Genomic DNA, 49,313 nt, shown 5'->3' with positions numbered 1-49,313 from the left:
CAGTACAGGCTTTGAAAACGAGGTCTAGCCTCACACAACTGAACGTGATTGAAGTAGTTAAAGAGAGGGGATGAGCACTGTTGTCGAAGTCTAACGCTTCACCGTATATCATAACCTTAATTCTCTCGGTTCTTTCTAATTTATAGTTTAAAATTAATAAGAATCAAGCTTAAGACGTATAAAATTAATTGCTGGTTCTCGCCTACTTACGAAAGTCCTCACAGACTTTCTATCTGTGATTTATTTGCTAGATTTAATGCTTAAAACACGCAACTAATCTTATACAATCAAGTTGGCATTAATTAGGAAATTGCAACATTCAATAAAAATCATCGTCTTCTTTAAAATAGCAATCAATCAAAATAATCATATTATGAATAGAATGAGCTTATGCTTAATTGCAATAGTTATTCTAATAACATCTTGTCAATCAAATAAGAAAAAAGGAAATGTTGATTCCTCAAATGATAACGAAATATCCATTCAGGAGAGAATTGAAAATAATATCTACACAATAGAAGAAAATGGTAAAAGCGATTCTTTAGTAACTACTATTCAATCAAGAATGAAAGCACTAAATGTACCAGGGTTAAGTATTGCTGTTTTTGATAATAATGAAATTCTTTGGTCAAAGGGTTATGGCAAGAAAAATAAAGAAACAGAAGAAGATGTAAATGAAAATACAATTTTCCAAGCCGCATCAATTTCTAAACCAATTGCAAGTGTAGCAGCGTTTAAATTGATAGAGGAAGACAAATTTTCTCTTAATGACGATGTCAACTCAAAACTAAAAAGGTGGCAAGTACCCAATAATGGATTTACAAAAAAAGAAAAAGTGACACCAAGTAGAATAATGAGCCATACATCAGGGTTGAGTACATCAGGTTTTCAAGGATATAACAAAAAAGATTCAATACCAACGTTAATAGAAATATTACAAGGCAGTAAAACAACTAATTCCGAACCTGTACGTGTATTTCAAAAACCCGGAGAATCCGAATTCTATTCAGGTGGTGGAATGGAAGTATTACAAATGTTAATGGAAGATGTAAGTGGAAAAGAATTTCCTCAATTATTAAAAGATTTAGTTCTTAATCCAACTGGAATGAATAACAGTTCCTTCTCTTATCCACTTCCAGAAAAACTACGTAAGTTAATAGCCTATGGCTATGATGAAAAAGGGAAAATTATTGACGGTGGTTATCACATCTATCCCGAAAAAGCAGCAGCTGGACTTTGGAGTAATCCAACAGATTTAGCTCATTTTATGATAGCATTGGGAAAATCATACCGAGGAGAAGATAATAGTTTATTAAAACAAAAATCGGCAAAAACAATGATGACACGAGTTCCAAATGCTGGCGGAATAGGAATTGGAATAGACGGAAAAGGAAAAGCCTTTCGTTTTAGGCACACAGGAGGAAACGCTGGTTTTGTTTGTTATGCGGTATCTTTTGCTGATACTGGGCGTGGAGTTGTAATTATGACAAATTCGGACAACGGATTTCAAATAATTCACGAAATAGTAAGAGCCATTTCCAAAGAGTATAATTGGCCAGCTATGTGGATGCGTGAATAAATAGGGTTTTTCGAAGTACAGCAAACTTCTTCTATACTACAAACTGAAAAACAACGAATACCAACAAAGTACTTTGGTAAAAAAACAAGTAAAAACTCACTGATTTTTAGCTAACGTACTTCCGTAAGAATTATCCTATACTAGTCCTAATTTTGCAATAGCAAAAGCCTGTTTTAGTAACTTATTACACACAGCAATTAAAGCTAGTTTCCTACAAATGTCTTCCTCTCTTTCGTACCTCACTCGTCGGAGACAAGTCGCTACTAGCCATTCATAGATTTTTCTACAAGCCTTTTTGGGTTTGTAGGCATTTACTGTGGATAAAAACAACTAATTTCTAAGCTTTAATTGGTTTTACCTTGCTCATACTCATTCTTTGCTCATCGGAGGTAATACTATCCTGCTTTTGCCTCTCGATTTTATTCCACATTGCAGGGTATAAAACTCGAGCCTTAAATGTTAAAAAAACACCCCATTCGTACCCCACTTGTGAATTAAAAAGAAGATTAGCCTTCATCTTTGACTTATAGATCTTTTATACGATGCATCGAGATTTATGGGGTTTGAAAGGATGAACCTTTAATCATTCTAATGAATTCACTTTTTAAATTTTTTATTATGGCCCAACAATCAGGGATTATCAAATTAAAAGGAACTCTAGGGGGGATTTCTTTTTACAAGACTAGCGACGGCTATTTAGCCCGCGAAAAAGGAGGGGTAAGCGCCAAACGGATTGCTAGCGATCCGGCGTTTCAACGTACTCGAGAAAATAATGCTGAATTTTCTACGGCAGGAAAAGCAGGAAAATTAGTGCGTAATGCCTTACAGGTATTGCTGCAAAATGCTAAAGATAAACGTTGTGTAGGACGTTTAACACGTGTGCTCTTAAGTGTAGTGAAAACCGATGCGGGCAATGCTCGTGGAGAACGCAAGGTGCAAGATGGCAATATGCGTTTTCTTCACGACTTTGATTTTAATGAGAACGGTAAATTAGGTTCCACTTTCTTTACCCCTTTTGTAAGTGCTTTAGACCGTACCACAGGCGATCTTAGTTTGCAAATTGATAGTTATCAGGCTGCAGTAAGAATAGCGGCACCTCAAGGTACGACGCATTATCGTTTGAGTTTAGGGGGCGTAGAGTTAGATTTTGAAGAGCGAAGCTTTAATTTTTCGATGGAGCAAAGTGCTATTCTTCCTCACGATACTAGTGAACAACCAGCGAGTACCTTAACGGCAAATCTCAACCCAGCAAGCACATTACCCATAGTGGGAGTGATGGGGGTGGAGTTTTTTCAGGAAGTCAACGCCGAGATGTATCCGCTCAAGAACGGTAGTTATAACGCACTAGCCGTCGTGCTTGTCGATCAGGTTTAAAATGGATTTGGTGTTAAAACGGAGTTATTACCCAGATGGCTGTAATGGGACACTCTTTATTAACGGAAAGCAGCTATGCCATACCATCGAACTTCCTTGGCGGAATAATCAACGTTCCCAATCATGTATTCCGGAAGGGACTTATCGTTTGAAATTGAGATTTAGTCCGCGCTTTAAATGGCACCTACACGTGCTAGAGGTTGCACAACGGGATTTGATCTTGTTTCATCCTGCCAACCATGCACTAACAGAATTGCGAGGTTGTATAGCGCCAGTAAAAAGGCTAACAGGGCCCGGTAGGGGATTGGAATCTAGATTGGCTTTTCAGCAATTGAAACAGTTGGTGTATCCAGCTTTTCAACGAAAAGAGAAGGTACAATTAATTATTAATTCTTAAAAAAACAAAGAATATGAAAATTATAGAAAGAGCGAAAGCTCCCACCCCAAAACTGTTTCGGATATTGAGGAATATCGGCCTTACCTTGGCAGCAGTAGGGGGTGCCATTGTAACAGCGCCTGTAAGCTTACCTGCTCTGGTAACTAGTTTTGGGGGTTACCTAGCCGTAGCTGGAGGGGTTCTAAGTGGGGTAAGTCAGGTAACGGTTCAAGAAAAGAACAAACGAGAAGATGAAACCCTTTAACCTAACCTTAGGAGGAACTGCGGGAGGTACTTTGTTAAGCGTAATTCCTGTACTCGATTCTCAAGAAGTGATGAGAACCATTGCTTTGGCAGCGATTGGCGCGATGGTTAGCTTTATCGTTAGTTTTTTAATTAAAGCTTATTTAGATAAAGAGGAGTAGGTCTATTGCAGATTGAAGTGTAGTGTAAGACTGTCTAGAAATAGGCAGTCTTTTTTATATAATTCAAAATGGTAAAGCGGATAGTTAAAATTTTAAAGTAATTATACCATAAAAGGTGATGAAGATTTCAAAAAGCTAGCATACGTAAACAAATATAATAATCTTTTAAATTCTTCAATACGAACTAACTATGAAAAAAATCTTATTCCATTTCATTGCGTTGGTCTATATCTAGATTGGGATGCAAATCTCAAACTTGTCATTTCGAAGAAGGCACGACTGAGAAATCTGCTCCAATAGGGATTCAGATTGTTATTGAAAAAGATATTTCGACTCCACTGCGTTGCGCTCAATATGACAGGAAGTGATTGTCATTCCGAAGAAGGCACGACTGAGAAATCTGTTTAAATAGGGATTCAGATTGTTATGGAAAAAGATATTTCGACTTCGCTGCACTGCGCTCAATATGACAGGTTCTTTTTGTTTGTCATTTCGATGGACGAAGGACTGAGAAATCTGTTTAAAAAGAAGTTTAAGATATTAAAGAGAAAGATGCTTCTCTCCACTGCGCTGCGCTCTGCATGACAGATTATTTTGTGTCTGTAATTTCAATGTGTTAAATGCTTTCTAAGAATATTTGATTTATTATTTAAAGAGACATGACCTACAATTCCTGAGCGTAGTAAAATCAAGAAAAAAGCTTAACGTTGGATGGGAGGATAGCCTAGCGAAGCGGTTTGCTATCCGCAGGATAAAGCTTTTTAGCTGATTTTCAAGTTCAGGAAAATCAGTCTAGACTTTTTGTTTAGCTCACGCATTGCTATTTTATTGGAGTTCGTGCATCTTCTATCGAAGAGGTCTTTTCGGCAATGGAAAAGAAGAAGAAGTTTCTAGAATACTTAGGCAATAACAAAGTGAGTGAGTAAAATGAAGGGATTTTTCCTTAAAAAGAATATTTAGATTTTCTAATTTAAAGATACTTCGACTCCGCTGTGCTATACTCAGTATGACAGTGATTTTTGAATTCGTTATAATTGTTTTAAAATAAAAATCCTTTACTCCATTGCGTTTTGTTCTGGCTCAGGTTACTTGTCATTTCGATGGACGAAGGACTGAGAAATCTGCATCAACAGGAATTCAGAGTGTTAATTAAAGAGATGCTTCCCTTAACTGCGTTTCGTTCTGCATTACAGGTTCTTTTATGTCTGTCATTTCGATGGACAAAGGACTGAGAAATCTGTTTAAAATGGAGTTAGAGTTTTAATTCAAAGATATTTCGACTTCACAGCGTTCCGCTCAATATGACAGGGAGCGATTGTCATTCCGACAATTTTGTTATTTCGATAGTGTTAAAAATAGTATCGAGAAGTACTTCTAAGTACCTCCTTCAAGACGCCGAATGCTTTCTAAAAGTATATTGAAAATCAAGGAAGCAGCGAGGGCTAGAAAATGAAAAACTGTTTGTAACCGACTTGGTAAGAAGGTTGAGTTCTTTTCTTCAGCTTTTTATTTCAGTTGTTTTTTAATATCCATTCTCTGATGTAAAATTCTAACGATTTCCACAATTTCATTATCCACTTTTCGGTAAAAAATCAGATGGGATTTGATTCTCGACATTCGATAGTTTTTTCGAGTTTGCTCTGCAGATTTTCCAATCAGATCGTTGTTCGCAATAAATTCAATTTCTGCTATTATTAAATCGTAATATCTATCCGCTTGCTCCTTTGACCATTTATGGAAAGTATAAATCCAAATTTTATTTAAATCCTCAATCGCTTGTTCACTTATGCGGTACTTATTTTTACTCATAAGTGTTTGTTATGTAGCTCAGTCAGATTTTGTTTTGGATCAAAATTTTCCACAAATCCACTATCTTCACCTATTTTGAGAGCCTTAATCAGTTCTCTTTCTTTTTTTTCTTCACGTTCTAACAAACGTAATGCGGAACGAATCACTTCGCTAACCGAACCATATCTTCCAGAGTTTACTTCTTCTTTAATAAAATCTTCAAAATGATTACCGAGTGATATTGATGTGTTTTTTCCCATTCTGATTGTATATTTACTCAAATATACCAAATCTTGGTAACGCAACCAAATCAACTCCCGGTAGCTTACATTTCAAGTTCAGGAAAATCAGTCTAGACTCCTGCACGTTTGCTTCTTTTCGGCAATGGGAAAGAAGAAGAAGTTTCTAGAATACTTAAGCAATAACAAAGTGAGTGAGTAAAAAGAAGGGATTTTTCCTTAAAAAGAATATTTAGATTTTCTAAGTTAAAGATACTTCGACTCCACTGCGCTACGCTCAATATGACAGTAAGCGATTGTTATTCCAACAATTTTGTCATTTCGATGGACGGAGGACTGAGAAATCTGCTTAAAAGAGGAATTCAAAGTGTTAAAAAACAAAAAACTATGACTGTTTAATCCAGAGCTCCTATTTTTCTGCTAACTGCTAACTGCTAACTGCTAACTGCTAACTGCTAACTGCTAACTGCTAACTGCTAACTGCTAACTGCTAATAAAACAAAAACTCGCCATAAAGATTTCAAAAAAGCTAGAAGAAGTAAATAAACATAATTATCTTTGAAATCCTTCAATACGAACCCATTATGAAAAAAATTTTATTTCCATTCATTGCATTGGCATTTATCGCTTGTAATGATTCAAAAGAAAATCAAGAAACCGCAGAGAAAGACATGGCATTAACCTACCCTGAAACAAAAAAAGTAGATACGGTAAATACTTATTTTGGGACCGAAGTAAAAGATCCTTACCGTTGGTTAGAAGATGATCGAAGTGAAGAAACTGAAGCTTGGGTAAAAGCAGAAAATGAGGTAACCTTCGATTATTTAAGTAAAATCCCTTATCGAGATACCTTAAAAAACCGACTTTCAGCATTGTGGAATTATGAAAAAGTAGGTGCTCCTTATAAGGAAGGTGATTATACCTATTTCAGTAAAAATGACGGCTTACAAAATCAATATGTCATCTATCGTTATAAAACAGGGGAAGATCCTGCTACGGCAAGTGTATTTTTAGATCCCAATCAATTTAGTGAAGACGGGACAACTTCTTTAGGAGGTATGAGTTTTTCTGAAGATGGTAAAACTATGGCATATTCTATTTCTGAAGGCGGAAGCGATTGGAGAAAAGTAATGGTGATGAATGTGGAGACTAAAGAGATCGTAGAAGATACCTTAGTAGATGTGAAGTTTAGCGGCATGTCTTGGAAAGGTAATGAAGGCTTTTATTATTCTAGCTATGATAAGCCTAAGGGGAGTGAGCTTTCAGCAAAAACAGATCAACATAAACTATTTTACCACAAATTAGGAACTCCGCAAAAAGAAGATCATCTTATTTATGGGGGTACACCAAAAGAAAAACATAGATATGTAGGAGGAAGTGTAACCGAAGATAACCGCTATTTGATTATTAGAGCGAGTACCTCTACCTCGGGAAATAAACTCTTCTTAAAAGATTTATCTCAGCCTAATAGTGAGCTTGTTACGATTATTGGAAATACCGATACCGATACCTACGTGATTGAAAATAAAGGGAGCAAACTCTTTATAGTCACCAATAAAAATGCTCCGAATAAAAAGATTGTCAGCGTTGATGCATCGCAACCTCAACCTGAAAATTGGGTAGATTTTATCCCAGAAACGGAACATGTATTGAGTCCGTCTACAGGCGGAGGTTATTTCTTTACAGAATATATGGAAGATGCGGTTTCAGCCGTAAAACAATACGATTATGAAGGGAATCTAGTTAGAGAGGTACAGCTTCCAGGTTTGGGTAGTATTGGAGGTTTTGGAACGAAGAAAGAAGAGAAAGAATTATATTTCTCATTTACCAACTATGTAACCCCAGGGAGTATTTATAAGTATGATATTGAGGCAGGGACTTCAGAATTATTTCGTCAGCCTCAAATAGATTTCAATTCAGCTGACTACGAAAGTAAGCAGGTATTTTATACCTCAAAAGACGGGACTCAAGTTCCTATGATGATTACTTACAAAAAAGGAGTAGAGCTCAACGGGAAAAACCCTACCATTCTGTATGCGTATGGCGGATTCAATATAAGTCTGACTCCCTCTTTTAGCATCACCAATGCCGTATGGATGGAGCAAGGCGGTATTTATGCAGTAGCCAATCTTCGCGGGGGTGGAGAATACGGAAAAGAATGGCACGATGGCGGAATCAAAACTAAAAAGCAAAATGTGTTCGACGATTTTATCGCTGCTGCGGAATATTTAATCGATAAGAAATACACTTCTAGTGATTACTTAGCTATACGTGGAGGCTCTAATGGAGGATTGCTAGTAGGGGCAACCATGGTTCAGCGTCCAGAGCTTATGAAAGTAGCTTTACCTGCAGTAGGTGTTCTAGATATGTTACGCTACCATACTTTTACCTCGGGTGCAGGTTGGGCCTATGATTATGGTACAGCCGAAGACTCTAAAGAAATGTTTGAGTACCTTTATAAGTATTCTCCGGTTCATAATGTAAAAGCAGGAATTGAATATCCAGCCACCTTAGTGACGACGGGAGATCATGATGACCGAGTAGTGCCAGCGCACAGTTTTAAGTTTGCGGCAGAACTGCAAGCCAAACAAGCAGGAAGTAACCCTGTGTTAATTCGTGTGGAAACCAACGCAGGTCATGGTGCTGGGACTCCGGTAAGTAAAACCATTGATCAATACGCCGATATTTATGGTTTTACGCTTTGGAATATGGGATACAATGAACTACCTTAACAAGGACATATAACTAAAAAAAAAGCGCTTGTTTTTCACAAGTGCTTTTTTTATTCTATAGATATTTTTTTATGTAATTTGTGCTACTGGAGGCATCAAGTTAACCTTTTAAATTTCAATGGAGAGGAGTTGACTGTTCTTATCAATACAAATTCTCTTGATTTGAGTCATTCGGGATGGAAATGAATGCAGAACTTTGGTTTACTTAGATCTATAAGACAACAGAAAACTATTCCCCGAAAGCGTAAAGTATTTGTTTTACCCAATAATCATCCCTGCGATAGTGGCTGAAAGTAATGAAGCTAACGTTCCTCCAATCACAGCTTTTAAACCAAATTTAGAAAGTGTTTTACGTTGTCCTGGTGCTAAAGAGCCAATACCTCCTAATTGAATCCCAATAGAAGCAAAATTGGCAAATCCGCATAACATATAGGTCGCCATGATTATTGATTTCTCATAAGTAAGGCTTAATGCTGTTGCAGGATCTTTTAATTCAGCTAATTGAATGTAACCTACAAATTCGCTTGCTGCAAGTTTAATTCCTAAGAGTTGCCCCATAAGCATCATATCTTCGGTGGCCACACCTACTAACCACATAAGAGGAGCGAAAACAGTTCCTAGAATGGCTTCAATAGAAAAACTTTGGTAGGGGGTGTTTGCGGCTAAAAATCCGTTAAGGTGAGTCCAATCTCCAATTTTAGCAAAACCATAATTAATCATAGCAATAAGCGCTACAAACACAAGAAGCATAGCTCCAACATTAGCAGCTAGTTTAAGACCTTCGGTAGTTCCATTAGCGATAGCATCTAGGATATTAGTTCCAATTTTCTCCTCTGAAACTTCTACACTTGTATTGATTTTTTCCTGCTGAGGGTATAATATTTTAGATATGATAATAGCACCAGGTGCAGCCATGACAGATGCTGCCAATAAATGTTTCGCAAACTCTAATCGAACAACAGGATCATCGCCACCTAAGAAACCAATGTAGGCTGCTAAAACCCCACCAGCTACCGTAGCCATACCGCCAACCATCACCAAAAGAATTTCAGATTTGGTCATTCGCTCTAAGTAAGCTTTAATCATTAATGGAGCTTCAGTTTGTCCTAAGAAAATATTTCCAGCCACACTTAAGCTTTCTGCCCCAGAGATGCCCATCAACTTGGTAAGCACCCAAGCCAGCCCCTTAACAACCACTTGAATGACTCCCAAATAAAAGAGTATAGAGGTTAATGCGGAAAAGAAAATAACGGTAGGTAATACTTGAAATAAGAATATAAAGCCAAAGCTTTCTACATCCATCATTCCGCCAAGTAAAAACTCACTACCCGCGGCGGTAAAATCTAATATTTTCACGAATATTTTTCCTACAAATTCAAAAGCTACTTGTACCCAATAAACTCTTAAGACTCCATAAGCTAAGAGAAGTTGAGCACCAAGACCAACACCAACTGTTTTCCAATTAATGGCTTTACGGTTGCTGCTTAGTAAGAATGCGATCACTAATAGAGAGAACATCCCTAAGGCTCCGCGCCAAAAACTTTGAAAGGTGAAGCCTTTACTTTTTATAATGTTCTTCGTAGGAAGTAACAAGGTTTCTTTGGCTACAGAATTTACTTGAGAAAGCTGTATTTCTTTCTCATTTTCGATTAAGGTAAGCGTAGAATCTGTGAGTGTAGAAATCTTAAATTTACGAATGCTGTCTTGTGGCTGATCGTAAAAAAAGAGTAATAATTTATTTTGTAGAAGGTAGTTTCCCTTAGCGGAAATACTGTCTCTAAAGCTGTATTGAAAAACTCCGCTCTGGAGGTTAAGCTCATCAAAGTCTAGCGATGTAGTTGGAGAACTCTCAATTTTCCAGTCTTTTTCTATAGTTTGAGCATTTACGAAGCCTAAACTGATCATAGAAAAGAAGAAAATAATTTGTAACTGTCTTTTCATAAAATTATTTTCTTTTTGAGATTTCATCTCTTAACCTTGCTGCTTCTTCATAATCTTCTTTATTTACAGCTTTTTCTAATTCCTTTTCTAAATCTTGAATTGATTTTTTAGGAGTTTCACTTTTAGAAGGGCTATCCTCACTCAAATCTTCTTCATCAAACTCTTTATTGATCATCAATTGAGTTTCTTGTAAAGGATCATCTTCATCTTCATCTTCTTTCTCATCGGTTTTAAGATAGATTCCAGCTTTTTCAAGAATGTTTTGGTAGGTGAAAATAGGCGCGTTAAAACGTAGTGCTAATGCAATAGCATCACTGGTTCTAGCGTCGATAATTTCCTCTATTTTATCACGTTCGCAAATAAGGCTAGAATAGAAAACCCCATCTACCAACTTATGAATAATCACTTGTTTCACTTGAATTGAAAAGCGATCTGAAAAGCTTTTAAAAAGATCGTGAGTTAAGGGTCGTGGTGGTCTTATGTCTTTCTCTAAAGCAATAGCAATAGATTGTGCTTCAAAAGCACCGATGACTATGGGAAGTTGCCTTTGACCTTCCATTTCACTTAGCAATAAGGCGTAAGCTCCATTTTGGGTTTGGCTGTAAGAAATTCCTTTAATCGTTAAACGCACTAAACTCATACATCAAAAAATCAAAAATAATAAATAAAAAAGCGGTCTAAATAAGGACATTACATATTTAGACCGCCCTATAAATTAGGGGCACAATTTATAAAAATTATGCGTTATTCGCCTTAAATTCTTTTAATTTTTCTGTAAGCTTTGGTAGAACTTCAAAAGCATCACCTACAATTCCGTAATCTGCTGCTTTGAAAAAAGGAGCTTCTGGATCGTTATTGATGACAACTTTAGTTTTTGAAGCATTGATACCAGCTAAATGCTGAATGGCCCCAGAAATCCCCACAGCAATATATAAGTTAGAAGCCACTGGTTTTCCTGTTTGCCCTACGTGTTCGCTATGTGGTCTCCAACCCATATCACTTACAGGTTTAGAACATGCGGTTGCAGCGCCAAGAGTTTCAGCAAGATCTTCTATCATTCCCCAGTTTTCAGGACCTTTTAATCCTCTACCCCCAGAAACCACGATCTCTGCATCTGCAATAGTAACTTTGTCCTTTGCTTTGTCAACCGACTCTACGTTTACTGTAAAATCTCCTTCCGCTAAAGTAGGAGCGAAGTCTTCTATAGAAGCTTCCGTATTGTTTTCTACTAAACCGTAAGCATTTTTAGAAACCCCAATAACTTTTACCTCTGTAGAAATGTTAGTCACATTAAAAGCTTTGTTAGTAAAAGCTGTTCTTTTTACTTGAAAAGGCTCTGTGCTGCTAGGTAATTCTACCACGTTAGAAGCGTAACCTGCTTCTAGATCTACTGCTAAAATTGGAGCGATATATTTGTCGTTAGCCGTTTGACCGATAACCACTACTTTTGCATCTTCATTTTTTGCAGCTTGAGCAATAGCATCGGCATAAGCTTCGGCATTAAATTTTGCTAATTTATCACTAGCCACATTTAATACTTTCGAAACTCCGTAGTTTCCTAAAGATGCGTTATCATTTGCATTAATGCTTATTGCGGTTACTGTTGTACCTAATTGATCTGCAACTCCTTTTGCGTAAGAAGCAGCTTCGTAAGAGGCTTTTTTAAATTTTCCGTTTTCGGATTCTATATATACTAAAACTGACATGTTTTTATTTTTAGAGTTTATAAAATTAACTGATTTAACAATTTCAAAAGCTTAAATTACTTTTGCTTCGTTATGTAATAAGTTAATCAATTCGTCAAGATTATCTTCACTAACTAATTTCACATCTCCTTTAGGAGCTGGTTTTTCAAATTTTTCAGAAGAAGTAAAAGCTTCAGCATTTGAAGGTTCAACTACATTTAAAGGCTTTTTTCTTGCCATCATAATCCCTCTCATATTTGGGATTTTAAGATCGCTTTCTTCTACTAATCCTTTTTGACCTCCAATCACTAATGGTAAACTTGCTGTAAGGGTTTCTTTACCACCATCTATTTCTCTAATAGCAGTAGCTTTATCTCCGTCAACCTCTAAGCTTACACAAGTGTTTACAAAATTCGCACCTAAGATCTTAGCCATCATTCCTGGTACCATTCCTCCATTATAATCAATAGATTCTCTACCTGCAATGACTAAATCGTAATTACCATCTTTGGCTACTTTAGCTAATTCTTTAGCTACTTGAAAACCATCTTTAGCTTCCGTATTTACTCTAATGGCATTATCTGCTCCAATAGCAAGGGCCTTTCTTAAAGTAGGCTCAGTTTCAGCGCCTCCAACATTTACGACATCTACACTGGCTCCTTGTTTTTCTTTGAACCACATTGCACGAGTTAGTCCAAACTCGTCATTAGGGTTAATTACAAACTGAACGCCATTGGTGTCAAACTTGGTATCCCCATCTGTAAAATTTATTTTTGATGTGGTATCTGGTACGTGACTTATACAGACTAATATTTTCATGTGTTCTATAGTTTTTTTGTGCTATTTAAAAAATGTACTGCGAATATAATAAAATATACTTAAAAATACTATGCTTGCATAATAATTTTTTCCTGAAAAGTTATAGTATTTAGACATGTGAATGTTTACTTTTGCGTTGGTTAAAAATTATAGATAACAGTTATCATGAGGACAATTCAATTTAGAGAGGCGGTTTGCGAAGCGATGAGCGAAGAAATGCGTCAAGACGAAGCCGTTTATTTAATGGGGGAAGAAGTTGCTGAATATAATGGAGCATACAAAGCTTCTAAAGGCATGTTAGATGAATTTGGACCAGAAAGGATGATAGATACCCCTATATCTGAAGCTGGATTTAGTGGGATTGGTGTAGGGTCTACCTTAGTAGGAACTCGTCCTATCGTAGAGTTTATGACATTCAATTTCTCTTTAGTAGGAATAGATCAAATCATAAATAACGCTGCTAAAATCAGACAAATGTCTGGAGGGCAATTTAATTGTCCTATTGTTTTTAGAGGGCCAACTGCTTCGGCGGGACAATTGGGAGCTACGCACTCACAGGCTTTTGAGAGTTGGTATGCAAACTGTCCTGGTTTAAAAGTTATCGTTCCTTCAAATCCTTATGATGCTAAAGGATTATTAAAGTCGGCTATACGAGATGAAGACCCAGTGATTTTTATGGAGAGTGAGCAAATGTATGGGGATAAAGGGGAAGTGCCAGAAGAAGAGTACACCATTCCAATAGGAAAAGCAGATATAAAAAGAGAAGGAGAAGATGTGACAATCGTATCTTTTGGGAAAATTATTAAAGAAGCTTACGCTGCTGCGGAAAAATTAGAAGAAGAAGGAATCTCTTGTGAGGTTATCGATCTAAGAACAGTAAGACCATTAGATTACGAAACTGTAATTGCTTCCGTAAAGAAAACCAATAGATTAGTAATATTAGAAGAGGCTTGGCCTTTTGGAAATGTTTCTACAGAGCTTTCTTACCAAGTGCAAGAACAAGCATTCGACTTTTTAGATGCTCCTATCTTAAAAATTAATACGGCAGATACACCTGCACCATATTCACCTGTTCTTTTAAAAGAATGGTTGCCAAATAGTGAAGATGTTGTTAAAGCTGTAAAAAAGGTAATGTATAAATAAAATTATACTCCTATATTTGAAGCCTTATCATTTTAGATAAGGCTTTTTTTATTTATGAAATTTAACTTTTTACTTCTTACACTATTATTTCTCGGCTCTATTGGTTATGCACAAACCAAAATTGGAGGTTACGTAAAAGACACTAATGGTGATCCCATCCCTTTTGTTAACGTAGTATTTTCTAATTCATCGGAAGGTACGATTACGAACGACGATGGTAGTTACTATATACAGTCAGATAAATCCTACAAAAGCGTTGTATTTTCATTCATTGGTTTTAAATCTAAAACGATCGATTTAGAAAGTTCAACTACTTATAAAATGGAAATTATTTTAGAAGAGGAGGAGAGTGCCTTATCTGAAGTCGTTATTTATCAAGGAAAAACTTCTAAAAAAAATAACCCTGCGATAGATATTTTAAAAAAAATCTGGGAAAATAGACGAGAAAACGGGGTCAAAAAATTTGATCAATACCAATTTAAAAAATACGAAAAACAAGAATTTGATTTAAATACCATTGATAGTTCTCTAGTAAATAGTAGAATTTTTAATGGGATGGAATTTATATTCGATCAGACCGATACCAATACTGTTACCGGAAAAACATACCTGCCTATTTTTATAAATGAAGCTGTTTATAAGGTATATGGAGATAATAACCTTAATGAAGAGAAAGAAGTACTTCTAGGGAATAAAAACTCAGGTTTTAGTGATAATCAAACCCTTATTGCTTTTATTAAAGACTTGTATGCCGACTATAATGTATATGATAATTACTTGAAATTTTTCGATAAAAGCTTTGTAAGTCCGTTAAGTACAACAGGAGTAGATAATTATAATTATGTGCTGGCAGATAGTACTTTTATCGATAACAAATGGTGTTACAAAATTGTCTATTATCCAAGGCGTAAAAATGAACTTACGTTTAAAGGGGACTTTTGGGTAAACGATACTACGTGGGCTATTAAGAATATTAAACTTCAGGTTACTAAAAGCGCTAATATAAACTGGGTAAAAGAAATCTATATAGAGCAAGATTTTAAAGTTTTAAATGACTCTGTGTTCTTAATTACAAGAGATCATTTTATGTCTGATTTTGCTTTTAATAAAAAGCAAGAATCTCGCGGAGTGTACGGTAAGAGAACCACTCTTTACGACGATTATAAATTTGATATAGAAAAAGGCTCGGCATTCTATAAGGAAAGGGCAGACCCTTATCAGGAGTATGTATATGATCGAGACAGTACCTTTTGGGATAACAATAGATTAGAAGGTTTAAATAAAGATGAGAAGCAGGTGTATACCATGCTCGACACTTTAAAAACAGTAAAAGCTTTTAAACGATTGTATAATATAGGAAGTGTACTAGCATCAGGTTATATAGAGTTTGATAATTTTGATTTCGGACCCATATTCTCAACCTTCGGTTATAATGATGTAGAAGGTATTAGGGTGAGAATGGGAGGAAGAACCTATTTTAGCAGAAATGATCCTTGGCGTATTGAAGGTTATACCGCATATGGTTTTAAAGACGATAAATTTAAATATGGTATCGCAGGAAAATGGCTTTTAGATAGAAGATCGCGACTCATTGTTTCAGGGGGAAACCGCAGGGACATAGAGCAATTAGGAGCAAGTTTAACCAATACCAATGATGTGTTGGGAAGAAGTCTTGCATCATCTTCTTTAATAACGGTGGGCTCTAATACCAGTCTAACCGATATTAATTTATCTACCGTTTCTTTTGAATTAGAGCCTCTTAAAAATTTTAATATAAGAATAGGAGGGTCTCATCGTACGCTTAAATCGGCTTCAGATCAGTTTAGCTTAGCTTATTTTACAGATGAAGCAAGAACACAAACCACTAACGAGATTACTCAAACCGAGATCTCTACCATCTTAAGTTATTCTCCTGGAAGAAAAACCTCAGGCTACGGAGTAGATAGAACAATTATAAACGACGGTGATTTTGCTCGTCTTTTCTTTAATTATTCCCTAGGTGTTAAAGATCTTATCGATAGTGACTTTGATTATAAACGAGTACAATTTTTCTACAGACAACCTTGGCAAGTAGGAGGTTTTGGTAAACTAACTTCAACCTTTGAAGCTGGGAAAACCTTTGGAGAAGTACCTTTAGGTTTACTGAATGTCGTGCCGGGAAACCAAACCTTATTTTCCATTTTCGGAACCTTTCCTTTATTAGATTTTTATGAATTTGTGACCGATTCTTACACCAGTTTGCATATAGAACATAACTTCAACGGAAGGTTTTTTAGTAGAATTCCCATTGTAAGAGACTGGAATTTAAGAGAAATTGTTTCTATTCGCGGAGTAATTGGTGATATTTCTGAAGAAAATCAGTTATTAAATGCCTCTACTTCCAATCCCGTTTTATTCGCTCCAAGTGAACAAGTTTACTGGTCTTATAGTGTGGGAGTAGGCAATATCTTTAAAGTATTTCGTATAGATGCTCACTTTCGTGGAAACTATTTTGACAATCCAGGAGCAAGAAGTTTTGGAGTAACTGGCTCATTCGGATTTTATTTCTAAAATAAAGTGCTCATTCAAGGATATTTATTAAATTTGCAATCTTGTTTTTTGAGAAATAATTAATACAATAAGTATAATGACATTTGATGTTTTAGTAGAAATTCCTAAAGGAAGTAGAAATAAATACGAATACGATTTTGAGTTCAAAAAGATTCGTTACGATAGAATGATTTTTTCTTCAATGATGTATCCTGCAGACTACGGTTTTGTTCCAGAAACTTTAGCTTTAGATGGGGATCCTTTAGATGTATTGGTATTGGTAACAGAACCTACTTTTCCTGGTTGTGTAATAGAGGTTAAACCAATTGGAGTTTTTCATATGGCCGATGAAAAAGGTCCAGATGAAAAAATTATCTGTGTTCCTGTTAGCGATCCAATATGGAATAGATATAACGATTTAAACGAGTTAAACCCACACCGTATTAAAGAAATCGAGCATTTCTTTCAAGTATATAAAGACTTAGAAGAAAAGAAAGTTGATGTTGGTGGATGGGGAGATGCTAAAGAAGCAAAAGACATCGTTAACCAATGTATCAAAAGATACGAAGATAGCGATATCCCAAGAGAAGAAGTAAGTATCAAATAATTTATTTGGTCCACAGTTATATATAAAGCAACACTTTTAAAGTGTTGCTTTTTTTTTGCTTTTAAATTAAATTGTTTAGGTCGGGTTATTAATTTGATAGTAGAAGTTTGTTTTTGATGTGTATTAATTGCTTATAAGTAAAAATCATTAGTAATTACATTGAAATTTCACATATAAAGTTTAGATTTAACAGAATTTAAACAATCTTTATATGGAGTCAAATATTATTTTCTTACCCATAGCTTTAGCTATTTTGGGTATCATCTTTATGATTGTAAAAGCAAATTGGGTTAAAAAACAATCTGCTGGAAGTGAACGAATGCAATCCATTTCAAAAAGTATTAAAGAAGGAGCACTCGCTTTTTTAAATGCAGAGTACCGCTTATTACTCATTTTTGTCGTTCTTGCTTCCATTGCACTTTACGGAGTTTCTTATGCGGTCGAATCTACGAGTTGGATGATCATCCCTGCTTTTATTATCGGAGCTGTATTTTCTGCCTTAGCGGGAAATATAGGTATGCGAATCGCTACCGAAGCAAATGCCCGAACCGCCGAAGCTGCAAAAACAAGTTTGCCTAAAGCATTAAAAATATCTTTTAGTGGAGGAACGGTGATGGGGTTAGGTGTTGCCGGCTTAGCGGTACTAGGTTTAAGCCTATTATTTCTTTTATTCCTCAATCAGTTTATTACCGATACAGGTACATTTTATACAGATATGACGATCGTGTTAGAAACCTTAGCGGGATTTTCGCTTGGCGCGGAATCAATTGCGTTATTTGCTCGTGTAGGAGGAGGGATTTATACCAAAGCTGCCGATGTAGGAGCCGATTTGGTGGGAAAAGTAGAGGCTGGTATCCCGGAAGATGATCCTAGAAATCCTGCAACAATTGCAGATAACGTAGGAGATAATGTAGGTGATGTTGCGGGAATGGGAGCCGATTTATTTGGAAGTTACGTAGCGACAGTTTTAGCGGCGATGGTATTGGGAAATTATTTGATAAGAGATATGTCTGGAGATACCCTGTTTACTGATGCATTTAATAATATGGGGCCTATTTTGCTTCCGTTGGTAATAGCGGGAGTAGGAATTTTGGCGTCAATTATAGGAACCTTTTTAGTAAGTATAAAGTCTAACGATGCCAAAGAAAATAAAGTACAAGCTGCATTAGATAGGGGAAATTGGGTAGCTATATTTCTCACCTTAATCGCAAGTTGGTTTTTAATTGAATGGATGCTTCCACAAACAATGGAAATGCAATTTTTTGGGGAAGGGATTAAAGAAATACCTTCTATAAATGTGTTTTGGGCTGCGGTAATAGGTTTGGCGGTAGGAGCATTAATTTCGGTGGTGACTGCGCATTACACGAGTCTAGGGAAAAAACCAGTATTAAATATTGTGAAAAATAGCTCTACAGGTGCGGCTACCAATATTATTGCAGGTTTGGCTGTAGGAATGAAATCTACTTTTTTATCGGTGTTATTATTTGCGGCAGCGATTTATGGTTCTTACGAATTTGCAGGATTTTACGGAGTGGCATTAGCGGCTTCGGCGATGATGGCTACTACAGCTATGCAATTGGCGATTGATGCCTTCGGACCTATTGCAGATAATGCAGGTGGAGTGGCTGAAATGAGCGAACTACCCGATGAGGTTCGCGAACGTACCGATATTTTAGATTCTGTTGGAAATACCACAGCTGCTGTAGGAAAAGGGTTTGCTATTGCTTCAGCGGCATTAACAGCTTTAGCCTTGTTTGCAGCCTATGTAACGTTTACAGGAATTGATGGTATCAATATTTTTAAAGCCGATGTACTTGCCGCCCTTTTCGTAGGAGGGATGATTCCTGTAATTTTTTCCGCTTTAGCGATGGAATCTGTAGGAAAGGCAGCCATGGAAATGGTGCAGGAAGTAAGACGTCAGTTTAAAGAGATTCCCGGAATTATGGAAGGAACCGCCACGCCAGAATATGCGAAATGCGTAGATATTTCTACCAAAGCTGCTTTACGCGAAATGATTTTGCCAGGATTAATAACTATCATTTCACCGATCATCGTCGGACTTATATTTGGAGCTGAGCCACTTGGTGGATATATGGCTGGAGTTTGTGTAAGTGGTGTGATGTGGGCTATTTTTCAAAACAATGCTGGGGGAGCCTGGGATAATGCCAAAAAATCTTTTGAGGCTGGAGTAGAAATTAACGGTCAGATGACTTACAAGGGAAGCGATGCGCATAAAGCTGCAGTCACTGGTGATACGGTAGGAGATCCTTTTAAAGATACCTCAGGTCCGTCTATGAATATTTTAATTAAGCTTACGTGTTTAGTCGGTTTGGTCATTGCTCCTATTTTAGGAAATCATTCTAATGACATTGAGGTGGGAGTAGCTCTCGATAAAAATGAATCTACAATCGTTCAAAAAGAAATGGTGAACAAGGAAGGTGTTTCAAAGAATGAAAATTCAGCAACCTCAACTTACGAAATCACAAAAAATGAGGAAGTTGTTTTTCAGAATAAAAAGGAATAAAATAGATAATGTTTAAAAAACTTGAGGCATCTTCATCAAGTTAAAAATGTTATAAACTCCGACTTTTATGTCGGAGTTTTTGCTATTATAGTGTGGTCAAACGATAAAATCTATATGAACTACGATGACGTTATAACCTTAGGGATCTCATTTGGGTTGGGAATGTTGGTAGGGATGCAACGCGAAACCACCAATAATAAAATGGCTGGGGTAAGGACATTTACCCTAATTACCATTTTGGGTACGCTTACAGGTTTTTTAAGTATAGAGTTTAATAACCCTTATTTATTACCCGTGCTAGCTTTAGCCATAACATCTTTATTGGTAATGGCTAATGTGGTAAAGTTAAAACAAACTCCTGGTGAAAATATGGGGCAAACTACCGAGGTTGCTGCTCTTATCATGTTTGCTGTGGGGGCATATCTTGTGGTAGGGAGCCAAATTATTGGGGTGATGATAGGCGGACTTTTAGCCATTCTTCTCTATGTAAAAGAACACTTGCACGGATTTATAGAGAAATTGAAAGATAAAGACTTATCGGCTATTATGACGTTTGTGGGAATTACCCTTGTTATTTTGCCTATTCTTCCAGACGAAACTTACGGACCGCTAGATGTCCTTAACCCTAAAAATATATGGTTAATGGTTTCTCTTATTGTAGGAATAAGTGTTTTTGGGTATTTTGTGTATAAATGGTTGGGCAAAAAAGCCGGACTTATTTCTAATGGTATCCTTGGCGGACTTATAAGTAGTACGGCAACCACGGTAAGCTTTGCCAGAATAACCAAAGGAAAAAAAGCAGGAGAGAAATTAGCAGCCTTCGTTGTATTAGTAGCAGTAACTGTTTCCTTAATTAGGGTTTTAATAGAAATAGCGGTAATTGTCCCTCATAAAATCGGAGAAATTATACTTCCTTTTATAGCGCTTTTTATATTTATGAGTTTGTTGTGTGTAGCGATGTTCTACTTCATCAATAAAGAAGCAAAAAATGAAGAACTTCCAGAACATAAAAATCCAGCGCAATTTAAAAGTGCCTTAATCTTTGGAATCATTTATTCGGTTATATTACTTGTGGTAGCCTTTACGGAAAAAGAATTCGGAAATCAAGGTTTGTATATCGCTTCCATTATTGGGGGACTGGCCAACAAAGATGCCATCACCTTGTCGCTTTCTCGAATGATTGGAGGTGGAGTTGATGCTGCTTTAGGCTGGCGACTTATTATGACAGCAGTAATTTCAAATCTGGCTTTTAAGGTGATCATTGCTATAGCTTTAGGTAGCAAAAAACTTACCAAATGGATATTGATAGCGATGTCACTTTCTATAGCATTTGGATTACTTTTAATTTGGCTTTGGCCAGCATCTTGGCATCTTTAAAATTTGAATTTTATGTTTTTTAACCTTTTTAAAAAAGATCCTTTACAGATAATTACTTTTCAATCCTACGGTACAGATAAACATTTGTATGCAAGAGGAAGAGCCTTAGAAGATGAGTCTATAGATCTAAATAAAAATAACTGGTTCCAGCTGTTAGTTAATTCTTGGAAACGTTTTGAAACCGATGAAATAAAACACACCACTCTAAATTTAAAACTATCCAGTCTTAACGTATATAAGGTAAAAACTGATACCAGAGGTTACTTTAATATTGATGAGCCCGCAAAAGGCTTAAGAACATTTTGTAATGACGAAGGCTGGCTATCTTATGAAGTTTCTTACGACGATGTAGATATTTTAAAGAAAATTACCTCTCAAAATAGATTTCCTGGAGAGATTTTAATTCCCAGTGAAAAAGCTGAGTACGGAGTAATTTCAGATATTGATGATACCATATTACACACTGGAGTAGCCTCTTTTTTAAAATTAAGAGTCTTATTTAATACTTTTTTTAAACCTGCAAGCAGTAGAATTCCTCTAAAAGGGGCGGCAGATTTTTATCATAAATTACACCGAGGAAAGACAGGGAAAGCGGTAAACCCTGTTTTTTATGTGAGTCACAGTCCGTGGAATTTATACCGATATTTAGAATTGTTTCTAAAACATAACAATTTTCCAAAAGGACCTATTTTACTCCGAGACTTTTCCAAATCATTTTTTGGCAAAAAAACAGCTCAAAGCAAAAAACCACAAAAACAGCATGAGATAGTGAATGTTTTTAAAATGTATCCTAAGCTAAGTTTTATTTTAATAGGTGATAGTGGAGAGAAAGATGGTGAAATTTACAAGGAGATCGCTAACCAATTCCCTGGCAGGGTGCTTGCTATCTATCTACGTAGTATAAATAATGCAAAAAAATTAGAGTTGGTAGAAAAGATGATGCACGGGTATAATCAAACTCCTTATTTGTTGGTGAAAGATTCTCAGGAAGCCATCGTACATGCTAGAGAAAACGGATTTATAAAATAAAAAAAAGCGAGATCAATCTCGCTTTTTTATGTTGTATGTAGAATTGTTTAGGTCGTTTCTGGATCAATAAACACATTGGTTTTTTGACGTTTATTTTTAGCGTCTTTTCTAGGCATAGTTCTAAAAATTACATCCCAAAACGGAGAAGAAACTCCAAATGCCCTGTCCGATTCTCTGTAATGGTGAATACTGTGGTGATGCCATAGTATTTTTAGAAAATTATTAGGCACTTTAAAAGCGTGAACCGAATAATGTACTGCTAGATAAGCAGCGTAACCTACTAAAAAGCCTGCTAGAAAACCAAATGCATAATCTCCTAAAATCGCTCGATAAATAATAAAAAATACTGTAGCGATAATTAAACTTAGTAAGGGAGGCATAGCCAGTCTAGACTTATCTTTAGGATAATCATGATGTACCCCGTGCATGGTGTAAGAAATTTTCTTCTTACGTTCAGAAGTTGCAGGGATATGATATAAATAGCGATGCATGATATATTCAATCAAGGTAAAAAATAACAAGCCCGCAAAAAATAATAAAATCATAGAAGGAGCTGTAAACCCTTTTTCAATAATACCATAATAAATAAGCGCAGCTGCAATAACCGAAAATATAATTAAGGGTAACGATATATGCGTATGCGTTAACTTTTCTAAAATAGGATTGTCAAATAATTTTGGTGACCCTTTGTGTTTCGGTCTTTTTAATTTCGTCGATTCCATCTTTTTCATTTTTAAAATAATCCGTTAATTTCTGCATCAATCTTGTTGATTATTTCTCCCAAATCTTCAGGGTTATCTACAAAATTGATGTCATCTACATCAATGATCAACAAATTCCCTTTGTTGTAAGTAGCAATCCAAGCTTCATAACGTTCATTTAATCGGCTCAAATAATCAATAGAAATCGTATTTTCATAATCTCTACCTCGCTTGTGTATTTGTGCGACCAAATTAGGAATACTACTTCTTAAATATATTAATAAATCTGGACCACTGGTAACACTTTCCATTAAATCAAAAAGAGAAGAATAGTTTTTAAAATCCCTATTCGTCATGAGACCCATGGCGTGTAAATTAGGCGCAAAAATAAATGCGTCTTCATATATCGTACGATCTTGTATAATGTTTTTGCCGCTTTCGCGGATTTCTAATACCTGTCGAAACCTAGAGTTTAAAAAATATACCTGAAGGTTAAAAGCCCAACGCTCCATGGTGTTGTAGAAGTCTTCCAAATAAGGGTTTTCAAGAACATCTTCAAACTGTGGTTCCCAGTTGTAATGTTTAGCCAAAAGTTTGGTCAGCGTTGTTTTTCCGGCTCCTATATTTCCGGCAATAGCTACATGCATAAGATCTATTTTGCTAGGTTAATGAGGTAGTGATATACGTTTTTATTGTCGTAAAGATAAAGGTTTTCATTATTCAAGTAAAAATCTTTAACGTGTTTTTCAGAAATAGGAAGGTTTAAAAACTCTCCTTGCATAGCTTTTAAAAACTGAAAACCTTCGTCGTTTTGGATGATCATTTTTTGATCACTTACTTGAAAATGAGTTGTTTTCGGTATCTTAAATTCTTGTATAAAACTTCCGTAAATACTAAACATTTCTACGCTATTTTCTAATTGAATCCAAGCAAAATTAAAGTTGCTCTGCAAATCAGTAATTTCTTCGCTAAATGGCGGAGAGTGACTTATCACCTTTTGATTTTGATAATCAAACAATTCTAATTGTTGCAAATCGGTATTAAAAATCCACAGACTGTTATTTTTAGCCGTACGCGCAAAAAGAACAGTTCTAAAATTAGCGAGTGTATTAAAGTTAATTCTAGTTATTTCATTTAAGCGATTGTCAACAACTACCACGGTATTCATATCCCGATAAAAGAGGGTAATCCGTAAAGGGTTTATAATATCTACAGCAGTAAGTTTGCCCAATTGAAGATCTGTAAATTGATATTTCTTGTCCTTTTCTAACTTATAAAATACGTTTTTGGTTTGAATATAGGTATTCCCGTACTCATCAACACCAATAAATTTTTCTGCACTTATAGGGCGCTGGGAAATAAGTTTAGTGCTAAGCTCTTGGGCTTTACTTTCAGAAAAGAAGCAGATCACTAAAAAAGGAAGGAAAATTTTTAAAATCATATTTTAAAGTTACAATAAAACCTTTAAATCCCAAGCATTAGTCCATAAACAGTCTAAGGCATCTGTAACTAAGTGAAATAGTAATCCAAAAAAGAAAATTTTAGCAGTTTTATTTTTTATAAGCAACAACAAAGCGAGGTAAACTCCTGCGGCAATATAGGTATGAAAGGTGTGAAAATTAATACTGCAACGATTAGGGTCAAAAATGGGAGTCGCCCAAAGATGATCTACATCTATAACCATACTTGCTAAAAGGACTAAATAATATTTCTTCCAGTTTTTCTTATCAAATAGATAGGCGAATAAAGCAATGAATCCAAAATGCAAGAAATAATGAACAAAATTTTGAAACATGGAATTACTTGTTTTCTATATCATTTTCGTCGGGTAGAAGTAAATCTTTTAGCTTCTTTTCTAGGATAATATACCTCCATATACCAATAATAATGAATAACACACATATAAAAAGAGCGATATAGCCAATGATGTGCAGATTCTCATTGTCTTTTAGTTGCAACAATGCAGTGCCACCTACGAGTAGGTATAAAGAGGCTCTTATATAAGCTAATAAAGTTCTTTCGTTGGCGAGTTTGGTTCGTTCTAAAGCTAAGTGTTCTCTTAGCTTTTTCTCGTCCATGATACGAGGTTTGAATGGGTTATGTAGTTTTACTTTTTTCATACTTAAAATGGGAAAAATAAAGGAATAATAAATGAAGCAGCAATCCAAATGATAAAATTAAGTGGAGTGCCTATTTTTAAATAATCGTTAAACTTATAATTTCCTGGAGCGTAAACCATCGTATTGGTAGGATAGCTAACAGGGGTCATGAACGTAAGTGAACAAGCAAACATCACGGCGATTAAAAAGGGTTTTTCACTGAGTTGCATGGCTCCTGCTAAACTAATTACTATCGGAGTCATAAGTGCTGCTGCAGCTTTGCTAGACAATACGTTTGTTGATAAAAATGTGATGAGAAAAATAACGCTAATCGTAATCCTAGGATCTAAGTCTCCTAGATTTTGATAGACGTATGCCGAAATAATATCTGAACCTCCAGTTTTTTCTAAAGCTTTTCCCATAGAAAGCACACCTGCCATCATAAAGATAACTTTCCATTCTATGGCTTCATAGGCTTCCTTAGGAGTCATAAGGGTAGTGGTGACAATAAGCAAGCTTCCTACTAAAGCACTCATTAAAATAGAGGTGAAATTGAGAGCTGCAGCTAAAATAACTCCAATTAAAATCAATAGGGTAGGAATAGCTCTTTTTAAACTGAATTTAGCGCCTTGATATTCCGATAAGGTAATCATAAGTTTTTCTGCGGTAAGTGCATTTAAACTTTTAGTAGAGGCAAGCAATAAAAGCAAATCACCTTCTCTTAACTTAATGTGAGAAACATCGTTGGTGGTAATTTCTTTGCGTTGTCGTACAGCTAATACCGATGCATAATATTGATTTCTAAAGTTGAGTTCTTTTAAATTCTTTCCAGCCAATACAGATCCGTAGGGAATCATCACTTCATAGATTTTCTTTTCGGTATGATCGTCAATAATGCTTTGATTTCCTATAAGATGATAGCTTTCAATTTCCCTAAGCTTAGCTAAATTTGCAGGATCTATTAAAATCTTTATTTTATCATCTGCACGAAGTGTGGTTTCTCCGTTGATTTCATATACCAACGTATGCTTACGTTTAATACTTAAAATTTGAGCGTTAAATTTTCTTACCAATCGGGATTTTGCAATGCTAATATCTACATCATCATTAATTTCTTGAAGTTCAATTTCGGCAATGTATTTTTCGGCTTCAGTTTTTAAAAGCAATTCTTTAGACTCTCTTTTTGGAAGTAAAATGGGAGCAACAAAAAACATATACACTAAACCAATAACCGATAAACATAAAGCAGCCAAAGAAAACTCGAACATTCCGAAAGGCTCTAAACCACTTTCCTTTGCATAACTACTTACCAAAATATTGGTAGAAGTACCAATAAGCGTACACGTACCGCCAAATAATGCCGAAAACGATATAGGAATTAATAACCTTGACGGAGCTATTCCCGTTTCTCTACATACCAATAATGCCATGGGAATAAGTATCGCTACCACGGCAGTATCGTTAATAAAAGCCGAAAATACAGCAGCCGTTATGCAGAATACCATTAATGCAGCCACATAATTGAGCTTAGCAATTTGAATGATCTTACTGCTCAACCCATCAATTAATCCCGACTTAAAGATGGCAGCGCTAATGACAAACATACAGCCTAAGGTAATTGTGGCAGGGTGATTAAAACCTGCAAAGCCTTCTTCTGGACTTAAAACCCCAGCAATGATAAAAAGGGACATAATTAAAATAGAAGTGGTGTCTATCGTAAAATAATCTTTTACAAATAGAAAAATTCCAATCGCAATTATCCCAATGGTAATGTAGAGCATCGTTTAGCCTTAGCTGTTTTACGTATTAAAAATACATAAAAGAATTAATACCCTTTCTTTCTAGAGACAGTATGTTTTAATTTTTTTCCTTGTTTTAAATTTTTATAATTCTCAAGAATTTGATGTGCTACTGATGATGGTTGAGTGACGCTTGCGGTATGCGGAGTAATAGTTATTTTTTCGTTTTCCCAAAAAGGATGGTCTTTTGGTAAAGGTTCATCTTGAAAAACATCTAAAGCAGCTCCGCTTAATTTTCCATCTTCAATAGCTTCTAACAAATCGCTTTCTACGAGATGAGATCCGCGTCCTACATTAATAAGGTAAGCGCCTTCTGGAAGTTGATTAAATACCTCTTGATTTAAAATATCTTCGGTATCATCGGTTAACGGGAGTAAACAAACCACTACGTCCAATTTCTTTAAAAAATTAGGAAGTTGTTCTCTTCCCACAAAGGTGTTGATGTTTTCTATTTCCTTTTCGGAATTAGACCAACCACTCACTTTAAAGTTGTTTTTCCCTAAAAGTTGAGCAACAGGAAGGCCAATGTTTCCTAATCCTAAAACACCAATATGGGTTTCTTTAGGTCGGCGGTACGAAATGCGATTCCAATTTTTGTGCTGCTGCTGAATGACGTAATATGGAATGTTTCTACAGTAATTTAAAACGCTAGTCAGTACAAAATACTGTAAATCTTCAATGAGTTGGTCATCTTCAATTTTAGTAATGGTAACTTCCGCGTGAAGCGATTTATTTTTTGTAAGATGTCTTATTCCTGCACCCATAGAAGCCACTACTTTTAAATTGGGATAGTGTTTAAAAACACCTTCTGGAGGATTCCACGCTAAGATAAAGTCTGTTTTTTCTCTCTCGGTATCGTCTGGGTAAATTTCTATTTCTAGATCTTGATTTTCATCCCATAGGGCGTCTTCCCATGCTCGGGTATCATGATCTGGACTTATAATTACAATTTTCATAGGATTTTTTTTAGTTGACAAATGCGCTGTAACCTGTAATGGCTCTACCTACAATAAGTGAGTTGATCTCCTTGGTGCCTTCGTAGCTGTAAATGGCTTCGGCATCGGCCACAAAGCGAGCCACATCGTGTTCTAATAAAATACCATTACCTCCCAACACTTCTCTTGCTCTACTTACCACATCTCGGGTTCTCATACTACAATATACTTTGGCTAGCGAGGCGTGTTCATCGGTTAAAATATCTTGATCTTGCATTTCTGAAAGGCGAAAAACCATGGTTTGCATAGCGGTAAGATTAGAAAGCATTTCGACCAAATGATTTTGAATTAATTGATAAGAAGCAATAGGTCTGCCAAATTGTTCTCTTTTTTTGGTATATTTTAAGGCGCTTTCATAAGCTCCTCGAGCACAACCCACCGCTTGCCAAGCCACCCCAGCACGCGTCATCTTCAATACTTTAGCAGTATCTTTAAATGAATTGGCGTTTTGCAAGCGGTCACTTTCTGGAACTTTACAATCGGTTAAGGTAATCAGGGCGTTTTGTACAATTCTAAGCGCCATTTTATCTTCTATTTTTTCGGCTTCAAATCCTGGATTTTCTTTACGGACTAAAAAGCCTTTCACGCGTTTAGAATCTACATCTTTAGCCCAAATAATAATCACATCGGCAAAAGTAGCATTGCCTATCCATTTTTTTTGTCCGTTTAAAACCCAATTCTCGCCATCAAACTTACAAGTGGTTTCCATGCCTTGAGAAACGGCAGAACCCACATTGGGTTCGGTTAATCCAAAAGCACCAATTTTTTCTAATTTTTGCATTTTCGGAAGCCATTCTTGTTTTTGTTCTTCACTTCCGCAAAGGTAGATGGAACCCATAGCAAGTCCGCTATGCACACCAAAAAAGGTAGAGATAGAAACATCTACTCGAGCAATTTCTTGGGCGATAATTCCTTCCATAAGAAAAGGCATATTGGGGCAACCGTAACCCTCATAAGGAACCCCTGTAATGTTAAGTTTTGCAAATTTTGGAATGATTTCCATAGGGAATTTTGCGCGGTTCCAATGGTCGTTTACCAAGGGTCTTATCTCATCTTCCATAAAATTTCGCACCTTCATTTGTAAATCGCGCTGTGCAGAAGAAAGCTTTAAATCTAAATTATAGAAATCTCCATCTATAGGAGGCAATTGATGCTGTCCCTTTTTTGCTTTGCTAGTTAGCATTTTCATTAAGCCTTTAAGCTGCCTGTCGTCTAAATCTCCCAAAGCATCCATAGCTTGTTTTAGATCGATTTTTTCGTTGATGGCAGCAAGTTTTTTTAGGTCTACTTCTTTGAGTAGTCCCATAGTGCTTTTTATTTTCCCTAATAAAGACATAATGTGTGGTTTTTTATGCTTTTAAAAATAGAGATTATATCTATAGCAATCTGTTAAAGAATTAAGAAGAAATTAATCGATGTAACAAAAACACTTTCCAACAGTCTTATGGGTAACAACAAAATATGAAAGTCATGAAGAAATGGATGATAGGGTTAGCATGTTTCAGTATGATGATATTTGCCAACCTTCAAGCTCAAGAAGTTTCGGGAATAGCAACTTATAAATCTAAAACCACAATAGATTTAGACGCTTTTGGAGGTCAGAAAATGTCTGAACAAATGAAGCAACAAATAAAAGAGCGTATGAAGTCAATGTTAGAAAAAACATATACGCTTACGTTTAACAATGGAGAATCTTTATATGAAGAAGAAGAAAGCTTAGCACCAGAAGGAGGTTTTGGTGCGATGATGGGAGGTATGTTCTCTCAAGGAGCCACTTATATGGATGTTAAAGAGAATATCTACGCTCAAGAAAATGAATTAATGGGAAAAAAATTTCTTATTAAAGACACGCTAGAAGTTCTTGAATGGAAGTTAGAAAAGGAAAGCAAAATGATTGGGCAATATGCTGCCTTCAAAGCTACCGCAATAAAAAAGAACGATGATATGTGGAAGAAAGCTAGAAAGCGAGCAAAAGAATGGAGAGAGAAAAATGACGAAGAGGTGGACAGTACGATGCTAAAGAAACAAGAGAAGTTACTTAAAGATCTTGAAAACTTAACTGTTTGGTATACGCCTCAAATTCCAGTAAAACAAGGTCCAAATGGTTACCAAGGTTTACCAGGTCTTATTTTAGAAGTAAACTTAGGAAACACAACGATTTTATGTAGTAAAGTAGTTTTAAACCCTAAAGAAGAAATTAATATAGAAGTGCCCGATAGTGGTGAAGAAGTGACTCGAGAAGAATTTTCTAAAATTACTGAAGAGAAAACTCAAGAAATGATGGACCGTTATGGAAATGGTAACCGAAGAGGCAGAGGACGAGGAGGGTTCTAATCCTAAAAATAATAATTAGAAATTATTCCTTCATTTAAGTTAACCACATATCTACTTATTAAAACACTTCATGAAAAATTCAATACTTGTACTTCTTTTGCTTTTCAGCGGAAGCTTATTAGCACAATCTGTAAAAATTTCGGGTACAGTTAAAGATAGTTTGGGAAATCCTTTGGAGCTCGCAAATATTATCGCCAATAATACTGCAGATGGAAGTTTAGAAAACTATGCGATTACCAATCCTAAAGGAGAATTTAATTTTAATGTTTCCGCTGGAGCGGAATATAAATTAGTGGCGAGCTTCTTGGGGTTAAAACCTTCAGAAAAAACCATTCAAATCCCTGAAGATAGTGAAGATATTCAACTCGATTTCTCCTTGTTTTCCAATGAAAATGAGCTAGAAGGTGTAGAGTTGGTCTATGAAATGCCCGTGACGATTAAAGGAGATACCATCGTGTATAATGCCGATTCTTTTACGAATGGAACGGAACGTAAATTAGGCGATGTGCTAAAAAAACTTCCTGGGGTAGAAGTAAATGACGATGGTGAGATTGAGATTGAAGGGAAGAAAGTGAGTAAAGTCATGGTTGAGGGAAAAGATTTTTTTGATGGTGACTCTAAAATTGCGACAAAAAATATTCCAGCTGACGCTGTTTCAAAAGTTGAGGTTTTAAAAAATCACAATGATGTAGGACAGCTTAGAGGTTTGGGGAACGATCAAGATAATATTGCTGTTAATATTAAACTTAAAGAAGGGAAAAAGAATTTTTGGTTTGGAGAAATAGAAGGAGGTTTAGGAGAAGGAGATAAAACTCGTTACCTAGCTTCTACAAAATTGTTTTATTACAGCCCCGAAACGAGTATAAACCTTATTGGGAATGCAAATAATACAGGCGATGTTCCTTTCACTTTTAGGGACTATTTTAATTTTACAGGAGGGTTTAGAAATTTTAATCAGCGTGGAGGTACTAATTTTAGTATCAATGACAGTGGATTAGGCTTTTTAATAATGCAGAATAACCGAGCTAACGAAATTAGAACAAAGTTTGGTGCAGCCAATTTTAGCCAGGAGATCAATGACGGATTAGACGTAAGTGGTTTCGCTATATTTAGTGATAATGAAACCGATTTTGTGCAAAAATCGATTCGTACATATGTGAGAGATGGAGTAGAAGAAACCACAACCAATAATAGCGAACAAGCTAATCGCTTGGGGATGCTAAAATTAAGCACCGTTTATAAACCTAACGCAAATTTTCAATTGGACTATGATGTGTTAGGAAAGAAATCTAAGCAAGAAGAATATTCAGATGTACTTTCTATATTTTCTGATGGTGCTGTGGTAAATCCTATCGAAGAAAATAAAGAAAATGACCCTTTCTCTATCAATCAAAACTTAAATGTGTATTACACCCTCAACGAAAAAAATATTTTTGCCGGGTATGTACAGCATTTGTATCAAAAAGAAGATCCGTTTTATAATGCTTTAGTTCAAATTCAACCTTTTGCAGGTATTTTACCTTTGCAAGAAGACCCTTTAGGGTTCGATGTTAATCAGCAAAAAACCATAGAGAGCAATAAAGTAGATGCCAAAATTGATTACTACTATGTAATTAATAATAAGAGCAACCTTAATCTTACTTTGGGGTCAACTTTAAGCAGTCAAAACTTTGATTCTTCCATCTTTCAACGCTTATCGGGTGGTGAAACCAATACTTTTTCTCAGCAAGATTTAGTAAATGATGTTACTTATAACTTTACGGATTTATTTCTAGGAGCGCATTATAAGTTTAAGACGGGTAAATTTACATTTACGCCAGGACTTACTTTACATCATTATATGCTGAAAAACCAACAAAACGGAATAGAAGATACAGAGAGTAATACCATGGTGTTACCAGATTTATTTACCATAATCGAGCTGAAAAAAAGTGAAAATATTCGATTAGATTACCAAATGACAGCCGAATATACCGATGTGAATAATTTTGCTGAAGGCTACGTATTTAATAATTATAACCGTCTTTTTAGAGGTAATAGAGATATTGAAAATGCCATTTATCACAATGTTAATTTGGGGTATTTTAATATCAATATGTACAACTTCACCAACATTTTTGGCGGAATTAATTATAGCCGAAAAGTAGATGCGATTAAAACCTTTACTGCATTCGAGCAAATTAATCAAGTTTCTACACCCATCAACAGTAATTTTGTAGATGAAACGATTAGTGGAAATGGTCGTTTTCAAAAAACATTTAGAAAAATTAAAACCAACTTAAGCGCTTCCGTATCTTATAGCAAACTCAATAGTTTAGTAGCGAATGGGGCAGATTTTATCAATACCGAATCAGAGAATTTTACACAAAACTACCAAGCGAGTGTAGAGTCTAATTTTAAAATTCCTTTAAATTTTGAAGTAGGTTACAACCGCTTAATTAATAACTATAACAATGGAGGTCGAGATAATACTTTTTATACCGATAGGCCTTTTGTAAATGCTCAAGTAGACTTCTTAAAAGGTTTCACTTTTGAAGCCGATTGGAGTTATTATAATTATACCAACAAAGAAGATACAGTAAGTAATGAGTACTCTTTTGTAGGAGCAAGTTTGTTTTACCGACAAAAAGATAGTCCGTGGGAATTCCGCCTTGACGGAACCAATTTGTTAGATGTAGAATCTTTAAACAACGATAGCTTTACGGAAAATTACAATACGACAAGTCAGTATTTTGTGCAGCCCAGAATACTCATGGCAAGTATAAAATATAACTTATAAAAGAGCCTATATAGTTAGAAAAAACGTCAAGATTTTTTGGCGTTTTTTTCTGCAATTTTATCAACGCAGTTGATGCCATCAATTGCTGCAGAAATAATCCCACCAGCATATCCTGCTCCTTCTCCGCAAGGATATAAACCCTTAATCTCTATATGTTCTAAAGTTTGTGCATCTCTAGGAATAAGAATAGGAGATGAGGTTCTACTTTCGGGCGCATGAAGTACTGCATCGTTGGTATAATAACCTTTCATTTTTTTGCCAAAAGCGACAAAAGCAACACGCAATCGCTTGGCGATCATTTTGGGCAATACCTTGTTTAAATTTACCGAAACGATACCAGGTTGGTAAGAAGTTTTTGGGAAATCTTCTGAGGTTCTATTTTCAACAAAATCAATCATACGTTGCGCAGGAACTTGCTGTGTTTTTCCAGCAGCTTCCCAGCAAGCTTTTTCAACAGATTTCTGAAAGTTTAAGCAAGCAAAAGGGTCTGTAGGGTCATGTTGAGGTAAATCTTCAGGAGAGACGCTCACAACAATTCCTGAATTGGAATATGGATTATTTCGTTTGCTAGGACTCCAGCCATTGGTCACTACTTCTTCTTGTTCTGTGGCGCACGGAGCTATAATTCCTCCAGGACACATACAAAAAGAATATACACCCAATCCATCTACTTGTTCTACTAAGCTATAGGAAGCAGGCGGTAAATACGGGTTTTTATCGTCCCCGTGATACTGAATTTTATCAATTAAATTTTGTTGGTGCTCTATTCTAACACCAAGAGCGAAAGCTTTGGCTTCGATTTTGATATTTTTATCGTGTAAAAGATAAAATATATCTCTTGCGGAATGTCCTGTAGCTAAAACTACATCAGTAAAATCTAGCCATGGCTCATCGTTAATTTTAAGTCCTGTGATTTGCTGCTTTTCAATACGTAAATCGGTTAGCTTGCTATCAAAATGAACTTCTCCTCCAAACTCAATAATAGCTTCGCGCATAGCGGTAATAATCTTGGGAAGTTTATTGGTGCCAATATGCGGATGTGCATCTACTAAAATATCCGCGTCAGCGCCAAAATGAACAAACCACTCCATCGCTTTAAGTACATTTCCTCGCTTTTTAGAACGGGTGTATAATTTACCATCGCTATAAGTACCAGCTCCGCCTTCGCCAAAGCAATAATTAGATTCTGGATTTACAATTTGTTCTTTATTAATTTTGGCCAAATCCCTTCTGCGAGAACGTACATCTTTTCCACGTTCAAAAACAATAGGTTGGAGACCGGCTTCAATAGCGCGTAGTGCAGCATATAAACCTGCAGGACCAGCTCCAATAATGGCAATTTTTTTAGCTTGATGAACTTGCTGCGGAATAAAAGGAGGAATATCCTCTTTTTTTTCTCCTTGTAGCCAAAACTCTAACTGAAGGTTGAGCTTAATTTGTTTATGGCGAGCATCTATAGAACGTTTTCTAATACGCCAATCTACCACCTCAGGCATTTTTAATTTCGCCTTCTCCAATCCACATTTTAAAATAAATGTATGATCATCTTGTTGTTCGGGTAAAATGGAAATTTGTATCAGCTGGCTCATAATGGGCAAAGATAGTTTCATTTATTAATTATAAAACATTTTAGTTTTATAAAATATAGGCACTAGTATAATTGATTAAGATTGATTTTTCTTAAAGATCGAGTAATTTTTAAAATTTATTGATTAAACGTGATGTAAGGTTGATCTCTAGACAAAACCTAAGTTTTAAAATAAAAAAAACACCTCGTTAAAGGTGTTTTCTCTACTTTGGTAAGGTTTTAAAATCCCCCGATTCCATACCGCAGTTTAATTCCGAAAGAAGTAAGCTTAGCATCTTTGGCTAAACCACTATCAAACAAAGAATTTATTTTAGCCGTTTCAGGGCTCTCTTTTTGATATTCTATGGCAGATGTTGGTTCTTTTTCATCATTAAGGCTAGTTAGTCCATAATTCACGAAAAAGCCTATATATAAATGTCCGTTATCACCCGCTTCAGCTTTAACTCCAGTTTCAAAAATAGCTGAAAATGAAGTGTTCCAATCTAAATCTACAGGCTTTTGTTGTATCTCAGCATAAGAGCCGAATCCCATAAATTGCGGATCAAATAGCTCTACATCATATTGAGAATAATAACCACTTGTGCTTAGTCCTTCTATAGAACTTTTATATTCTGATGATAAAATAATGCCTACTTGTCCTCCTGCGCGAACGTACCACTTGGTTTCTCCATCGGTCTGAAATTGTAGAGCTAGAGGTATATGAATAACATCTAAAGTTTGATTTTCTTTAAAGTTAGCTATGCGATACCTAAACTCAAACTCTTCTCCTTCAATGTCAACTGCAGGAGTGGAGCCATTTAAGGACTTTAACCAAGCTTCTGTTTTATAGCGTTGATAATTCCCTTCTAAGGTAATGGCCCATTGTGGATTCATATAAAAGCTATAACCTAAACCCAAACCATAGCCCTTATCGCTGTCTACGGTTCCATTAGCTAACTCATAATTCAACTTTCCAAAGACCCCACTGGCATTCATTGAAAATTCACTCGCGGTTTGCGCTTTTAGCTGAGTTCCCAAAAGAATACTAGTTCCGAGTAAACATCCTTTTAAGATGTTTTTTATATTATAATTTTTCATTTTTTTGTTATTGTACTATTAATTATTCGATGATCAATTTGAAGTTGCGATGACGTCCCTGTATACTACATCTTACCAAATAAACACCTGCCATTAGACTTTCTGGTAGGTTTACTTGCGTCATCTGCTTTTGGGTTTTCCATTGCTTAATTAAACTTCCTTGTAAAGAATATAAATTAATTTCCATTTCTTTATTGGTCGTTAATCCTAAACCATCCATTTCAATATTTAATACTCTTCCTGGTTGATTTGGGTTAGGGTATAAAGAAGCTTTAAAATCATGAACTAGGCTCACTTCCCCAGTACAAGTTTGTAGGATTTCTCCGTTTTCAGTTTCTAATCTTAAATAATAACTTGCATTTTCAGACAGAAGATCTTCGCTAGTGTCTCCAGCAGAATAGTATTGCTCTGTGCTTACTAATCTATCATTGATATACCATTCGTAACCAACAAATCTATACCCTCCATTGGTTTGAGGATTATTGTTGACTAATAAAACGTTATCAAATTTTTGTTCAGCAATATCAAAGAAGCCAAACCTTCTTTCAACGGTGATCGTATAGGCTTTTGTTGCACTAGCATCTTGAGAGGTAACTACTATATCTTGAGAGAAAATTCCCGGTTGTGGCGTAGAAATAATAAACTCTTTTGAAGGATTTACCGAAGCATTTACTTCTGTTTCTAACACTACTCTTACCTCATCTTGATCGTCGTTACAATCAATTATGTAGTACAAGTCGAGATCTGGATTAGTGAAAACTTCTCCGTTTAAGCTTATTCCAGATATATTGGCATTACGACTGTTAATTTGTAAAGCTTGTATTACATCTATAGCAGGTAAGTAATTATTATTTCCTGCTTGTTGTGCCGTAATTTGAATTACCCCCGAAGTTAATAAACTTACCCATCCTGTGGTATTTACGGTCGCTGCCGGATCATCACTCGTGTAAGTGTAGCTGTAAGTTACCGGTAAGCCTGAACTCGCGGTTGCTTGTAATTGAAAATCTACATCATCTTCTATATACAATATAGGTAGAGCATTAAAGTTGATAGTCTGTGTTGCTTGTTCGATCGTTAAAGTAGCTGTTAACGTTATAGGGCTACAATTTACAGCCGTTACTGGCGGGCTTACTACCGCAGTTACTGTATACACTCCCACGTCAATAGCTCCATTAGCTTGTCCTGTAACTGGAGTTGTGGTGTAGGTTACACTAGCTCCTGAAGGTAGGTTGTTGACCTGAATGCTTTGCACATTTCCATCATAAGTAAATGTTGCGTCGCTAAAGCTAACATTGGCAATAGGTGAAGGCTGTACATCTATATTTTGTGTCTGTGTACTCGAATTCCCATTCACATCGGTATAGGTCCAAGTTACTACTGTAATTCCTTGGGTTGATATGGGGAAAGTAGCATCATTCGTTACCGTTACAGGATCACCACAATTATCTGTTGCAGTAGGAATAGTAACATCAGAAGCTAACACCTCACACTCCATTACTACGTCTGCTAATGTCGGTAAATCAGCTACTGGAGCTGTGTTGTCGGTAATGATTACATTTTGAGTTTGAGTACTTGTATTTCCGTTAACATCGGTGTACGTCCATGTGATCACTGTAGTTCCTTGTGCAGTAATTGGGAAAGTCACATTGTGGGTTGCAGTTACAACTCCTCCGCAATTGTCGGTTGCTGTCGGGATAGAAACGTTACCTGCTAACACTTGACATTGATCCGTAACATCTGCCAAAGCGACTAAGTCAGCTACTGGGGCAGTGGTATCAGTAATGATTACATTTTGAGTTTGTGTACTGGTATTTCCTGCCACATCGGTATATGTCCAAGTGATTACTGTAGTTCCTTGTGTCGTAATTGGGAAAGTCACATTGTGAGTTGTAGTGACAACTCCACCACAATTATCTGTTGCAGTTGGAGTAGGTACATCGGTAGTTAGCACTTCGCATTGAGCGGTAATGTCCGTTAAGTTCATGAGATCAGCTATTGGTGCAGTGATATCTGGGGTGGTGGTTACCGTGAATGGAACTGTATCTGTACAACCATTAGCATCTGTAATAGTTACCGTATAGGTTCCTGCTGTTAATCCACTAAGATCTTCAGTCGTAGCAGTATTATCCCAAGCATAGGTGTAAGGTGTAGTTCCTCCAGTCACTGTTACATCAATTGATCCATCTGCACTTCCAAGGCAACTTACATCTGTTATGGTTCCATTCGTTACTAACAAAGTCGATTCAGTTATTGTTGCTGCTGCCGTAGCGGTACACCCATTAGCATCGGTTACGGTTACATTGTAGGTTCCAGCTGTTAATCCAATCATATCTTCGGTTGTAGCCGTATTATCCCAAGCATAAGTATAAGGAGCAGTTCCACCTGTTACGCTTAAATCTACGGTTCCATCATTCCCTCCGTTACAGCTTACATTGGTAGCTGTTGCTAAAGCAGACAGCATAGTAGGTTCTGTTAGCGTTACCGATTCTGTAGTGGTACATCCATTAGCATCGGTTACGGTTACATTGTAGGTTCCAGCTGTTAATCCAATCATATCTTCGGTTGTAGCTGAATTACTCCACAAATAAGTATAAGGTGCTGTTCCTCCGCTCACGCTTATATCTATAGTTCCATCATTTCCTCCATTACAACTTAGGTTAGTTGTCATCCCACTTGCAGCTAAAACTGCTGGTTCTGTAATGATTACGCTTGAAGTATCGGTACACCCGTTAGCATCGGTAATCGTTACATTATAAGTTCCTGCTGTAACATTTACTATACTTGCAGTTGTAGCTGCGTTACTCCATAAGTATGTATAGGGTGCTGTTCCGCCTGTGGCGCTGGCAGTAGCGGCTCCATCATTTCCTCCGTTACAAGTTACACTTGCATCTACTACGCCTGAAGCTATAAGAGCTGTAGGTTCTGTAATGGTGACACTTGAAGTATCGGTACATCCATTGGCATCTGTAATCGTTACATTATATGTTCCAGCTGTAACTCCTACTATACTTGCGGTTGTAGCTGCGTTACTCCATAAGTATGTATAGGGTGCTGTTCCGCCTGTGGCACTGGCAGTAGCGGCTCCATCATTTCCTCCGTTACAAGTTACATTAATATTAACTGCACTTGCAGCTACAAGAGCTGTAGGTTCTGTAATGGTTACACTTGAAGTATCGGTACATCCATTGGCATCAGTGATGGTTACATTATATGTACCTGCTGTAACATTTACTAAGCTTGCCGTTGTTGCGGCATTACTCCATAAGTACGTATAGGGTGCAGTTCCACCTGTTACACTCGCCGTAGCATTTCCTTCGGATCCTCCATTACAAGATACATTTGAGTCAACTACACTTGCTGCTACTAATACTGTAGGCTCGGTTATAGTTACACTTGAAGTATCTATACATCCGTTAGCATCAGTGATGGTCACAGAATACGTTCCTGCTGCAACACCTACTATAGATGCAGTTGTAGCTGCGTTACTCCATAAGTAATTATAGGGTGCAGTCCCTCCTGTTGCACTTGCAGTAGCTGATCCGTTTGTACCTGCATTACACGTAATATTTGAGTCGACTACACTAGTAGCTACAAGAGCTGTTGGCTCAGTAATAGTAATAGAGGATGTTGCAGTACATCCATTCGCATCAGTGATGGTTACAAAATACGTGCCTGCAGCAACACCTGATAAACTTGCAGTTGTAGCTGAGTTACTCCATAAATAAGTGAATGGAGCTGCTCCACCACTACTTATATTTACTGTAGCTGCACCGTCTGTTCCACCGTTACAAGTTACATTTGCATCTACTACTCCTGAAGCTACTAACGGTGCTGGTTCTGTAATGGTTACACTTGAAGCATCAGTACATCCATTAGCATCGGTAATAGTTACGTTATATGTTCCGGCTGCTAATCCAGTTATCGATGCTGTTGTTTCTGCATTACTCCATAAATAGGTATATGGAGCTGTTCCGCCTGTGGCACTTGCAGTAGCTGCACCCTCATTTCGTGCGTTACAAGTTACATTTGCATCTACTACTCCTGAAGCTACTAACGGTGCTGGTTCTGTAATGGTTACACTTGAAGTATCGGTACATCCGTTAGCATCGGTGATCGTTACATTATAAGTTCCAGCTGCAATTCCTACTATACTTGCCGTTGTTGCTGCGTTACTCCATAAGTATGTATAGGGTGCAGTTCCCCCTGTTGCACTTCCAGTAGCTGATCCGTCTGCTCCTGCGTTACAAGATATATTCGTATCAACTACACTTGCAGCTACAAGAGCTGTAGGTTCTGTAATGGTTACATTTGAAGTATCTGTACATCCATTCGCATCAGTGATGGTTACAGAATACGTTCCTGCAGCAACACCTGATAAACTTGCAGTTGTAGCTGAGTTACTCCATAAGTAAGTATAGGGTGCTGTTCCTCCTATTGCACTTGCAGTAGCTACTCCATTTGTTCCTCCATTACAGGATATATTCGCATCAACTACACTAGCAGCTACAAGAGCTGTTGGTTCTGTTATTGTTGCATTTGCATTTGCTGTACATCCATTATCATCCGTAACCGTTACTTCATACGTCCCAGCAGAAAGTCCTGAGGCAGTAGCTGTAGTTTGAGCAGTTCCATCATCCCATAAATAGGTATATGGTGCTACCCCACTCGAAGGCGTAACAGTTAATGATCCTGTAGCTGATCCGTTACAAGCAATATTGGTTTGTGAGCTTATAGAAGCGGTCATTGAACAAACAGGGGTTGCTGTCACATTTATAGTAATTGTCCAGTTTTCTCCTACTGAAAAGTTAGCAGCTACTAAGACTGAATATGTCCCTGGACTTGAGGGTACAGGTGAAATATTTCCTCCTGGAAAAGTTTTGGTGCTCGACCCAATGGTGAAAGAACCGTTTGGAGAATTACCTTGTGTAATTGTCGAATTTATACTGGTGATACTCTGTCCGCTTAATAATTGAATTTGAAAACGATCTTGACCATCAGATGGTGTCGTAACTCTACCACTAAACTGATTTATACCTGCAGCTAATGTATAAATAGGGCCATTTCCCGTATTCGGAAAATCAGGTCCTTCACTTTGCCCAAAGAGACTGGTATTTATTAATATTAAAAGACATAAACATGTCCAATAGTGTAGTTGTTGCTTCATAGTATTAATTAGATTTTAGAAATAATAATGTTTAATTTTTTAGTGAATTAACTGATTGTATTGTACTGAGAACATTTTTTTAAATAATTGATATTGAGAAAAGTATTTCAATTAATATTATAGTGCATGAGATTAGCTGATTTTCCTTTTAGTTAGTCCGATATTATCTGTCAAAAATGCTTAAAAAAGTTATAATAATGTTAAAATGCAACCTTACAAAAACCTTACAAAAAGGTTAAGATATTTGTATTCAGTTTTTTATATAGGTAAAGAAGATAGGCGATTAGTAGAGGTGAATTTTAAAATTTAGGGGGGGAATTGGAACTAAATGTCAATATTCGCTTAACATTCGTAAAGCTTTTCAAGAAGAATAAGGATAGAAGTTATCCCTTTATTTCATTTCTTTTACCAGATTTTGTAATTCTTGCTGACTTTTTAAATTTAGTTTTTTACGGATTCGATGTTTGGTAACCATCACAGAATTTGATGAAACACCTAAAACCAAAGCCATTTCTTTGTTAGATAGTTTTAACTTTTCTAAACATAAACAACGTAACTCTGAGGGTGTTAAATTTTCAAAAGTATTTTTTAAAGAAGTAATAAAATTAGGGTAAGCTTCTGTAAATAAAATCTGGTATTTGTCCCAATCCTCATTCGTAATGATAATTTTAGATTTCAGTTCACTAATGATGTTTTGGTTGTCATTAGTTTTAATTTCTTTTTGCAAGCTTTCGATGGCTTTTTGCCTATTTTGAATCTTTAACTTTAAATTTTGTAATTGATTTTTAGATAGTTTTAATTCTCTTTCAGTCTTTTCTATTTTTAATATTTTGATTTCTTGTTTTCTTAATAATGACTGGTTTCTAAACCAATAAGCGAGAAGACTTCCCAGTAAGAGCAAGCTAATAGAAAGAATGATATAATTACGTTGCGAAATTTTTAAACGATTTTCTGTATGTAGTTTCTCAATTTCTAATTCTCGGTCTATAGCATCAACTCTTTGGTTGGCTCTTAATAATTTAATCGTATTGTATTTTTGATGATAGGCATTAATAGCCATTATTGTAGAATCTAAATAAATAGAGCTGCTGTCAATTTCAAAATTGGCAGCATACCATTTACTCATTAAGGGGTATAACTTTCTCAACCTATCTTTTTGTTGAGATTTCCGAATATAGCTCCTAGCTTCATCAATTTTTTGCTTAGCACTATCTAATCTTCCGTTTTTTAAATAGATGTCTGCTAAAGGAATGGCAGAACCCGCGGCAAGACCAAGTTCACCAATCTGTAGGGCGTTTTGAATGTCTTTCTCAAATAAGGGAATAGCTTTACTATAACTTTCTTCCAAATAATAGTTATAGCCTAAGTTACCTGATGCGATACCTTGCCATATAGGATCTTTATATGTTGAGGTATCATTTATAACTTTAGTAAAATGCTTTTTAGCTAGACTTAGTTGACCTAATTTTTGATAGCATAAGCCTAAGGTATTCTGGGCTTCTAATACTGCTTTGGCATTAAAATTAGTTTTTATTATTTCACTAGATTTTTTATAATATACCATCGCGTTTTCATAATCCTTAAAATAATAATAACACCGACCAATAAAATTGAGGTGTTCTGCCATATTAGGGAAATGCTCTGAGGTAGTAGTTTCTAAAATTTTTGAGGAATATAATAACCATTCGAAAGATTTTTCGTAATTTTTAACTTGCCAGTAGTGAGTGGCTAATACGTTGGCTGCACGTATTTTGATATGTGAAACTTTCGTTTTTTCACCCTTTTCCACCATTAGCAGCAAATCCTCAAGAAAGTCTGGTTTTTCTTGACCATATAAAAACCAGCGAGAATAAGCATATAATAAATCCGCTTCCAAAGAAAGTTCTTGATCATCATTAATTAAAGCATAATCTTTTATTTGCTGAGTATAATTACAGATATACAATGAGTCTTCTCGACCCTTGTTTATCGTGTTTTTATACAATTGATGAATATCTTCTACTTTCTCTTTGTAGGGTTTGTGAAGCAATTGCTGGTATTGGCCATACGATAAGGTAAAACCAAATAAAAAAAAGAAGGGGAGTAGTTTTAACTTAAATATCATTAAAGAATAGGTGGTGAAATCTTAAAATATCGTTAAAAATAGAAAAGTTTTTTGAAGTAGAGTAATATATGTGTTAAGAGTGTGTAATTATTTTTTTTCGCATCCGCGGAAGTGAAAACCACTAGTTTTTCTATTTTAGCTTTATGCAAAAAAATACATTCATTCAGTCTCAAACTGGCTTGCCAGATAAATCTATTGTTCAAACTGTTCAACTTTTAGAAGAAGATGCTACCATCCCATTTATTGCTCGTTACCGTAAAGAACGCACGGGGAATCTAGATGAGGTGCAAATAGGTGAAATTGTAAAATATAAAGAACTTTTTGAAACCTTAGAGAAGAGAAAAGAGACCATCTTAAAAGCAATCGAAGAACAAGGTGAGTTAACCGTAGAGTTGAGTGAGAAAATTAAATCGGCTATAGATCTCACTCTTCTAGAAGATTTGTATTTGCCTTTTAAAAAGAAGCGAAAAACTAAAGCTGAAAGCGCGCGACAACATGGACTGGAGCCTTTAGCAAAAATTATCATGGCACAAAAGGCGGCAGAGGTGGAGTTGGTTGCTAAAAAATATATTACTAAAGAAGTAGCTTCTGTTGAAGTTGCTTTAGAAGGTGCTCAACATATTATGGCCGAGTGGATTTCTGAACGTACCGATATTAGAAATTTTATAAGAAAACAAATAGAACGATACGGAGTTCTTTCCACGAAAGTGATTAAAACTAAAGCGAAAGATGAAAAGGCTCAAAAGTTTAAAGATTATTTTGACTGGGAGGAGAATTTAAATAAAATGCCATCTCATCGCTTTTTGGCCATTCAACGGGCGGAGTCTGAAGGGTTTATTCGTGTTAAAATTGACATAGATCAAAAACAGTGTGTGAAGAGAATTGAAGAGCGTGTGATAAAACCTTCTAGCACGACAGCAGATTACATAGTTTCTGCCATTAAAGATGCTTATAAGCGCTTGATCTTACCATCCTTGTCTAACGAGGCTTTTCAGAATGCTAAAGCAAAAGCAGATGAGTCGGCCATTGAAGTTTTTGCTAAAAACCTAAAACAACTTTTATTAGGTTCTCCATTAGGAGAGAAAAAAGTTTTAGCAATTGACCCTGGATTTAGAACAGGATGTAAAATTGTTTGTTTAGATGAACACGGAAGTTTAAAACATAATGAAACTATATATCCGCATCCTCCAAAGAATGATACCAAAGGAGCGATAAAAAAAATAAGCACCTTGGCGGAAGCTTATAAAATAGAAGCTATTGCCATTGGTAACGGGACCGCTTCTAGAGAAACTGAACAACTCATAAAGCGAATTCAGTTTAAACATGAACTTCAAGTTTTTGTGGTGAGTGAGGCAGGAGCATCCATTTACTCGGCTTCATCTATAGCTAGAGAAGAATTTCCAAATTATGATGCTACGGTGAGAGGCTCTGTTTCTATTGGTAGGCGTTTACAAGATCCTTTAGCAGAATTGGTGAAAATCGACCCTAAGTCTATTGGAGTTGGTCAGTACCAACATGATGTAGATCAATCAAAACTTAAGAAATCTCTAGATGTAGTGGTTGAAAGCGGTGTAAATGCAGTTGGTGTAAACCTTAATACAGCGAGCAAATCTTTACTGAGTTATGTATCGGGAATAGGAGAGAAGCTGGCAGAAAATATAGTAGACTATCGTTCGCAATATGGAAGTTTTAAAAAACGAAACGAGCTAAAAAAAGTCCCTCGTTTAGGAGAGAAAGCTTTTGTGCAAAGTGCAGGATTTTTGCGAATTAAAAATGCAAAACATCCGTTAGATGATTCTGCGGTTCACCCAGAGCGTTATGCTTTGGTAGAGAGAATGGCAAAAGATCAACGTAAAACGCTAACGGAGGTAATTGGTAATAAAGCAATTTTAGAAAAAATAGATTTACAAAAGTATTGTAGCGATGAGGTGGGTTTACCTACTTTAAAAGATATTGTATCAGAACTAGAAAAACCAGGATTAGATATTCGAGAAAAAGCAAAAGTATTTACGTTTAATCAAAATATTAAAAGTATTGAAGATTTACATACGGGACAGTTACTGCCAGGGATTGTCAACAATATTACCAATTTTGGTTGCTTTGTGGATATAGGAATCAAAGAAAGCGGACTTATTCATGTTTCTAACCTCGCTGATGAATTTGTAAGCGATGTCAACAACTATGTTCATTTACACGAGCAAATCATCGTGGAAGTGTTAGAAGTTGATATTCCGCGAAAGCGTATTCAATTAAAGCTTTATAAGCAAAAGTAAAATTAAATTTCTCTTAGAATATCAATGATAATCGGTTTCATTCCGCTAAAGAAAAATTCTACTGCGATTACCATCACGATAAGTCCCATGAGTCTCATCAATACATTTCTACCAGTATTCCCTAAAACTTTGAGGATTTTGGAAGAGCTTAAAAGAATGAGATAAGTGAGAAGTAATACGCCAAAAATGGAAGCAATCAATACCAGTTTATGCTGAATGGTATTGGCATCTTCCATCATTACAATAGCATTGGTAATGGCACCGGGTCCAGAAATCATAGGTATTGCCAAGGGCGTGATAGAAATGTCATCTACAATCTCTTTTTTTTCGGCATTATCTTTTCCTTTCACCTTAATGCTCGATAAACGTGCTTGCAGCATATCCATCCCCATTAAAAAGAAAATAACTCCTCCTACCACACGAAAACTGTTAACTGAAATTCCGAAAAAATTAAATAATAACTGTCCAGAAAATGCAAAAGCGATGATGGTGACAAAAGCTGCAATAGAAGCTTTTCTAGCTGTATAGTTGCGATGAGGTGTATCTAGATCGGAAGTCATGGTCATAAAAATGGGCATGGTTCCAATAGGATTTATTAACGTAAAAAAAGACGTAAACGAGAGTAGGGCGAAGCCAATTAAATCGGTCATATCAAATTAAATTTCAAAAATGCAAATCAACATAAAATTTCATGATATTTGAAACTAATTTATAAAAATAAAAGGGGATTTTTTCTAAAGAAAAAATCCCCTTTTATTTGTTGAATATGAGCGCTTTAGTTTAATTTAAAAGCTTCTTTAATTTGATCTACGTAATCTAGTTTTTCCCAAGTAAATAGTTCCACCTCTCTTTTTACTTTACCTGAATACGGACTCTCAAAAATTTTGGTTACCGTGCGAGGTTCTTTTCCCATATGTCCATATGCCGCAGTTTCTCGATAGATAGGGTTTCTTAGTTTTAAACGCTTTTCAATAGCAGCAGGGCGCATATCAAAGATTTTAGAAACTTTCTCAGCAATTTCTCCATTGGTTAAATCTACATTTGAAGAATTGTAAGTGTCTACGGAAATAGAGGTAGGCTCTGCTACACCAATCGCGTAAGACACCTGTACTAAAACTTCATTTGCTACTCCAGCAGCAACTAAGTTTTTAGCAATATGTCTTGAAGCGTAAGCGGCAGATCGATCTACTTTACTAGGGTCTTTACCTGAAAAAGCGCCACCACCGTGAGCTCCTTTTCCACCATAGGTGTCTACAATAATTTTTCTTCCGGTAAGACCAGCATCACCGTGTGGCCCTCCAATTACGAATTTTCCTGTAGGATTGATATGATAAGTAATGTCTTCTTTAAATAACTGCTGAACTTTCGCTGGAAATTGAGCGATAACACGAGGCATTAAAACCTCTAAAATGTCTTTCTTAATTTTACTCAACATCTTTTCATCATCAGTATCAAAATCATCGTGTTGGGTAGAAAGTACAATCGCTTTAATATGTAACGGAGTATTATCGTCGCTATATTCTATCGTAACTTGACTTTTAGCATCTGGACGTAGGTAAGTAATTTCATTACCTTCTCTACGAAGTTTTGCTAATTCAATTAGCATTTTGTGTGAAATGTCTAATGCCAATGGCATATAGTTTTCTGTTTCAGTTGTAGCGTAACCAAACATCATTCCTTGGTCACCAGCACCTTGTTCTTCCTTGCTATCGCGATCTACTCCTTGATTAATGTCTTGAGACTGCTCGTGAATAAGAGAGATTACTCCGCAAGAGTCTCCGCTAAACTTGTACACACCTTTTGTGTAACCAATATCATTAATAACATTTCTAGCAATATCTTGAACATCTATATAGGTATTAGATCGCACTTCTCCTGCCAATACTACCTGTCCTGTTGTAACAAGTGTTTCACAAGCAACTTTAGACTCTTCGTCAAAAGCTAAAAAATTATCTAATAAAGTATCACTAATTTGATCTGCTATCTTATCTGGGTGTCCTTCAGAAACACTTTCTGAAGTAAATAAATATGCCATGTATTTTTAATTTTAAAATGGGAAGATAAAAGAGAATGGCAACCTAAAGAAGTTTACACTGCTTTAGCATTTTAAAGGGTTGCAATCAGTCAAATTTTTCCCTGAGTAAATTTCTGAGCAAAGTTATGAAAAAGGAATAAAGTGATTTGATTTTTAACGATTTTTTAATTTATGAGAACATAGTTAAATTATCATTTTATTAAAGTATTCGTGCAAAGAGGAACAAAAATAATTTAATTATGATTCTTTACAGAGGTTTTATTGTTTAAGAAATGTTATTTTAACAAAAAAATAATATATATTCGTAAGATTGTTTTAGTTGAATTAAATAATAATAAATTATGAAGAAAAAATACTTTTATGCAGTGATGAGCTGTTTAATGTTTTGTTCCTTTTTAACCAATGCTCAGGTCCAAACGATAAGTGCGACATATTCAGCAGGAGATATTCCTACTGCTTATAATGCTTATGATCCTACTTGTAATGGAGCTTCGACAGCACTTACTGTTACTTTACCACCAGTAACTGGAAGTTGGGAAGTGGTAAGTGTAGATATTGAATATGATATGACAGCAGCGAATGTTGCGTATATGTCAGAACAACGTTCTCAGGTGAAATTTCAGAATACAGGTTTTATAGAACCTACGGAAAGTGGGACAGGAACTGGTGGAACTTTTTCGTATTCCAGAACAGGTTTAACTTTCGCTAATGGCTTTTACGCAGGTAATACCGATCTGATTTTTGAAATGCAAGCGTGGAGAACTTGGGGGGATACCGCACCTAATAATGGTTGTGGTACCTATTATAATAAAGTAGACAATAATTCTTGGGTCGTTACTGTGAATTATCAAATACCACCTACTTGTTTACCTCCTTCTAATGTACAGTCTGGTAATGCAACTACTACCAGTGTAGATATTACTTGGGTAGATATGAATGCAGTCCCACCTGGTGCTTGGAACATTGAATATGGGGCTCCTGGGTTTGCTTTAGGTACAGGAACTACTCATGTGGCTACAGGAAGTCCGACCACAATTAACGGTTTAGCTTTAGGTACAGATTATGAATTTTATATTCAATCAGATTGTGGTACTGTTGATGGTGTGAGTATTTGGGAAGGTCCGTATGATTTTAGTACTACTATAGATTGTTCCGTGTATAATTTAGATATTACAAATACGGTTGATCAGACCATCGCTTGTCAAGGTACTGCTACATTAACGGCTACTTCTAGTGGTACAGGAGATGATATTTATTGGTATGATGCTGCAATTGGCGGTAATATTGTAGGAACTGGAAGTAGTTTTACAACTCCGGTGATTTCTACAACAACTTCTTATTGGGCTTCAGAAATAAAAATGCAGTCAGGTTCGGGTGGTGCTACCCCTACTTATTGTATTCCTACTTATTCTACAGGTTGTACTGTTGGGGATGATATAGATGATTTTGATATGTCTAGTGCGGGTATTTCTCATACTGGAACAGGATGCTCTACAGGGTCTTATGCAGACTATACTAATGATCCTTCTTTAGTTGGGGTTATGAATATTGGAAGTACTTATACTTTCTCTGCAACACACAATTTTAGTAGTCAATACTTAAAAATTTGGATTGATTTAGATCAAGATGGAACTTTTAGTGCCTCTGAACTTTTGTTTACTTCTGCCGGTGGATCAAATAACACCACAGGATCTATAACTATTCCTGCAGCTAATGGAGGAGCAACGGTAATGCGTGTCATGGATAGTTATGCGAGTGTGCCTACCGATGCTTGTAATCCAGGTACTACTTATGGAGAAACTCATGATTATAAGGTAATTATAAGTGATGTAGCTTGTGAGTCTCCTAGAGAAGAGGTGGTAGCTACCGTTGATACCAATGGGGATATTCAAGTGACTACTGTTCCTTATAACAATATAAACGATACAGCTAATTATGGAGATCCTTTTGAGGGTAATCCAGGATCAAGCTGTGGTACTACGGAGAATTACCTTAACGGAAATGATGTAGTTTATAAGTTTACTGCTCCAAATACCGAGTTAGTAGATGTGTTAATGTCAGATTTATCTGGTTTCTATGCCTCAGTATTTATATATGATAATTGTGGAACTATAGGAGGTACTTGTTTAGCAGGAGCAGTGGCAGGTCCTAGTGATGATGATTTTGGAATAGAAGATTTTTCAGTAACGGCAGGTGAA

36 protein-coding genes are annotated in these 49,313 nt (G+C 36.1%); 16 read left to right on the top strand and 20 right to left on the bottom strand.

Features of this window, described 5'->3' with window-relative positions; all coding sequences use genetic code 11:
* The first annotated feature begins 373 nt into the window (after positions 1 to 373).
* The 5 genes from FT986_RS12265 (at position 374) to FT986_RS15990 (ending at position 3,754) form a co-directional block, all read left to right on the top strand.
* A complete protein-coding gene (locus tag FT986_RS12265; protein ID WP_147865298.1) occupies positions 374 to 1,579 on the top strand; it encodes a serine hydrolase in 1,206 nt (401 codons plus the stop codon).
* A 591-nt stretch (positions 1,580 to 2,170) separates the two neighbouring features.
* Positions 2,171 to 2,953 (top strand): hypothetical protein, encoded by a 783-nt coding sequence (locus FT986_RS12260; protein ID WP_370451179.1) that lies wholly within the window; start codon positions 2,171 to 2,173, stop codon positions 2,951 to 2,953.
* Between the two features lies 1 nt (position 2,954).
* Entirely contained in the window at positions 2,955 to 3,350 is a 396-nt protein-coding gene (locus FT986_RS12255; protein WP_147865297.1) for a DUF5675 family protein, read from the top strand.
* Between the two features lie 13 nt (positions 3,351 to 3,363).
* Complete coding sequence (locus FT986_RS12250; RefSeq protein ID WP_147865296.1) at positions 3,364 to 3,594, top strand: hypothetical protein; 231 nt, start codon at positions 3,364 to 3,366, stop codon at positions 3,592 to 3,594.
* On the top strand, positions 3,581 to 3,754 hold the full coding sequence (locus tag FT986_RS15990) for a hypothetical protein (protein ID WP_187248629.1): 174 nt from the start codon (positions 3,581 to 3,583) through the stop codon (positions 3,752 to 3,754). The genes FT986_RS12250 and FT986_RS15990 overlap by 14 nt, the downstream gene beginning before the upstream one ends.
* Before the next feature lie 1,506 nt (positions 3,755 to 5,260).
* Here FT986_RS15990 and FT986_RS12245 read toward each other — a convergent pair.
* Positions 5,261 to 5,563, bottom strand: coding sequence for a type II toxin-antitoxin system RelE/ParE family toxin (locus tag FT986_RS12245; RefSeq protein ID WP_147865295.1), 303 nt, complete (start codon positions 5,561 to 5,563; stop codon positions 5,261 to 5,263).
* A complete protein-coding gene (locus tag FT986_RS12240; RefSeq protein ID WP_147865294.1) occupies positions 5,560 to 5,802 on the bottom strand; it encodes a type II toxin-antitoxin system ParD family antitoxin in 243 nt (80 codons plus the stop codon). Before FT986_RS12240 ends, FT986_RS12245 begins: the two co-directional genes overlap by 4 nt.
* Before the next feature lie 563 nt (positions 5,803 to 6,365).
* Here FT986_RS12240 and FT986_RS12235 point away from each other — a divergent pair.
* Complete coding sequence (locus FT986_RS12235; RefSeq protein ID WP_147865293.1) at positions 6,366 to 8,513, top strand: prolyl oligopeptidase family protein; 2,148 nt, start codon at positions 6,366 to 6,368, stop codon at positions 8,511 to 8,513.
* Positions 8,514 to 8,771: 258 nt separating this feature from the next.
* Here the strand turns inward: FT986_RS12235 and FT986_RS12230 are convergent, their stop codons facing one another.
* The 4 genes from FT986_RS12230 to FT986_RS12215 form a co-directional block, all read right to left on the bottom strand.
* Positions 8,772 to 10,454, bottom strand: a complete 1,683-nt coding sequence (locus FT986_RS12230) for a NupC/NupG family nucleoside CNT transporter (protein WP_147865292.1) — start codon at positions 10,452 to 10,454, stop codon at positions 8,772 to 8,774.
* 4 nt (positions 10,455 to 10,458) lie between these two features.
* Complete coding sequence (locus FT986_RS12225; RefSeq protein ID WP_147865291.1) at positions 10,459 to 11,094, bottom strand: bifunctional nuclease family protein; 636 nt, start codon at positions 11,092 to 11,094, stop codon at positions 10,459 to 10,461.
* 97 nt (positions 11,095 to 11,191) lie between these two features.
* On the bottom strand, positions 11,192 to 12,160 hold the full coding sequence (locus FT986_RS12220) for an electron transfer flavoprotein subunit alpha/FixB family protein (protein WP_147865290.1): 969 nt from the start codon (positions 12,158 to 12,160) through the stop codon (positions 11,192 to 11,194).
* A gap of 51 nt (positions 12,161 to 12,211) precedes the next feature.
* A complete protein-coding gene (locus FT986_RS12215; protein WP_111540466.1) occupies positions 12,212 to 12,958 on the bottom strand; it encodes an electron transfer flavoprotein subunit beta/FixA family protein in 747 nt (248 codons plus the stop codon).
* Between the two features lie 165 nt (positions 12,959 to 13,123).
* Here FT986_RS12215 and FT986_RS12210 point away from each other — a divergent pair, with 165 nt between their 5' ends.
* From FT986_RS12210 to FT986_RS12185, 6 genes are all read left to right on the top strand, one after another.
* On the top strand, positions 13,124 to 14,101 hold the full coding sequence (locus tag FT986_RS12210) for a pyruvate dehydrogenase complex E1 component subunit beta (RefSeq protein WP_147865289.1): 978 nt from the start codon (positions 13,124 to 13,126) through the stop codon (positions 14,099 to 14,101).
* Between the two features lie 54 nt (positions 14,102 to 14,155).
* Entirely contained in the window at positions 14,156 to 16,651 is a 2,496-nt protein-coding gene (locus FT986_RS12205; RefSeq protein WP_147865288.1) for a DUF5686 family protein, read from the top strand.
* 76 nt (positions 16,652 to 16,727) lie between these two features.
* Positions 16,728 to 17,237 carry an inorganic diphosphatase gene (locus FT986_RS12200; protein WP_111540463.1) on the top strand — a complete coding sequence of 170 codons (510 nt, stop codon included), beginning with the start codon at positions 16,728 to 16,730 and terminating at the stop codon, positions 17,235 to 17,237.
* A gap of 211 nt (positions 17,238 to 17,448) precedes the next feature.
* Complete coding sequence (locus tag FT986_RS12195) at positions 17,449 to 19,761, top strand: sodium-translocating pyrophosphatase (RefSeq protein ID WP_147865287.1); 2,313 nt, start codon at positions 17,449 to 17,451, stop codon at positions 19,759 to 19,761.
* A 114-nt stretch (positions 19,762 to 19,875) separates the two neighbouring features.
* Positions 19,876 to 21,138 carry an MgtC/SapB family protein gene (locus FT986_RS12190; RefSeq protein WP_147865286.1) on the top strand — a complete coding sequence of 421 codons (1,263 nt, stop codon included), beginning with the start codon at positions 19,876 to 19,878 and terminating at the stop codon, positions 21,136 to 21,138.
* 12 nt (positions 21,139 to 21,150) lie between these two features.
* Positions 21,151 to 22,167 carry an App1 family protein gene (locus FT986_RS12185; RefSeq protein ID WP_147865285.1) on the top strand — a complete coding sequence of 339 codons (1,017 nt, stop codon included), beginning with the start codon at positions 21,151 to 21,153 and terminating at the stop codon, positions 22,165 to 22,167.
* A gap of 47 nt (positions 22,168 to 22,214) precedes the next feature.
* Here FT986_RS12185 and FT986_RS12180 read toward each other — a convergent pair whose 3' ends face one another.
* The 8 genes from FT986_RS12180 to FT986_RS12145 are packed head-to-tail and all read right to left on the bottom strand — an operon-like array spanning position 22,215 to position 29,097.
* Positions 22,215 to 22,889, bottom strand: a complete 675-nt coding sequence (locus tag FT986_RS12180; protein ID WP_111540459.1) for a sterol desaturase family protein — start codon at positions 22,887 to 22,889, stop codon at positions 22,215 to 22,217.
* Between the two features lie 11 nt (positions 22,890 to 22,900).
* Positions 22,901 to 23,515, bottom strand: a complete 615-nt coding sequence (locus FT986_RS12175) for a deoxynucleoside kinase (RefSeq protein WP_111540458.1) — start codon at positions 23,513 to 23,515, stop codon at positions 22,901 to 22,903.
* Between the two features lie 5 nt (positions 23,516 to 23,520).
* Positions 23,521 to 24,309: a hypothetical protein gene (locus FT986_RS12170; RefSeq protein ID WP_147865284.1), complete on the bottom strand. Its 789-nt coding sequence runs from the start codon at positions 24,307 to 24,309 to the stop codon at positions 23,521 to 23,523.
* A gap of 9 nt (positions 24,310 to 24,318) precedes the next feature.
* Positions 24,319 to 24,663: a DUF6122 family protein gene (locus FT986_RS12165; RefSeq protein ID WP_147865283.1), complete on the bottom strand. Its 345-nt coding sequence runs from the start codon at positions 24,661 to 24,663 to the stop codon at positions 24,319 to 24,321.
* 4 nt (positions 24,664 to 24,667) lie between these two features.
* Positions 24,668 to 24,946: a DUF202 domain-containing protein gene (locus FT986_RS12160; protein ID WP_317047017.1), complete on the bottom strand. Its 279-nt coding sequence runs from the start codon at positions 24,944 to 24,946 to the stop codon at positions 24,668 to 24,670.
* 44 nt (positions 24,947 to 24,990) lie between these two features.
* Positions 24,991 to 26,748 carry an SLC13 family permease gene (locus FT986_RS12155; RefSeq protein WP_147865282.1) on the bottom strand — a complete coding sequence of 586 codons (1,758 nt, stop codon included), beginning with the start codon at positions 26,746 to 26,748 and terminating at the stop codon, positions 24,991 to 24,993.
* A gap of 44 nt (positions 26,749 to 26,792) precedes the next feature.
* Positions 26,793 to 27,722 carry a glyoxylate/hydroxypyruvate reductase A gene (locus FT986_RS12150; protein ID WP_147865281.1) on the bottom strand — a complete coding sequence of 310 codons (930 nt, stop codon included), beginning with the start codon at positions 27,720 to 27,722 and terminating at the stop codon, positions 26,793 to 26,795.
* A gap of 10 nt (positions 27,723 to 27,732) precedes the next feature.
* Positions 27,733 to 29,097, bottom strand: a complete 1,365-nt coding sequence (locus FT986_RS12145; protein ID WP_147865280.1) for an acyl-CoA dehydrogenase family protein — start codon at positions 29,095 to 29,097, stop codon at positions 27,733 to 27,735.
* A gap of 125 nt (positions 29,098 to 29,222) precedes the next feature.
* Here FT986_RS12145 and FT986_RS12140 point away from each other — a divergent pair, with 125 nt between their 5' ends.
* Together FT986_RS12140 and FT986_RS12135 are read left to right on the top strand one after the other, a co-directional pair.
* Positions 29,223 to 30,095, top strand: a complete 873-nt coding sequence (locus tag FT986_RS12140; protein ID WP_255505967.1) for a GLPGLI family protein — start codon at positions 29,223 to 29,225, stop codon at positions 30,093 to 30,095.
* Positions 30,096 to 30,165: 70 nt separating this feature from the next.
* Entirely contained in the window at positions 30,166 to 32,874 is a 2,709-nt protein-coding gene (locus FT986_RS12135) for a carboxypeptidase-like regulatory domain-containing protein (protein WP_147865279.1), read from the top strand.
* Between the two features lie 26 nt (positions 32,875 to 32,900).
* Here the strand turns inward: FT986_RS12135 and FT986_RS12130 are convergent, their stop codons facing one another.
* The 4 genes from FT986_RS12130 to FT986_RS12115 all read right to left on the bottom strand — a co-directional run bounded on the left by FT986_RS12130 (position 32,901) and on the right by FT986_RS12115 (position 42,807).
* Positions 32,901 to 34,463, bottom strand: a complete 1,563-nt coding sequence (locus tag FT986_RS12130; protein ID WP_147865299.1) for an NAD(P)/FAD-dependent oxidoreductase — start codon at positions 34,461 to 34,463, stop codon at positions 32,901 to 32,903.
* 218 nt (positions 34,464 to 34,681) lie between these two features.
* On the bottom strand, positions 34,682 to 35,539 hold the full coding sequence (locus tag FT986_RS12125) for an outer membrane beta-barrel protein (protein ID WP_147865278.1): 858 nt from the start codon (positions 35,537 to 35,539) through the stop codon (positions 34,682 to 34,684).
* Positions 35,540 to 35,561: 22 nt separating this feature from the next.
* Entirely contained in the window at positions 35,562 to 40,703 is a 5,142-nt protein-coding gene (locus tag FT986_RS12120) for a T9SS type A sorting domain-containing protein (protein ID WP_147865277.1), read from the bottom strand.
* 391 nt (positions 40,704 to 41,094) lie between these two features.
* A complete protein-coding gene (locus tag FT986_RS12115; protein WP_147865276.1) occupies positions 41,095 to 42,807 on the bottom strand; it encodes a LuxR C-terminal-related transcriptional regulator in 1,713 nt (570 codons plus the stop codon).
* A 143-nt stretch (positions 42,808 to 42,950) separates the two neighbouring features.
* On the opposite strand from FT986_RS12115, the gene FT986_RS12110 reads away from it, so the two are divergent.
* On the top strand, positions 42,951 to 45,080 hold the full coding sequence (locus FT986_RS12110) for a Tex family protein (RefSeq protein WP_147865275.1): 2,130 nt from the start codon (positions 42,951 to 42,953) through the stop codon (positions 45,078 to 45,080).
* A gap of 2 nt (positions 45,081 to 45,082) precedes the next feature.
* On the opposite strand, the gene FT986_RS12105 is transcribed toward FT986_RS12110, so the two are convergent.
* Together FT986_RS12105 and metK are read right to left on the bottom strand one after the other, a co-directional pair.
* The gene (locus FT986_RS12105; RefSeq protein WP_111540445.1) at positions 45,083 to 45,730 is read right to left on the bottom strand and encodes a MarC family protein; all 648 of its coding nucleotides are present in this window, start codon (positions 45,728 to 45,730) and stop codon (positions 45,083 to 45,085) included.
* Positions 45,731 to 45,855: 125 nt separating this feature from the next.
* The gene (metK, locus tag FT986_RS12100) at positions 45,856 to 47,115 is read right to left on the bottom strand and encodes a methionine adenosyltransferase (protein WP_147865274.1); all 1,260 of its coding nucleotides are present in this window, start codon (positions 47,113 to 47,115) and stop codon (positions 45,856 to 45,858) included.
* A gap of 341 nt (positions 47,116 to 47,456) precedes the next feature.
* Here metK and FT986_RS12095 point away from each other — a divergent pair.
* On the top strand, positions 47,457 to 49,313 hold a 1,857-nt coding region (locus FT986_RS12095; protein ID WP_222706205.1), incomplete at its 3' end, for a GEVED domain-containing protein.

It is taken from the genome of Mesonia sp. K4-1 (assembly GCF_008017825.1).
GTDB lineage: Bacteria > Bacteroidota > Bacteroidia > Flavobacteriales > Flavobacteriaceae > Mesonia.
Note: the sequence above shows the minus strand (reverse complement) of the source record. Positions and strands in the feature narration are given on the sequence as shown.

Coding starts and splice junctions, on each gene's coding strand:
- metK (WP_147865274.1), bottom strand. CDS start 47,115: ATGGCATATTTATTTACTTCAGAAAGTGTTTCTGAAGGACACCCAGAT.
- FT986_RS12140 (WP_255505967.1), top strand. CDS start 29,223: ATGAAAGTCATGAAGAAATGGATGATAGGGTTAGCATGTTTCAGTATG.
- FT986_RS12205 (WP_147865288.1), top strand. CDS start 14,156: ATGAAATTTAACTTTTTACTTCTTACACTATTATTTCTCGGCTCTATT.
- FT986_RS12190 (WP_147865286.1), top strand. CDS start 19,876: ATGAACTACGATGACGTTATAACCTTAGGGATCTCATTTGGGTTGGGA.
- FT986_RS12155 (WP_147865282.1), bottom strand. CDS start 26,748: ATGCTCTACATTACCATTGGGATAATTGCGATTGGAATTTTTCTATTT.
- FT986_RS12135 (WP_147865279.1), top strand. CDS start 30,166: ATGAAAAATTCAATACTTGTACTTCTTTTGCTTTTCAGCGGAAGCTTA.
- FT986_RS12240 (WP_147865294.1), bottom strand. CDS start 5,802: ATGGGAAAAAACACATCAATATCACTCGGTAATCATTTTGAAGATTTT.
- FT986_RS12265 (WP_147865298.1), top strand. CDS start 374: ATGAATAGAATGAGCTTATGCTTAATTGCAATAGTTATTCTAATAACA.
- FT986_RS12200 (WP_111540463.1), top strand. CDS start 16,728: ATGACATTTGATGTTTTAGTAGAAATTCCTAAAGGAAGTAGAAATAAA.
- FT986_RS12105 (WP_111540445.1), bottom strand. CDS start 45,730: ATGACCGATTTAATTGGCTTCGCCCTACTCTCGTTTACGTCTTTTTTT.
- FT986_RS12255 (WP_147865297.1), top strand. CDS start 2,955: ATGGATTTGGTGTTAAAACGGAGTTATTACCCAGATGGCTGTAATGGG.
- FT986_RS12150 (WP_147865281.1), bottom strand. CDS start 27,722: ATGAAAATTGTAATTATAAGTCCAGATCATGATACCCGAGCATGGGAA.
- FT986_RS12245 (WP_147865295.1), bottom strand. CDS start 5,563: ATGAGTAAAAATAAGTACCGCATAAGTGAACAAGCGATTGAGGATTTA.
- FT986_RS12215 (WP_111540466.1), bottom strand. CDS start 12,958: ATGAAAATATTAGTCTGTATAAGTCACGTACCAGATACCACATCAAAA.
- FT986_RS12110 (WP_147865275.1), top strand. CDS start 42,951: ATGCAAAAAAATACATTCATTCAGTCTCAAACTGGCTTGCCAGATAAA.
- FT986_RS12220 (WP_147865290.1), bottom strand. CDS start 12,160: ATGTCAGTTTTAGTATATATAGAATCCGAAAACGGAAAATTTAAAAAA.
- FT986_RS12225 (WP_147865291.1), bottom strand. CDS start 11,094: ATGAGTTTAGTGCGTTTAACGATTAAAGGAATTTCTTACAGCCAAACC.
- FT986_RS12145 (WP_147865280.1), bottom strand. CDS start 29,097: ATGTCTTTATTAGGGAAAATAAAAAGCACTATGGGACTACTCAAAGAA.
- FT986_RS12170 (WP_147865284.1), bottom strand. CDS start 24,309: ATGATTTTAAAAATTTTCCTTCCTTTTTTAGTGATCTGCTTCTTTTCT.
- FT986_RS12130 (WP_147865299.1), bottom strand. CDS start 34,463: ATGAGCCAGCTGATACAAATTTCCATTTTACCCGAACAACAAGATGAT.
- FT986_RS12165 (WP_147865283.1), bottom strand. CDS start 24,663: ATGTTTCAAAATTTTGTTCATTATTTCTTGCATTTTGGATTCATTGCT.
- FT986_RS12195 (WP_147865287.1), top strand. CDS start 17,449: ATGGAGTCAAATATTATTTTCTTACCCATAGCTTTAGCTATTTTGGGT.
- FT986_RS12250 (WP_147865296.1), top strand. CDS start 3,364: ATGAAAATTATAGAAAGAGCGAAAGCTCCCACCCCAAAACTGTTTCGG.
- FT986_RS12230 (WP_147865292.1), bottom strand. CDS start 10,454: ATGAAAAGACAGTTACAAATTATTTTCTTCTTTTCTATGATCAGTTTA.
- FT986_RS12125 (WP_147865278.1), bottom strand. CDS start 35,539: ATGAAAAATTATAATATAAAAAACATCTTAAAAGGATGTTTACTCGGA.
- FT986_RS12175 (WP_111540458.1), bottom strand. CDS start 23,515: ATGCATGTAGCTATTGCCGGAAATATAGGAGCCGGAAAAACAACGCTG.
- FT986_RS12180 (WP_111540459.1), bottom strand. CDS start 22,889: ATGGAATCGACGAAATTAAAAAGACCGAAACACAAAGGGTCACCAAAA.
- FT986_RS12185 (WP_147865285.1), top strand. CDS start 21,151: ATGTTTTTTAACCTTTTTAAAAAAGATCCTTTACAGATAATTACTTTT.
- FT986_RS15990 (WP_187248629.1), top strand. CDS start 3,581: ATGAAACCCTTTAACCTAACCTTAGGAGGAACTGCGGGAGGTACTTTG.
- FT986_RS12260 (WP_370451179.1), top strand. CDS start 2,171: ATGAATTCACTTTTTAAATTTTTTATTATGGCCCAACAATCAGGGATT.
- FT986_RS12210 (WP_147865289.1), top strand. CDS start 13,124: ATGAGGACAATTCAATTTAGAGAGGCGGTTTGCGAAGCGATGAGCGAA.
- FT986_RS12160 (WP_317047017.1), bottom strand. CDS start 24,946: ATGGACGAGAAAAAGCTAAGAGAACACTTAGCTTTAGAACGAACCAAA.
- FT986_RS12115 (WP_147865276.1), bottom strand. CDS start 42,807: ATGATATTTAAGTTAAAACTACTCCCCTTCTTTTTTTTATTTGGTTTT.
- FT986_RS12235 (WP_147865293.1), top strand. CDS start 6,366: ATGAAAAAAATTTTATTTCCATTCATTGCATTGGCATTTATCGCTTGT.
- FT986_RS12120 (WP_147865277.1), bottom strand. CDS start 40,703: ATGAAGCAACAACTACACTATTGGACATGTTTATGTCTTTTAATATTA.